Source organism: Patescibacteria group bacterium (assembly GCA_018819405.1).
Lineage (GTDB): Bacteria > Patescibacteriota > Patescibacteriia > UBA1558 > GWA2-36-10 > XYD1-37-29.
Genome location: JAHJQF010000001.1, coordinates 980,417 through 1,035,212, shown reverse-complemented (window position 1 = coordinate 1,035,212; position 54,796 = coordinate 980,417). Strand labels below are relative to the sequence as shown.

The window sequence follows — 54,796 nt, the reverse complement described above, 5'->3', positions numbered from 1 at the left end:
TTCGGCTGTGATAGTAGTTGGTGTGAGTGAAGTTTGTGATTCTCTTTTGATTGATTCTTGTTGGGATAGTAGTTCTAGTCAAAATTTGTATAGCGGATCTTATGTGGGAGGTACTGGTTGCAAGGCACCAAAGACACATTGTAATGCCGCTTGCGATTATTGCTCAGCAGGATGTTTTTAATATTTCTGCTTCAGAAATTAGTTTGGCTTAATATTAAATTGTAAAGATTTTATCCAATCGGTATTTTTTGTCTTCTTTCTTTTTTTTATAAGTAAAAAATGCTATAATTTAGTCAATGACGCAAAACATTATAGTTCAGGCTACCAAATCTCTTGTCATCGATTTAATCGGGGAAATTTTGTATTTTCCTATTTGGTGGTATACCCAAGGGTTAAAAAAGATGGTTTTGTACGTTATTAATTCTATACAAAATACTAATCGTAATTTGGCCTTGACTCTGATGCTCAAGAGCATGTTCAAGCCAATGTTTGGTCAGTATGATAGAGAAGGTAGGATTATAAGCTTTTTTATGAGGCTTATTTTAATTATAGTCCGTTTAATTTTCTTTATTTTACTTTCAATTTTATATTTATCAATTATTATTTTCTGGATATTTTTACCAATAGTGGCTGTCTGGGGGATATTAAGCAACTTTTCTAGTCTATGGAAAGCTTGAAGTTTACAACTTGTCAGATTTGCGACGGTCAAGGCAAAGTGGATGGGCATACCTGTACCACTTGTCTTGGGCATGGCACTTATTATTTTGTAAATAATAATATTTTATATTTTGAAAGGGTAATTAGTCATTCTCATATTTTTGTCAGGGAATTCAAAAAAATATTAAATTTGATAATTAATACCATATTAATAGCCTCTGTTATTACAACTTTGGTAGTTATTTATAATATTTTAAATGTTGTGCAGTTTGATCCCAGAAATCTTTGGGGTTTTCTCAATACTTCAGATGAGTACAATTTATTTTTGTGGATACTGGTAGTATTTGATATGTTTTTGTATTATCGCTTGACTATACCGGGTATTAGAGAAGAGGCCAAGAGAAAAATATTGTCTGATGTTGATCAGCATACTACGCATAATATTGCCGACAATCTGGGACAGGAAACTTCAAATATAATAGATAAAGCTTGGCTTTATGCCAGCTACAAAAAAATATTTCCGCTCACGGTGTGGCATATTTTATTTTCTCTGTTAAATGATAAGGATATTAAATTAGTTTTGGCTCGTTTGGGAGTGGGAGCAGATAGTGTCAAGCAAAGCATAGACGAAAATTTGGAGGCCCTGACAGCCAACAAGTCAAGAGAAAATAAAATTGATCCAGAGGCAGAAAATGTTTTACTCAATGCTTACTTTCACATGCTCGACAGGCAGGCCACCAAGATAGCCGAAGTTGATATTTTGGCTGGCATTATTACATCCAGTCAGGCAGTCAAAAACATGTTTTATGATTTTGATATTGATGAAGAAAAAATAGATAACGTCATTGCCTGGGTAAATATAAACAAAGAACTTATAAATACATATAAGAGATTTCGTAGTCGTTCATTTTTTAAGCCAAAATCTGGAATCAATAGATCATACACCGCAATTGCTACGCCGGTATTAAATAGTTTTTCTTATGATCTGACTATGGCGGCCAAATCAGGTGCTTTGCCTTTGACAGTGGCCAGAGACAAGGAAATCAACGAAGTTATCTCAACTATTGAAAGTAATATTTCCAGTGTGGTATTGGTTGGTCAGCCGGGCATTGGCAAGGGCAAAATAGCCGAGGGGATTGCCAACAGAATGATGGCTGAGGAGATTCCTGAGCTTTTCCAAGACAAAAGATTAGTTTCTCTATCAGTTCCTATGATAGTGTCGGGGGCTGAGGGTACTGGACGCTTGGAAGAAAGATTTTTGTCTATTTTAAATGAAGTGGCTCTTTCAGGAAATATTATTTTATATATTGAAGATATTCATCAATTAGTCGGTATATCATCTCAGGGTACAGAGGGAGTATCATTAGCTGAGGTTTTGTCGTCAGAAATAAGAAAGAAAAATGTGATAGTTATTGCGACGTCAAACAGTAAAGAGTATGTCCAATATATAGAAAGTAGTAGTCTTGGCCAAGAGCTCAAAAAGATAAAGATAGAAGAACCAAATAAAAATCAGACAATCCAAATGATGGAAGCTCATGTAGGTAGTGTAGAAAACAAACACCGAGTTTATTTTACCTACGATGCTCTAGAGAAAATTTATGATTTATCTAGTCGATATATTACTGAGACTGCCCAGCCTAGAAAATCTATAGATCTTATGGATGAAGCTGGCATTTATGTATCCAAGCGTGGTAAAAAAGACAACTTGGTACGGTCAGAAGATATAGAGGAGCTGGTCAGTGATAAGACAGATATACCACTCACAAATGTCAGCGCTCAAGAATCTACCAAGCTTCTTAATTTGGAAGAGGAAATACATAAGCGTATTGTTGGTCAGGATGAGGCAGTCAATCTGGTGGCAGCAGCTTTGCGTCGAGCCAGAGCCGAACTACGCGATCAAAAAAGACCAATTGTAAATTTACTTTTCTTAGGCCCAACTGGTGTTGGTAAAACAGAACTGGCCAAGACAGTCGCTGAGGTTTATTTTGGCAATGAAAACGATATGATTCGTCTGGATATGAGTGAATATCAAGCCCAAAATTCTTTACCAAGACTTATTGGCTCACCGGAAAATGGCACACCGGGCTTATTGACAGAGGCGGTCAGGCACAAGCCATTTGCACTACTACTTTTGGATGAAATAGAAAAGGCTCATCCAGATATCTTAAATATCTTTTTGCAGGTTATGGAAGATGGAAGACTGACGGATGCTCTTGGCAGGACGGTTGATTTTACTAATCTGATAATTGTAGCTACATCTAATGCTGGCACGTCGTATATACAAGATCAGATAAATCAAGGTAAAAATATAGAAGATTTCAAAGATTATCTTATCAAAGAAGAAATTAGAAATATCTTTAGACCAGAGTTTATCAACCGTTTTGACGGGACTGTAGTATTTAAGCCTTTGACTAGAGATGAAATATTTCAGATTGCCGGATTTATGCTCAAAAAAGTTCAAAAACGTCTGGAAGAAAAAGGCATATTTTTTGAAATTACTGTTGCCGCTCAACGTGAATTGGCTGAAGCTGGTTTTGATCCGGTGTTTGGTGCTAGGCCTCTGAGGCGTGTGATACAGGAGCAGGTGGACAATTCTTTGGCTAATTTTTTACTCAACGGTAAACTAGATAGACGTGATATAGTAGTCTATGATGTGGGCGGAAAAATAAGTGTCAAAAAACCAACTGGTTACTAAGATTTTGGCCCGTCGTGTTTGACACGGCGGGTTTTTTTGATAACTTGAATTTTGAGCTTATTTCAGGTATAATTTGTTTATTAAAATATTAAATTCCAGTAATTTTTATGGAAGAAATCAGAATTATTGATAAGGTGGTAAATCTGGCCAAGCGTAGAGGTTTTTTATTTCCATCTTCAGAAATATACGGAGGTTTGAGTGCAGCCTATGACTACGGTCCTTTAGGCGTTGAGTTAAAAAATAATATTAAAAAATTTTGGTGGAAGATGTTTGTCACTTCTCGGGCTGATATGGTAGGGCTTGATGCTTCTATCATCATGCATCCGAAAGTTTGGGAGGCATCTGGTCACGTGGATAATTTTTCGGATCCACTAGTGGATTGCAAAAAATGTCACAAAAGATTCCGTTATGACCATCTCTTGGAAAACAATTCTATAGAGCCTCTTTATGATAAGGCTAAACCAATCAATCCGTCAGAAATAGTCTGTCCAGATTGCGGTGGCGAGCTGACAGAAGTCAGGCAGTTTAATATGATGTTTAAGACTTTTATGGGTCCGGTAGAAGACAGTGCTTCAGCAGTTTATCTGAGGCCGGAAACTGCGGGTGGTATTTTTGTAAATTTCAAAAATGTCACTGAGACTCAAAGAATGAGACTGCCATATGGTATTGCCCAAATTGGTAAGGCCTTTAGAAATGAAATAACCACCGAAAATTTTATTTTCCGTACTCGTGAATTTGAACAAATGGAAGTAGAATATTTTGTCAATCCAAAAAACTGGAAAAAATCTTTTGAAGATTGGTTGAGTGTCATGAGAGAGTGGTGTCAGTTTTTGGGGCTAAAAAAAGAGAACTTGGTGGAGGTAGAAATATCAGAAAAAGATAGAGCTTTTTATTCCAAACGAACAGTTGATTTTGAATACAAATTTCCTTTTGGTCAAAAAGAGCTCTACGGCTTGGCTTATAGGACTGATTATGATTTGACTCAACATCAAAAATTTTCCGGCCAGGATCTTAATTATACTGATCCAATATCTGGAGAAAAATTTATCCCTCATGTGATAGAGCCATCGCTCGGAGTAGACCGTAGCGTCTTGGCAGTTCTTTTGGCGGCTTATACTGAGATAGAGGGCGGTAGGACGACCACCACCGAGTCTAAAAAGGACATGGAGGTAGTTTTGAAATTACCGTACTACTTGGCGCCTATCAAGATAGCAGTCTTGCCGCTTTCCAAAAAAGAACCCTTAACTAAGCTAGCTAGAGAGATTTTGCTTGATCTCAAAAAAGATTTTGTCTGTAGCTATGATGAGACTCAGGCGATTGGTCGCCGTTATCGTCGCCAGGATGAGATAGGCACGCCATATTGTCTGACCGTAGATTTTGACAGTCTGGAAGACAATATGGTGACTGTCCGAGATAGAGATAGTATGAAACAAGATAGAGTGGCTATCTCGGAACTCAAGAATTATTTCAAAGATAAATTAATTATATAAGTATGAAAAAAATTTATTTTTTAGCAATTTTAGGGTTAGTATTTTTAGCCAATACCACCCAAGCTGCTTCATTAGCAGATAGATTGAGAGGCTATATTTTACTCCAAGTCCAGAGTCATGGTGAGGCCTGGTATGTTTTGCCTGACAGTGGAGAAAGAGTCTATATGAAAAATGGTGAGGTAGCCTTTGGGCTAATGAGGGATACGGGCTTAGGTATTAGCAATATTAATTTGGTCAAAGTACCAGTAGGTATAGATTCTATCGCCTTACCCTATGATGGTGATAATGATAATGATGGTTTGTCCAATAAAACTGAAGAATCTTTAGGAACTGATATGAATGATGCAGATAGTGATGATGATGGGTATTTAGATGGTGAGGAAATAAAAAATGGTTATGACCCTATGGGTATGGGTACCTTAAATTATGATTATTCTTTAGCCAATAGATTAAAAGGCAGGATTTTGTTGCAGGTTGAGGATAAGGGCCAAGCTTGGTATGTAAATCCAAGTGATGGAAAACGTTATTATATGAATAGTGGTGACGCAGCTTATCAGATTATGAGATTTTTGTCTTTGGGTATTACCAATGCTGATTTAAATAGTATTAGTGTTCAAGGCGAGGAGCAAAATTATTGGCAAACATATACCAATAATCAATATAATTTTTCTATCGAATATCCAGATGATTGGACAGTTGCAGATGTTGATAGCATAGGGCCTAGTCTGACTGTGGGTTTTAGTCCAAAAGATTTGACGGGAGATTTTCAGTGGGGTATTAATATTTATAATAAAAATGAAAAGACAGTCGAAGAGCTTATTGCTGATGTGGGAGATCAATTTTTAGATAGGCAAGAAAGCAGACAGAATATAGTTATTGGAGGTATTAATGCTATAAAAGCCACAATTACCACTGATCAATATGATAATTGGAATGCAGAATATATTGTATTTGAAAATGGCGCTTATATATTTACTATTAGTAACGGTGCAATACCAGATGACAATTATGAACAGTTTTATAATAGTTTAGTGTTTTTAGATTAATAAAAAGTTTTTTAATATATGTTTAAAAGAATAGTCCGTCGTGATGGATCAGTTATTATATTTTTTCCGCAAAAAGAAACAAAAGCGGTTACTTTTGAGGTTTTATATAAAGTAGGTAGCCGTCTGGAAAATAAGGCTTTAAATGGAGCTTCGCACTTTGTGGAGCATTTGATGTTTAAGGGAACTAATCGTCGTCCAAATACCGCTGATATTTCCAAGGAGTTGGATAATGTTGGAGCTGAGTATAATGCTTTTACTGGTAAGGAATATACAGGGTACTATATTACCGTAGACAGTTCTCATCTTCCTTTGGCAGTTGATATGCTCTCGGATATGCTCCATAATTCCAAATTTGAAAAAATAGAAGTGGATAGAGAGCGTGGTGTGATAGTGGAGGAAATAAACATGTACGAAGATAATCCGCTTTTGTATATCGAAGATGCTTTTGAAGAATTGCTTTTTGAAAATAGTGATTTGGGTCCATCTATTGCCGGGCCGCGAATAAATATCCAAACTGTTTCTAGAGATGCTTTGTACGATTATTATAAAAAACATTATTTTTCTGGTAACGGCGTGATTGCTATTGCCGGCAAGTTCAATGAAAAACGGGCTTTGAAGTTGGTAGACAGACTATTTCCTTTGCAAAAGAAAAAACCGAGAAATAAGTTTGTCAGGGTCAAATTCCCCGTTCAGAAAAAACCGCGAGTAAAACTAGTCAAGCGTTCACTTGAGCAGGTTCAGCTTATGTTGGGCTTTAGGTCAGTAGCCAGTAGTGATAAAAGATTCTTGGCCTCACAGGTTCTGGCCAATATTTTGGGCGGAAATATGAGCTCTAGACTATTTTTAAACATCAGAGAAAGACGAGGACTTTGTTATTCTATTAAATCTTCACTATCAGGCTATCAGGATTCTAGTGCTTTTGTAGTGCAGGCCGGTCTAAACAAAGATAAAATTTATGAAGCGTTAACAGCTATCAAAGAAGAATTGAATATTTTGGTAAAAGATGGTGTCAGTCAGGAAGAGCTCAAAAAAGCTAAAGATAATATGAGGGGTCGTATGATTCTCAAGATGGAAAGTGCTCCGACTTATCTAAATTTCCTTTTAGGTCAGGAAATTATCAACCAACCAATCAAGGATTTGGAAGCCAAGCTAAAAGAATTGGATAAAGTCACTTTAAAGCAGGTCAACGACATGGCTAAAATAATTATTAGCTGGTCACAATCAAATCTGGCCATCATGGGCCCGTTTGAAAATACAAGTAAATTTTTAAATATACTAACAAAATAAGCCTCACACCTTTGAGGTATGAGGTGAAGATAATTAATAAGACCTGCGGCTATAAAGGCGCGGGGTAAGAAAATAAAAATATGTCCAAACAAACTATATCAATTTCCACAGGTACTATTGTCAGGACGATATTTATACTTTTGATAGTTGGTTTCTTGTTTCTGGTCAAAGACGTAATAATTTTATTTTTTGTGGCTGTAATTTTGGCCTCGGCTTTTGATCCACTTATTGATTGGCTGCAAACTAAAAAAATTCCTAGAACCGTCAGTATCATCGGAGTATATATGGTGTTTTTGACTCTAGTCGGTTGGTCACTTTATCTATTAGCTGGACCGATAGTAGAGCAGGTCAAAGAAATTGGTAAGGCTTTTCCGGATTTCTATTCCAAGTTGGCAGACACTATAAATTATTTGAGGAGCGTCGATCAAAGTGTAGCTAGAGAAACAGTCAGCACCAGTTTTGCTGATATTACCAAAAGTCTGACTTCAGCAACTTCGGGAATATTTAGAACTGTTACTTCTATTTTTGGAGGTGTTTTTAGTTTTTTGATGGTCTTGGTAGTTACTTTTTATCTGACAGTAGAAGAAAATGCCATGAAGCGTTTTATCAAAACTATCACACCGTCCAATAATCAGGCTTATATAGATAAGCTGATTACTGATATGCAACATCGGATGGGTTATTGGTTGAGGGGGCAGTTATTTTTGTCTATTATAGTATTTGCCATGGTTTATATTGGATTGTCACTAATGGGTATAAAATATGCTTTAATTTTGGCTTTGGTAGCTGGAATATTTGAGATAGTACCATTTTTGGGTCCATGGATATCAGCCATTCCAGGTGTATTTTTTGCCTTTTCTCAATCCCCTGGCAAAGCAATTGCTGTAGCTATTTTGTATTTCCTGGTTCAGCAGGTAGAAAACAATCTGATTGTGCCAAAAGTGATGGGTAAGACGACGGGTTTGAATCCACTGGTGGTTATTTTGGCAATTTTGACTGGTGCTCGTCTGGGCGGAGTAGTAGGTGCCCTTTTGGCTGTACCAGTTACCTTGGCTTTGACAGTTTATGTTGAAAGTATATTAGATAAAAGAAAAAAATAATGCTTTATATTGTTTCTACACCGATTGGCAATCTAGATGATATCACTATCAGAGCTCTTGATATTTTAAAAAAAGTAGATTTGGTCTTGGCCGAAGATACTCGGGTCAGCAAAAAGCTTTTTGATCGCTATGATATCAAGACAAGGCTAGTTTCTTGGCATCAGCACAGTCAGTTGGCTGATTTTTCCAAGCTCAAAAAATATTTTGAAGATAACAAAGACATTGCTCTGATTACTGATGCTGGTACGCCAGGAATATCAGATCCAGGAGGCAAGCTTATAGAACTAGTATTAGAAAATTTTCCTGACACAAAGATTGTCCCTATCCCAGGCGCTTCAGCTCTGACGGCTTTGGTTTCAGTAGCCGGGATTGCTATGGACAAATTTTTGTTTTTGGGATTTTTGCCTCACAAAAAAGGCAGACAAACTTTGATAGAGGAGATTAAAGCATCAAAGATTCCAGTGGTATTTTTTGAGTCAGTCCATCGTATAGACAAGGCTCTGACTGCCTTGTCAGATTGCGACAAAGATTTGATAGTCGGTCGTGAGCTGACCAAACAATTTGAAACTATTTATCGCGGCAAAGCCAAAGATGTCTTAGAGCAGATCAAAGCCGATAAAGTAAAAGGGGAATTTGTAATTATTGTAAATAAATAATATGCCAAGTAAAAAACATTTAGGCACTATTACCATTTTACTCAAAGATAGACACAATTATGCGATTGATACCCAAAAGATTTTTACAGAGCACGGCAAGATGATACTAGCTAGAACCGGAGTCAATCCGTCTAGGACTTGTGTCAAAAATTGTACCGGCTTGATAGTTTTACTTGTAGAAGGTACAGTCACAGAAATAAGTGATTTGACCAAAAAGCTAAATAAGCTCTATGGTGTAGTAGCTAAGAAAATAATTATTACAGACTAATGGATTTCGTTGTTAGGCAACTAGAAGAAAAAGATTTTGTCACTGGTAGCGGCTTTGTAGAAACTATGGCCAATATGAGCGACATCAGTATATTGGATATTGATAAACTCAAAGATATTTGGCTTGCCGCCAAAAAACAAAACATCTATTTTTTTGTAGCGGAAATGGAGGGTCAGATTGTCTCTACTGTAAAATTGTTGATTGAACCAAAATTTTTTCACGGCGGCAAAGCCGCCGCTCACATAGAGGATGTAGTGACACGTTCCGGTTATGAAGGTCGTGGTCTGTCCAAGGCACTGCTTTTGGAGGCTATCAGGACTGCTGAAAAAGAAAATTGCTACAAGGTAATATTGGATTGCAAAAAAGAGCTGGTTCCTTTTTATGAAAAATCAGGTTTCAAAGAACACGATATTTGTATGCGCTTAGATTTTAAAAAATAGTATGGATAAATTTTATATAACAACATCAATTCCTTATGTAAATGCTCATCCGCATATTGGTTTTGCTTTGGAAGCAGTCCAAGCTGATATGTTGGCGCGTTGGCATCGTCAGTTGGGTGATGATGTTTATTTTGTGACTGGCACTGATGAAAATAGTTTGAAAAATGTCCAAGCTGCCCAAAAAGAAGGCCTGGAGACTAAAGCGCTATGTGATAGAAACGCCGAGGTTTTTAAAAGTTTAAAAGGCTATCTAAATTTATCTTTTGATGATTTTATTAGAACTACTGAAGGCAGACATTTCAAAGGTGCTCAAAAATTGTGGAAAGCCTGTAAGTCGGAAGATATTTATAAAAAACAATACAAAGGCTATTATTGTGTTGGTTGTGAGTCTTTTCTTCTGGAAAAAGACTTAGTAGATGGTAAATGTCTGACTCATCAAAAAGAGCCAGATATAGTAGAAGAGGAAAATTATTTTTTTAAACTTTCTAATTATCAGGACAAGCTTCTCAAGTTGATTGAATCAGAAGAATACAAAATAATCCCAGAGTCAAGAAAAAATGAAATAATTAGTTTCATCAAAATGGGGCTAGAAGACTTTTCTATTTCTCGTTCTGTTGAGCGGGCTCACGGTTGGGGAGTGCCTGTGCCCGATGATGACAAACAAATAATGTATGTTTGGATTGATGCTTTGAGTAATTATATTAATGCTTTAGATTATTTAAATGATGGACAATTGTATCAGAAATATTGGCCAGCAGATGTCCATGTGATTGGTAAAGATATCACTCGTTTTCATGCTATATATTGGCCGGCGATTTTGATGTCTGCTGGATTAGCATTACCAAAAAATCTTTTTGTCCACGGCTTTATCAATGTAGGTGGCCAGAAGATGAGTAAGTCACTTGGCAACGTAATTGATCCAATAGAATTATCAACTAAATATGGTACTGATACTGTCAGATATTTTCTTTTGGGGCATGTGCATTCTTTTGAAGATAGTGATTTTGATATTGAAAGATTTGAGCAAATATATAATTCAGACTTGGTAAATGGCTTGGGTAATCTGGTCAACCGTGTGACCAATATGATAGAAAATTATATAGATGGAGATGTTAAAATTGATTGGAGTAAAGTTACTCCTACACCATTGGCTAATGAAGAAATAAGAAAATTCAGATTTAAAGAAGCTTTACAGACAATATGGTTGTTGATAGGTAATTTAAATTCTTTAATTGAAAATGAGAAGCCGTGGGAACTTGCAAAATCTAATGATTCAAAAAATAAAGAGGCTTTGCCTGGGATATTAAAATCTTTAGCTAAAGATATGTATAGCATTGCTAACGGATTAACGCCTTTTATGCCCAAGACAGCAGAGAAAATTATTGGTATAATAACAGCAGATAAAATAAAAAAACCAGAAGAACCTCTTTTTCCACGTATTAATAATAAATAAAATATTTACCCCGTTAAATAAATTCAATTTTGTACGCAATACTAAGGGGTGTGTAATATATTTAATAATAAATAATTAAATAAAGTTAATTAATTGAATTTAAAATTTAAGTATAACTTAAATTTTATTTAACGGGGGAACAAATGAATTGGTATGACATTGCATTAATAGTAATTTTATTCTTTTTTACCTGGAAAGGTTTTAGGACCGGACTAGTTGGAGCCATTGGCGGATTTTTTGGAATTATCTTTGGTATATGGGCCGGCAGTCACTATATGCAGCAAGTGGGTGCCTGGATTATGGAAGTAGCCAATTTTGACAACGAAGCCTTGGCTTTGATATTGGCTTTTGTAGGAGTATTTATGGCGGTCAATATTGCAGTCGGCATCATTGTCTCAGTCATCAATAGAATATTTCATATTATTCCTTTTATTGATTTGATAAACAAATTGTCCGGAGCAATAGTTGGGTTTTTGGGAGGCTGTCTGGCGGTATCTGCTTTGGTGTATCTAATGTCGCTGTTGCCTATTAGTGATACAATCTCCAATCTGGTCTTAAATTCAAAATTAGCTACAATTGCCATTGATGTGGCCATAATAATCAAGCCTTTTATACCAGAGGCAATAAAACAATTAAAATCTATATTTGAAAATGTTAATTGATAGTCACGCTCATCTAAACTTTGAGGCATACAAAGACGACCTGTCAGATGTGATAGGTCGTTGTCGTCAGGCTGGTATGCAAGTTATCAATGTCGGTGCGGCCTATGATACTAGCCGCAAGGCGGTCAACTTGGCTTTGGCGGAGTCAAATTTTTTTAGTTCTATTGGTCTTCATCCGATTCACGTCTATGATGAAGAATTCAAACCAGATGATTATCAGGATTTGATAACTAGTGGCAAAGCAAAAGTAGTAGCTATGGGTGAGACTGGTTTTGATTATTTTCATCTTTGGCAATGTCTTGAAAAAGGAGCAAAATCTATTGAAGAAATAAAAGCCAAACAAGAAGAAGTATTTAGAGCTCATATTAGATTGGCCAAAGATAATGATTTGGCATTGATAATCCATGGTAGAAATGGCAAAGAAGACAAAACTGCCTATGCTGATATTTATCGAGTATTAAAAGATGAAGGAATTAAGAGGGCGGTAGTACATTGTTATGGTGGTGATTTAAAAGAAGCTAAAAAATTTGTGGAGCTTGGGATTTATTTGGGTTTTACCGGTATTGTTACCTTTGACAAAACGGGTGTTTTGGAGGAAATTGTTAAGTGGATACCAAGCGACAAAATGCTTATTGAAACTGACGCGCCGTATTTGACACCAATTCCATATAGAGGCCAGCGTAATGAGCCAGCTTATGTCCGACAGGTAGCGGAAAAAATAGCGCAGATAAAAAATTTATCAACAAAGGAAATCATTGAGATAAGCGGCAACAACGCGATTGAGTTATTTCATTTGCGATAGGTGGTTGACTTTAAGTTAATCTTATGTTAATCTTTAATTAAACTAATAATTAAAGTAAAAGATATGAGTATCGTAGGTTTAAAAGAATTGAGGGAAAATATGGATGATTATATTAATAAAGTAAAACAAGGTCATTCTTTTATCGTTTTACGTAAATCACAGCCAGTTTTTAAAATTAGTCCTTTAGAAAACGAAGAAAATTGGGAGACAGTGGTTGATTTTACAAAAATAAAAAAGGGTGGCGTTGATATCAAAGAAATTTTGTCTCGTTTGTAAAATATATGGATAAAATAAGAAAAGCGTTGGAAAGGTTTACGGGCTCTCAAAAAAAAATTATTAAAAAAATATTATTACAGATTGAGAGTAGAAATTATAGTGATTTGGATATAAAAAAACTAAAAGGTTATGATAATATTTTTAGAGTAAGAAAAGGACAAATAAGAATTATATTTCAAATCAAAGATGATAATATAAAAATCATTACTATAGAGAAACGCAGTGATACTACTTATAAATTATAAATATATGGAAACATTTTCACTTATTACTTCAATTTTAATTCTAGCTTTGGTAGGGGTAGTGATTTGGCTAATGATAAAAAATAATAAGCCACAAGAAGTCAAAGAAGACAAAGCAATACTCATGCTCCAACAGCAGATGGCAGACTTAAAAAATCAACTAGGAGAAAAAATTGATAATACCACACGTCATTCTTCCAAGATGCTCCAAGATCAATTCATGGAAACCAGTCGTATTTCCAAGGAGATGACCGAAAAACTTTTGAAACTTGAAGAAACCAACAAGCAAGTAGTCGGCTTTACCGATCAGTTGCAAAATCTGGAAAAAGTTTTGACCAATGCCAAAACTCGTGGCAATCTTGGCGAAGCCAGTTTGGAACTTATATTATCAAATATATTGCCACCACAATCATATGAGATGCAGTATCATTTCAAAAATGGCGAAGCAGTGGATGCGGTAGTAAAAATTAAAGACAAAGTATTACCGGTTGATGCCAAATTTTCTTTGGAAAATTACCGTCGCATAATTGATGAAACAGACAAAAGCAAAAAAGAAGTCCTGGAAAAAGAATTTAAAAATGATTTGAAAAAAAGAATTGATGAAACTAGCAAATATATCAGGCCAAATGAAGATACGCTTGACTTTGCTTTTATGTTTATTCCGGCCGAAGGTATATATTATGATTTGCTCATCAATGAAGTGGGTGCGGTCAAAGTAAATACCCGCTCGCTGATTGATTATGCTTTTAATGAAAAAAAAGTCATCATAGTTTCACCAACTACTTTTGCTGCGTATCTGCAAACTGTACTGCAGGGCCTCAAAGCTTTGCAGATTGAAGAGTCAGCCAAAGAAATCAGAAAAAATGTAGAACTGCTTCAAAAACATTTATTGGTCTATGGCGATTATCACAAAAAATTGGGTAATCAGCTTTCCACAGTGGCCAATACTTATAATATTTCCAATAAGGAATTCAATAAAATAGATAAGGATATTCTCAAAATCAGCGGTAAGACCGGCAATTTTGAGCTGGAAGATGTGGAAAAACCAAGATTAGAATAAATTTAATTTGTCATCCTGAACTTGTTTCAGGATCTCTTGGAGATTTCGGATTAAATCCGGAATGACAGGCCGTCCGCAAGGGCGGTTTTTTAAATAAAAAAAATGAGAGTTGGTCAGACTCTCTTTCCCATTGTGATGGGTTTTATGACCGGGTGGGATTTTTTACATCCCGAAGAAGTGGAAGTACTGGCAGAGGCAGAGCATGCCAACGATCACTGCTGTGCCGATAGTAGCGATCGTCATAACATTGCCGAAGTCGCCGCCGACTTCCAGGGAAGTCTTGGACTTAATCGGAGCACGGCGCATTTCAACTCTCTTTCGTCTGGCTCATCCAGTTGATGATGAGCTTGATGAGGGTTTGGTCGTGATCTTCAAGGTGCATTGCACACAATCTGCTGCCAAGTGGCAGTGAAAGGAGTGCTCCAAGTGTTGTCATAGACCAGGGCATGACAGCACCAAAAGTTCATGGACTCTGCCAAAGCCCGCGGATCATTTCTCAGGCTAGGGTCATGAGGCTCACGAGGAGCCAAAGGACCGATGTAGGCGGTGACAAGATGCCATTTGCCTTGGCACTTGTAGGCCATTATCGACACAATGTCGCACTTGGGTTTTTTGACGCCAACCACGACTCGGCTCGCAACATTGCGACCACTACGAATAGCAAAGGTCGCGTTCATGAGACCGTTGATGGGAGGAGTTTTGACACAGTTATTTGTGCCAATAATTCTTCCCAGGCAGATTTCTTGCCGGCAGAATCCACTGTTGTCAGTGGGCAAGGCAAGCTTAGAAACAGCTTCTTCCAAGAGATTTTCCACATCAGGGTGTGCAGCAAGATGTCGCTGGGCTTTCTGGCTGACGTGGATGATATTTCCACATTTGGTATGCAGCTCTTCCTTAAGCATTAGCGTTCCTTTCGCTGGAGAAAAAGTGTACAGAAAATCCTATTATATTAACATATTTTTAGCTTTTTGTCAATATTATTGTATTTTTTGTAATTTAGCGGTTTTTGAAAAAGTGTTGACTTTTTCAGGTTTAGCGGTTATAATGTAGCCGCTTTTTGTTTATTAGAAATTTATGGAGTCAGATAAAAAAGACAACAAAAATACTGACAAAAATGAGTATATGCGATTAGCTCTTACCATTTTTGTCGAGACTACTGGCTGGATTGCTTTTCCAGTTATCGGAGCTCTGTTTTTGGGTCGCTGGCTTGATGAAAAGCAAGGCACATATCCTTTATACTTTTTGGGTATTACCGGACTGGCCTTTGTTATTTCTTCGGTAGGTATTACTATCACTGGAGTAAAATACATGAAAAAAATTGAAAAGGAAGAAGAGTTAAAGAAAAAGCAAAACAATGAGTCTAGAAATAGAAAATAATATAGAAGACAATTCCCATATTGTTGAAGAAATTTTAGGCGAAGAAAGTCATCAGGAAGCTGATACACACGCCGAAGGTGAGGGCGCTCATGAAGAACATGAGCACACTTTGTTTGCTGAGACTGTTTTTAATGTAGGCGAGTTTAATGTCACCAATTCACTGCTGACATCGTGGGTAGCAGTTTTTTTAATTATTATTTTGTCTCTTATAATTCGCGCCAAAAATAGTCGCATACCTTCTGTATTTCAGAGCTTTATGGAGACTATCATTGATGGTGCGCTTGGCATGATGGATTTGGTAACCAATAATAGAGAAAAAAGTAAAAGAGTTTTCCCGGTAGTATTTTCAATTTTTCTTTTTATATTAATAAACAACTGGCTTGGTTTGGTGCCTGGCTTGGGTTCTATTACTTATAATGGTACAGCACTTTTTCGAGGTGGAACCGCTGATTTAAATACTACTTTAGCTTTGGGTTTATTTGCGGTGGTGTCAGCCAACATATTTGGTATTATTGTAGTTGGCGGTTGGAATTGGTTTAATAAATTTATAAATATAAAAGCCCTGATAGAAATACCGGGCAAAATTAGACATGAACCAACTATTATTTTGGTCAATCCCATAACATTTTTTGTAGGATTGATTGAGATAGTATCAGAAATAGCCAAGGTGGCTTCATTGTCATTTAGGTTGTTTGGTAATATTTTTGCTGGAGAAGTGTTGATTGCTTCTATCTCTGCTTTGGTAGCTTATGGTGTGCCGCTTCCATTTATGTTTTTGGAAGTTATAGTAGGAATTATTCAAGCCCTTATTTTCTCAATTCTTACTTTGGTATATTATACTATTGCTTCTACCGAACATGAACATTAACCCAATCCAATCATCCGGGATTTGATTGAGGATCTCAATAGTTGAGATTCTGCTCGCCCCGCTTCGCGAGGCTCCGCCTTTGGCGGGCCGGGGGAAATAAATTCAGAATGACAAATATAATTAATTAGTGATAATTTTAGGCGACGTAAAAAATAATAAAAATAAGATCGACCTATTATTATCAAGAAAGGAAACAACCATATGGATCTAACATTAATTGCCAAAGCAGCTGCGATCGCCATCGGCGGTTTTGCTCCAGCTCTAGCTATTGGTAAAATTGGTGCTAAAGCCATGGAATCTATTGGACGCAATCCAGAATCAGCTGGTAAAATCCTAGTTCCAATGCTTTTGGTTTCAGCTTTTGCTGAAGCTATTGCCATTTATGCCTTGATTATTGCTTTTTCAATCAAATAAATTTTGATTGCTTTCCCTGTCCTTGATCCGCCAACTGGCGGATTTAGGTCAGGAATAAGTAATTAATTATAAATATGGAAATTTTACAATTATTTGGAGTTGATTGGAAATTACTCGTTGCTCAGCTGGTAAACTTTACAGTTGTTGTATTGGTTTTGTGGTTTTTTGCCCTCAAACCTCTTACCCGTACTATGCAAAAAAGAAGCGATGAAATCCAAAAAGGTTTATCTGACGCTGAATTAGCTGCCGAAAAATTGACCAAGGTAGAAGAAGATGTCAAAGCCAAGCTAATGGAAGCAAAATCTGAAGCAGCCAAGATTTTGGAAGCCGCTAGATTGCAAGCTGAAGAATCCAGAAAAGCTGGTATAGTAAAGACAAAGTCGGAGATAGAGGAGCTTATTAAAAAAGCCAAAACTCAGATTGCCGGTGAAAAAGACAATATGGTTTCAGAAATAAAATCAGAAGTGGCTGATATGATAGTGATAGCTTTAGAAAAAATATTGTCTGGCGGACTTAGCAGAGAAATGGACAAAAAATACATTGAAAAAGTTTTAAAGGAAATAAAATAAGATGAAGGGCAAAGATCAAGCCAAAATACTAGCCAAAGGAGTATATACTGCTATCAAAGATAAAGATAAAAAGCAGTCCGATCTTATTATTTCAAATTTTTCTAAGTATATTGCCCAGTACAGATTGGAAAAAATAATACCTTCAATTTTAGAAGAATTACAAAATTTATATTTTGCTGAAGAGGGTATTGTCAGCGCCAATATTTATAGCAAAGAAAAATTGGATGAGAAGCAGGTCAAGGCAATCTGTAAAATTATTGAAGATAAGACCGAAAAAAAGGTTGTTAGTCAGGAGGAAATTGACAATAATCTTATCGGCGGTGTTTTGATAAAATATGAGGATAAGGTGATCGATATATCTATAAAAAATAATTTAAATAAATTGGCTAAGCAATTAACCAATTAAGTAATTATGCAATTAACCAATTATTAATATGTCATACGATTATTTAGTCAAAAGTTTGAAAAAGCAATTAGAAAGCTTCCAGTCTGATGTCAAAGAAGAATCAGTCGGTGAAGTTATTGAAGTAGGAGACGGTATTGCCAAAGTATCGGGTCTTTCTGATGCTATGTCTTCAGAGATGCTTGAATTTGAGACTTCTAAGGGTGAAAAAATCTACGGTGTAGCTTTGAACTTGGAAGAGTATTCAGTCGGTGCCATTATTTTTGGTGAATACGGCAAATTAAAAGAAGGTGATAAAGTCAGACGTACTAAGCGTATTTTGGAAGTACCAGTCGGAGAAAATCTAATAGGTCGAGTGGTCAATCCTTTAGGAGAAGCTCTTGACGGCAAAGGTGAAATAAAAGCCAAAGAATTTTATCCAGTAGAAAAAATTGCTCCTGGTGTTATCACTCGTAAAGGTGTCAGAGAACCACTCGAGACTGGTATCAAAGTAATTGATTCTATCATACCGATTGGTAAAGGACAGCGTGAGCTTATTATTGGAGATCGTCAGACTGGTAAAACCGCTATTGCAATAGACACTATCATCAACCAAAAAGGTAAGGATGTGATTTGTATCTATGTAGCTATTGGTCAAAAAGAATCAAAGATTGCCAAGATTTTGGGTAAATTGGAAGAAACCGGAGCCATGGGCCACACTATTATAGTATTAGCTGGTGCATCTCAGTCAGCTTCATTGTCATATATTGCTCCATATGCTGGAGTAGCGATGGGAGAATATTTTATGGATAAAGGCAAGGACGTATTGGTTATTTATGATGATTTGAGTAAACATGCCGTAGCTTATCGTCAAATATCTTTGCTTTTGAAACGTCCTCCTGGACGTGAAGCTTATCCTGGTGATGTATTTTATTTGCATTCCAGACTACTAGAGCGTGCCGCCAAGATGAGTGACGAGATGGGTGGTGGATCACTGACAGCACTTCCAATTATTGAAACTCAAGCTGGTGATATTTCGGCCTATATTCCAACCAACGTAATTTCTATTACAGACGGTCAGATTTTTTTGGAAACAGATTTGTTTTACAAAGGTATCAGGCCAGCTTTAAATGCCGGATTATCAGTATCTCGTGTCGGAAGTGCCGCACAGATAAAAGCTATGAAAAAAGTAGCTGGTAAGTTAAAACTTGATCTAGCTCAGTTCAGAGAGCTAGAAGCTTTTGCTCAATTTGGGTCTGACTTGGATGAAGCTACAAAAAAACAACTTGATCGCGGCGCTCGCGTGACTGAAATACTCAAACAAGGTCAATATAATCCAATCCCACAGCCAAAACAAGTTGCCATTATTTATGCCGCCGCTAATGGTCATTTGGATAATGTGCCAGTAGAAAATATAGCGGATTTTGAAAATAAACTTTTTGCTAAGTTGGATAATGAAGGTAAAGATATCATGGAATCTATTGCTAGTACCGGACAGTTAGAAGAAAATATTGAAAACAAACTCAAGTCTTTGATTGACGAACTGGTAGAAATGGAGCAGAAAATAGCGGAAAGTAATTAATCAATTAAACTATTATACAATTAACCTATTAGTCTGATGCCTCAAGCAACACGAGACATACAACGCAGAATAAAATCTGTCAAAAATACCAAAAAAATTACCAAGGCTATGGAGCTGGTCGCAGCTTCTAAAATGAGAAAAGCCGTGGCTCGTGTTTTGTCATCCCGCGCTTACTCTGATCTTACCTGGGCCACTGTTCTTCATCTTTGCAAAAAATTGGATACTAGCCGTCACCCATTTTTTAGGTCTGATAAGGATGCCAAAAATGTAGCTATTATACTTATTAGTTCCAATCGAGGACTATGTGGTAGCTTCAATACCAATTTGGTAAAAAAAGTAGTAGACTCTATCAAAATCCACAATCCAAATTCCAAAGTGACGGACATTGTCAGTTGTGGCACCAAGGGCAGAGACGAAGCCAGACGACACAAACTGAATTTGGTGGCTGATTTTCCCAAAGATGATATTACAGTGGACGCGTCAGCTATCAGACCAATTAGCCATTTAATTACTGAGGATTTTTTGGCCGGTAAATATGATAAAATTTTTGTGGCCTTTACTGATTTTCAATCATCACTTACTCAAATGCCTCATGTTAAACAGCTGCTGCCTATTGTACCGGAGATTGATGCCAGACTTGGTCATATAATCCACGAAAAAGGTAAAGTAGAAGAAATCAATGTAGACAGTTTTGCAGACTTTTTATTTGAGCCAAATACCAGAAAAGTGCTTGATGCTTTTTTGCCCCGTCTTATAGAAGTGCAAATCTACCAGGCAGTATTGGAATCGGAAGCGTCTGAACATAGTGCTCGCATGTTTGCTATGAGAAATGCCTCTGACGCTGCCTCTGATATGATAGATGAATTGACCTTAGTATATAATCAGGCCAGACAAGCTGGTATCACCTCAGAAATTGCGGAGATTGCCAGTGGTAGTGCGGCTGTTGAACAAGTTTAACCAGTTGAATGCTCCGCTATGGCGGAGCCATCGCAAAGCGATGATTCAACCGGTTTAAGAATATAAATAATTATATGAAGAATATGAAAAACATGGGAATTATCAAACAGATCATCGGTGTAGTGGTCGATGTTTTCTTTGCCGAAGATTTGCCTGAGATCAATGATGCCTTGGAGGTCAAAATTGGCGACAAGACATTGGTTTTGGAGGTCCAAAAACATTTGGGCGACAATATGGTCAGAACTGTAGCTATGAGTTCTACTGATGGTTTGGCTCGCGGACAAGAAGTAATAAATACCAAACAACCAATTGCTGTCCCGGTTGGTAAACAGACTTTGGGACGTATGTTTGATGTATTAGGGCAGGCCATTGACGGACAAGCTGATCCTGAGACACAAGAGAAATGGCCAATTCATCGTCAGGCGCCAAAGTTTACCGATCAAACTACCAAAACAGAAGTTTTTGAAACAGGTATTAAGGTCATTGATCTAATTTGTCCATTTACCAAAGGTGGTAAAGTAGGACTCTTTGGTGGGGCGGGTGTTGGTAAGACAGTGGTTATCCAGGAGCTTATCAGAAATATCGCCCAAGAGCACGGAGGTTTTTCAGTCTTTGCTGGAGTAGGAGAGAGAACTCGTGAAGGTAATGATTTGTATCATGAAATGAAAGATTCTGGCGTATTAAAAAATACTACTCTAGTATTTGGTCAGATGAATGAACCACCTGGATCAAGGCAGAGAGTAGCTTTGTCAGCGCTTACTATGGCAGAATATTTCCGTGATACCGAAGGAAAAGATGTCCTCTTATTTATTGATAATATTTTCCGTTTCACTCAGGCTGGTTCTGAGGTGTCAGCACTTTTGGGACGTATGCCTTCAGCTGTTGGTTATCAGCCAACCTTAGCTACGGAGATGGGCGAGTTACAAGAGCGCATTACTTCAACTACTAAAGGATCTATTACTTCAGTTCAGGCTGTCTATGTGCCAGCTGATGACTTGACTGACCCAGCTCCAGCTACTACTTTTGGTCACTTGGATGCTACCGTGGTACTTTCACGTTCTTTATCAGAGCTTGGTATTTATCCAGCTGTCGATCCATTGGATTCTAGTTCTGTAATTTTGGATCCAGAGATTATCGGTCAAGAACATTATAATGTCGCTCGTGATGTCCAAAAAGTATTGCAACGTTATAAAGACCTTCAGGATATTATTGCTATCTTGGGTATGGATGAATTGTCTGAAGAAGATAAAAAAACAGTTCAACGTGCTCGTAAGATTCAGAGATTTTTGTCACAGCCATTTTTCGTAGCGGAGACATTTACCGGTACTGAAGGTAAATATGTATCACTAAAGGATACTGTCAAAGGCTTCAAAGAAATATTGGAAGGTAAACATGATGATAAATCAGAACAGGCTTTTTATATGAAAGGTACTATTGACGAAGTTAAATAGCTTGTCATCCTGAACTTGTTTCAGGATCTAATTGAGCTTCCGGCTCGTAGGCCAGAATGACAGACAAAACAATATGAAACAAATCAAACTAAAAATAGTTACTCCCGAAAAAATACTACTAGAAGAAGAAGTATCTCAAGTTTCAGTTTCTACAGCTATGGGACAAATTACAGTTTTGCCAAATCATTTACCATTGGTAGCTCAGTTGGTTCCTGGTGAGATTGTAGTCAAAAGAATTGTAGACTCCGAGCGTATCCGAGGGGCTAGTCAGGATGAAGATTTGATGGCTGTCTCGGGAGGTTTGATAGAAATATTGCCTGATCAAGTAGTTATATTAGCTGACACTGCCGAACGGGCTCATGAGATAGATGAGGCTCGTGCCGAAGAAGCTCGTGAAAGGGCGGAAAAAGCTATGAAAGCAAAAATATCAGATGCTGAGAGTTTTGCTTTATTTACTGCTCAGATGGAAAAAGAAATGGCTAGACTCAAGGTGGCTCGCAAATACAAAAAAAGAGGTATCAGAACAGGAGATAATCAGTAAGAAATATTTATGAATTTTGTAGTGCCAAATGATAAGTTAAGTAAGCATGAATGTCCGCTAGCGGTTATAAAATGTGTGAATTTTAGATTCCGCCAATCTGATCAGGAGTTTGTAGAGCGTGGCTTGGGATTTGAAGACTTTGATCTCTATGCTTGGCCAGGTAGTGCCAAAGATGTTTTGAAAAATAACGGTTTCAAAGTTTCTTTTATAGAAAAGATGGTGTCTGTTTCCAAAAATATGCACAACGTGAAAAAACTTTTACTTTTGTGGCATTGGGATTGTGAGGCCTATGGTGGTAGCAAAAATTTTAAGTCACCTGAGGAAGAAGAGGAGCAATACAAAAAAGACTTAAATACTGTCAGAGAAATGCTAATAGCTGAGCTGCCTGATGATATAGAGATTATGACTGCTTATAGTAAAGTAGTCCCTCATGGGCTGGAATATATTTTGATTGAATAGTTAAAAATTTATTTGACATATTTTTTATTTTTATATAATATATAATATATTATGATAATTTTAGTAAACAAGAAAATTGCCAAGAAGAACAAAGCATAGGCTTTGGGCAGTTTTTTTAAACAAATATAAAGATCTGTCCGAGCCGGGCAGTTTTTTTGTACTAACAATAATATGAATTATATAAATATAATAAAGAAGATTAAGAAGTCAAAATTAGGTTTTAGGTCAGAAGCTTAGTTTGGGTTTCTTAAAACATCACCCAAGTGCTCCTGGTCTAAAGTCCAGGATTTTTTGTTCATTCCAAGGAGGTGAGGCATGAGTAAGTACGTACGTGATGACGAGACTGATACTCAGTCTGGAAGCTTGGCGGCGTCTGATTCAGGAGTTAGCCGCGATGACGATAAGGCTGATGATTTGACAGAACCGCCAGATCAGGACTTTGTGCCACCAGAGCTCCACAAGGATTGAGCTCGTACCTGTAGAGCCCCACAAGTATGTGGGGCTCTTACTTCGCTTTTTTTAAGTGAGTAGTTGACAATCTTTTATATATATGGTATTATATTTAGTTGATTTAATAATCATTTGTAATATTGCAGATAGATGGGGGTTGTCAAAGTAGTTGTTGGTCTAGAGGACAAGCGTTCCGGATGCTCATAAGAAGTGTCCGACAAATAACTCTGGCCAAGTTAGATCGTCTGTTAAGTCATGAATTTCAGCCGTCTGGCGTTCATAGTCAGATACGGTTATCCAATGGGCGGGAGAAATAATAGTCTGGCTTAACTAACTGTCGACCACTGTGCTCTTTGGCAACCTCCACCCAAACTAGGGTCTCGCCAGGCGGGACCCTTTTCTTTTTGACCAGTTAGAGATTTGTCTATTATAGGTTTTGCCAAAATTGATAATTTTAGGTATCATATTTTATGTAATCTGTGTCATTGTCTACCAACAGGAGGAGTGAATATGAGTAGTAAAAAGTGGCATGGTTTGTTTGAGCCGTCTAATCGAGGCGATTTGGATTGGCTACAAAGAGTAGCTGTGATACTAGGTATTGTGCCTAGTCCTCGAACCAATGATAGTACTATTTCAAAGGAGGCTAAAACCCAAAAGGAGAAATCTTAAGCAACTTCAGCTTGCAAGCTTGAGCCGCATGGGACATCCCGTGCGGCTTTGATTTTTCTATTGTTATGCGCTAAAATTATACTATGACCCGTTAGAAATGATTTATTTCTAGCAGGCTAAAGATTTAATGCTTTATTATCTATTTTTACTATAATTTCTAACGGGCTATGGCAATTGATTTGAATTATTTGAATAAAAGCCAAAAACAAGCCGTTACCCATGATCAGGGGCCGGCTATTTTAATTGCTGGAGCGGGCACTGGCAAAACCACAGTAATTACCCAAAGAATTGCCTATTTGATAGAACAAAAAAAAGCTAATCCTGATGAAATATTGGCGGTTACTTTTACGGAAAAAGCTGCTACTGAAATGGCCGAAAGAGTGGATAAACTACTTCCTTTAGGCTATGCTGATTTGTGGATTCATACTTTTCACGGCTTTTGTGAAAGGGTGCTCAAAGACTACGCTCTGGATATTGGATTGTCTAGTGACTTTAAGCTACTTGATCAGACTTCGGCCTGGATGCTAGTCAGAAAAAACCTAGAAAAATTTGATTTGGATTATTATGCACCTTTGGGAAATCCCACTCGTTTTATTCATGCGCTGCTTTCTCATTTTTCTCGTCTCAAGGATGAAGTGGTATATCCTGACCAGTATCTAAAATATGCCGAAGATTTGCATTTGGACACTGACCAGGCGGCTGACCGTGAGGAAGCTGAAATGGAGATATCTCGTACTAGAGAGGTGGCTAGCGCTTATCATATTTATCAACAACTTCTTTTGGAAAATAATGCTTTAGATTTTGGTGATTTGATAAATTATACATTAAAACTTTTTCAAAAACGTCCTCAGGTGCTCAAAAAATTTCGCGCTCAATTCAAATATATTTTGGTTGATGAGTTTCAAGATACCAACTGGGCTCAATATGAATTGATAAAAATTTTGGCAGCTCCAAAAAATAATATTATGGTGGTTGGTGATGATGATCAGGCGATTTACAAATTCCGCGGCGCTGCTATATCCAATATTTTAAATTTCAAAAAAGATTTTCAACCTTCGAGGTTGAAGAAATCAACCTCGAAGGTTGATTTGGCGGAGATATTTTTGACAGACAACTATCGTAGTGGACAAGAGATATTGGATATTGCTTATAAGTTCATCCAACAAAATGATCCAGACAGACTGGAATATCAGTATAAAAAACTCAAAAATCCGCTAAACAAAAAATTGACTAGCCATACTGATTATAAAGGATCAATTGATGTACTGTCTTTTGAAGATAAAAATTCGGAGATTGATGGAATTTTAAATAAAATAGTAGAAATAAAGAAAAAGCATACTCTCGCGAAAGCGGGAGATAAAGAAATCAATTGGGGGGATTTTGCCATATTAGTCCGTGCAAATGATCAGGCTCAGGGCTTTGTATCTATGATGAGAAAGCTTGGTATGCCTCATCAGTTTATGGCATCTCGGGGTCTTTACGCTCAGGACATTGTCCAGGATATCTTGGCTTATATCAAACTTTTGGACAACTATCATGAGTCGACAGCTATGTTTAGAATTTTGTCTTTGCCGGCCGTGGGTTTGAAAATTGAGACAATTATAAATCTCAGTCATTTAGCCACTAGAAAAAGTTGGAGTCTTTATTATACTGCCAAAAATTATCGTCAGCACATCAATTTACCCTTAGGTGAAACTAGGATTATAGATGAATTGATTAATAATATTGATAAGCATACTAAGCTAGCCAAGGAGCATCCAGTGTCCCGTGTGGTTTATGAGTGGTTAGAAGATAGCGGTTATTTACAGATGTTGACTATTGAGCAAAACCAATACAATCAGGAACAACTTCATTTTTTGAATCAATTTTACAAAAAGATACGTAGCTGGGAAGAAGAGTCTATAGAAGACACTTCGGTTCACAATTTTTTGGAACAGTTCAATATGGAGATTGAATCAGGCGAAATGGGAGCAATGCAGTATGATAGTGAAGCTGGACCGGATGTAGTAAAAGTAATGACAGTTCATGGAGCCAAGGGTTTAGAATTTAAGTATGTTTTTGTGACTAATTTGGTTCATCTGCGTTTTCCTTCTATAGAGCGTAGGGATCCTATAGAAGTGCCTGATGATTTTATAAAAGAAGATTTGCCGACAGGTGACGCTCATTTACAGGAAGAAAGACGTTTGTTTTATGTAGCTTTGACCAGAGCCAAACAGGCTGTTTATCTGACTTGGGCCAAAAATTATGGTGGAGCCAGCCAGAAAAAACCTTCTAGATTTTTGGAGGAGATAGATATTGTTTCTCAAACAGTTTTGTCAGCCAAACAGCCAGAAAATGTAGACAGTAAAACACAAAAGCCTAAATATCCACTGCCGAAGGTATTTTCATTTTCTCAGCTGACAGCTTATGACAATTGTCCTTGGCAATATTTTTATAATTTTATAGCTAAAGTACCAACCAGAGGAAATGCCTATTTTAGCTTTGGAAAAACCATGCACTCAACATTGCAAAAGTTTTATCAGCTAATCATTGAAAGAAATGAAAAAGGCCAAGCTGATCTTTTTTCTAAAGCCAAAAAAGTAATAGAGCCAAGTGAAAAAGAACTATTAAAATTTTACGAAGAGTCTTGGATTGATGATTGGTATGAAAGCGAAGACCAAAAAAAGAAATATTATCAAGATGGCATAAAGATACTCAAAGATTATCACAAAAAATTCAAAGGAAAATTTCCAGTGCCTTTGTTTTTGGAAAAAGGCTTTACTATCAAAGTAGGAGATTATAGTGTGCGGGGTGTTTTTGATAGAGTGGATGCTGATAAGTCGGGTTGGCAGCTGATTGATTACAAGACTGGCCGGCCTAAAGAAAAATTAACCTTTGATGACAAGAAACAATTGCTTATTTATCAGATAGCAGCTGAGGAGATATTTAAACAAGAAGTAAAAGATCTCACCTTCTTTTATTTGACAAATAACACACCAATGTCTTTCAAAGGCACTGACAAAGATATCACCAAGGTCAAAGACTGGATGTTGACTACTATTGAAAAAATACTCAGTCATAATTTTTCGGCTACACCGGGACAGGTGTGCTCTAGTTGTGATTTTAAATCAATTTGTCCTTATGCTAAGCAAGTTAAAAGTTAAAAAGTGTAAAGTTAAAAAGTTGTTTTTAAACTTTTTGACTTTCTAACATTCAAACTGAAATATGTCCTGGACTAGCTTTAAAGATGCAGCCGATAAAGCGCTCGGCCAAAAGGGGATGAACAATCAAATTGAGAAAACTTTACTTTTGGAACAAGCCAATAAAATATTATTAGATATTTTGGGTCAAGAGTCGCAGGATAAATTTCGGGCTATGTATTTTCGGGGCAGTACATTGACTATTGCTGTTTTAGATGACGGTCTTTTGTACAAAATGGAAACTTCAAAAGAACAATTGATAAAAAAAATTAATAGTTATTTTGGAAAAAATATAGTAGATGATTGCCAATTTTTAAATTAATAGTACTTTGATATAATTTATAATATTTATGACAAAATATTTTTAGAAGGAGAATGGTCATTCTTACTCTAGCAAGGAGGTGCAGTAATGAAGATCGTAGTTTCCGGCAACCCCAATGTTTGTGAAGTTCCTGCTCGCTTGATTCCTTTTCTATTTGGTCTTGTTTTGGAGGTTGACATTTCTTTTTCCCCTGACGGCAACTACCATGTTCGCGTTGACGATCTGTGGGAGGCGATTGTGGCAGTCAGATGTCCACAGGCGGCTTCAATATTGAAGCACAAACTCCAGAAGGAGAGCTGTACCCACGTCATGATTCCGGCTGACTGCTGCCGGATAATTTCTGGTTCTAGCCAGACAATCGAGGCATGACCAAGCCCAGATATATATTTCTGGGCTTAAAAGTTCATTGACACTAGTAGGCGAGGTAAAAACCCCACGGGTTATATACCTCGCCTCCTTCTAAAAGTGTTTTGCCTAAGGCTACAAGTAGCCAAACTAGGAATGGCTGAAGTTGATTTTTATAGCTTTTTCTTGTATTATTTATGAGTATATGACTATTAGAAGCTACAATATTGCTATGTTATTGGCCACCGTCTTAGCGTGGCTCGGTTTTTTTATAATAATTAATAGTTTTGACCCTTATCAGGGAGGCCTATCTATTTTTTTGATGTTTTATTTTACTCTTTTCTTGAGCATATTGGGGACTTTGTCACTTTTGGGCTTTTTACTACGCAGTGTCTGGAACAGAAAAAGAGGTATAGCCAGAGTAATGGTTATGGAATCATTTCGTCAGGCAGTTATATTTTCTTCAGTTTTGCTGGTGGCACTTTTTTTACAATCTTTGAGGTTGCTGACCTGGTGGAATACTTTGCTCTTGGTAGTTTTAGCCACCACGATAGAATTTGTGTTTTTAGTATTTAGAGCCAATGATAAAAAAGAAATATAATTTTATATGGAAAAAAGATTACAAGATTTAAAAAAACAATTTGAAGAAGAAATAAAAAATGTCAAAGATAGCGAACTTTTGGCTGATTTGAAGACCAAATATCTTGGCAGAAAAGGTAAGCTGACTATAGTTCTTAAAGACGTCAAAGATTTGGCTCAAGAGGAAAGACCACGACTAGGCAAGTTGGCCAATCAGGTAAAAGAAGAATTGTCTATGATTTTTTCTAAAACTGAAAATATTTTTAAAAATCAAACAGGGCAAAATATAGATTTTGATCCAACTATGCCTGGTATCAGGCGTGAGGCTGGTCATTTGCATCCTTCTACCTTGGTTCAATATGAAATAGAAGATATTTTTGCTTCTATGGGTTTTGGAGTTTATGACGGGCCTCAGGTAGAGTCAGACTATTATAATTTTACGGCTCTAAATACCCCTGATGATCATCCGTCTCGTGATAGTCAGGATACTTTTTGGCTGGAGGATAATATGTTGCTACGCAGTCAGACTTCCAATTTGCAGGTCAGAATGCTAGAAAAGCATGGCGTGCCTTTTCGGGGTATATTTCCTGGTCGCGTGTTTAGAAATGAAGCCACTGATGCCAGTCATGATCATACTTTTTATCAGCTGGAAGGACTGATGGTGGATAAGGATATAAATATAGGAAATCTGATAGCTGTAATGAAATCATTTTTGTCAGCTTTTTTTCAAACAGAAGTAGATGTCAGGCTGCGTCCCGGATTTTTTCCTTTTGTTGAGCCTGGTTTTGAGTTGGATCTTAAATGTTTGATTTGTGATGGTGTTGGCTGCAGTGTTTGCAAACAGTCTGGTTGGGTAGAATTGATGCCTTGCGGCTTGGTTCATCCTCAGGTGCTTAAGTTTGGAGGAGTTGATACTGAAAAATATTCGGGTTTTGCTTTTGGGCTTGGTTTCACAAGGTTGGTTATGATGCGTTACAAGATTGATGATATTAGACTCCTAGAGTCAGGCGATCTTAGGTTTTTAAAACAATTTTAAATTAGTTTAAAAGTCAGAAAATTCCAAAGTTGTAACGTGAATATAAAATTATTATTTGTGTAAGCAAGGACTTTCAGACTTTTTAACTTTAAACTTTTAACTAAAATTATGTATTTGTCACTTGATTGGATAAAAGAGTGGGTAAAGCTGCCCAAAGATATAAAACCAGAAAAACTGGCTCTTGATTTTACTATGTCTACCGTTGAAGTAGAGGAAATTATAGACAAGGCTCAGAATTTGGAAAATGTAGTAGTTGGTAAGATTGAAGAAATCACCAAACATCCTGATGCTGACAGACTGCATGTTTGCCAAGTAAATCTGGCAGAAACAACCGAACAGATAGTTTGTGGTGGTGAAAATCTAAGCAAAGGAATGCTAGTGGCAGTAGCCAAACCTGGATCAAAGGTCAAATGGCACGGTCAGGGAGAGCTTGTAAGTTTGGAAAAAACCAAGATAAGAGGTGTTGAGTCAAACGGCATGATTGCCGCTGCTGAAGAGCTTGGTTTAGGGGATCTTTTTCCGCAAAAATCTGAAAAAGAGATTATTGATCTGACAAATTTAAAATTAAAAGTTGGCCAAGATTTGGCTCAGGCATTAAAGCTTAATGATTTGGTCATTGATATAGACAATAAATCTATCAATCATCGTCCTGATCTCTGGGGGCAGTATGGTTTGGCCAGAGAGTTGGCGGCTATATACAAGCTCAAGCTCAAAGCTTATGCGTTGGGTGACTTAAAAACAAAATCAGAAGTAAAACTCAAAGTTGATGTCAAAGACAAGGAAAATTGTTTTCGCTACATGGGTCTGATCATCAAAAATATTACCGTAGCTGACTCACCATGGTGGCTCAAAAAAAGATTAGAGAGTGTTGGTATTAGACCAATAAATAATATAGTAGATGTGACCAATTATGTTATGTATGAGTTGGGTCAGCCAATGCACGCTTTTGATAGTAGTCATATAGAGGATCATCATATTGTAATCAAGCAAGCGGCCAAAGGCGAAAAATTTGTGACTTTAGATGGTGAAAGTCGCAAATTACCAGAAGGAGCCTTGATGATTGCTGATAGCCACAAATATGTGGCTTTGGCTGGTATTATGGGAGGTCAAAATAGTGAGATAAGTGCAGACACCACAGATATTATTTTAGAATCAGCCAATTTCAAAGCTAGTAGTATCAGGCATACTTCGGTTGCTATGGGTCTTAGGTCAGAGAGCTCCGCTCGTTTTGAGAAGTCCCTAGATCCACTTTTGGCTGAGCTAGCTATCAAAAAAGCTGTTCAGATGATATTGTCGTTTTGCCCAGAGGCTTATACAGCTAGTTCACTGGTAGATATAAATAATAATCCTTTTAAAGAAATAAATCTGGAAGTTTCAGAAGAATTGATAAATAAACGTTTTGGAGTAGTTATACCTACTATAGAAATAAAAGATATTTTAAAGAGACTTCAATTTGAGGTAAAATATAAAGCCAAAATTTTTTATATTACAGTGCCTTCTTTTAGGGCAACCAAGGATATTTCTATTCCTGAGGACATAGTAGAAGAGGTAGCTAGAATTTATGGTTATGACAACATTCAGGCTAGTTTGCCGGCGGTAGAGATTGTAGAGCCGAAGCTGGACTTGGCTCATCAAGCACAAAAAAATATCAAAAGATGGTTTAGCTTTACTCAGGCATATAATGAGGTGTATAACTACCCATTTACTGATCAGGCTTGGGCCAAAAAAATCGGTCTGGAACTAAATGAGCATATCAAAGTAAAAAATACTTTGAGTCCGGAGCAGAGTTACCTCAATATGTCTCTTTTGCCAAATTTGTTGGCCAGAGCTGAAGAAAATTTGCGCTGGTTTGATGAGTTTAAGATTTATGAGCTAGAAAGGATATTTGATAAAAGAAGCAAGGGCGTTTATCAGACAGATAATTCACAAGTTAGATTTTTGCCAAAACAAGATAAATATTTATCTGGAGTAGAGGTTAGCAAAGCCAATCAAAGAGATTTGTTTTTATCCATCAAAGGTATGCTAGAGTCTCTCATGGAATATATTAATCTTAATGTAAATTTTGAAGAAGTTAATTTTGATTATGCGTATTTGGCATATAACATCAAACATCAGGATATAGTCTTGGGAAATTTTGGGATATTATCTTCGGATTTGTTTGATAGCGGTGGAGCTAAAGTAAATATTGCTTTTTTCCAAATCAATTTTAGTCTCTTGGTAAAATATATAAATAAGGTCAAAAAATATCAGCCTTTGCCAAAATTTCCGGCTATTTATCGTGATATGGCTATAGTGGTAGAAAAAGATCTTAGATGGCAAGATATTAGCCGAGAGGTGTCTAAAGTATCGGCCTTGATAAAAAATCTAGAGCCATTTGATGAGTACTCAGACAATATGAAAACTGGCACAAAGTCTTTGGCTTTCCACATTGAATTTAGAAGTAGCGATAGGACTTTACTTTCGGAAGATATAGACAAAATTATGAAACAAATCCAGGACATTTTGGCCAAAAAATTCAACGCAAGTTTACGCTAACCCAGTTAGAAATTCTCTTTAGATTTTTTTACTTAATTTTCAAGTAAAATAATCACTCTATAGTTTATAGTTTTAAGGCAAAAAATATTGTTTTGTAAATTTCTAAACTGGGCTAAAATTAGCCAAATTTTATTTAAAAAAACAGCCATTATTTCTGGTTGTTTTTTTGCTATTTTTATGCTAAAATTAAGGCATAATTTTCAATTTAAAAACAATTAGATATGCCAAAAAAACAAGTAAAATCAGACTTGAAAAAAGCAAATAAATCAGCCGGCTATACTGCTGAGCAGATTACTGTACTTGAAGGTCTGGCTCCAGTCAGAAAAAGACCGGGTATGTATATTGGTAATACTGCTGCTACAGGTTTGCATCACTTGATCTGGGAGGCAGTTGACAATGGTATTGATGAAGCTATGACTGGCAATGCCGATACTATTGAAGTGATGCTTTTGCCAGAGGGTAGAGTATCAGTTTCTGACAATGGTCGCGGTATTCCAGTAGAAAAACATAAAGTCTCCAAAAAATCTGCTCTAGAGACTGTCATGACAACACTGCATGCTGGAGGCAAATTTGGCGACGGCGGATACAAAGTATCTGGCGGTTTGCACGGCGTAGGTATATCAGTCGTCAATGCTTTGTCTACTTGGATGAGGACTGAGGTCAAGCGTGATGGCAAGCTTTGGGTTCAAGAGTACAAGCAAGGCAAGCCAACTAGCAAAGTAAAGCCAGTCGGTAATAGTAAAGAAAGTGGCACTACTCAGATTTGGCAGCCTGATGCAACTATTTTTACAGTGACTGATTTTGATTGGGACACTATCATAGACCACTTGAGACAGCAGGCATACCTTACCAAAGGCATCAAAATAAATGTCTATGACAAACGGGATGATAAAAATATAAAAGCACACAAATTTTATTTTGAAGGCGGTATTGCCTCATACATCAGACATCTCAACAATGGTAATGAAGTAAAACAGGAAAAAGTATTTTATGTAAATAAAGAAAGAGATGGTATAGATGTAGAAGTTGCCTTTCAATATACGGAAGATTTTAGAGAAAATGTTTATGCTTTTGCCAACAATATTTCCAATCCGGAAGGTGGTAGTCATATGGTTGGTTTTAGGACAGCACTTACCAGGGTATTAAACAAATATGCCAGGAAAAATAATTTTCTAAAAGAAAAAGATCAAAATCTTACAGCTGAAGATGTCCGTGAAGGCCTGACAGCTATTGTTAGTGTCAAATTGGGAGATCCTCAATTTGAAGGTCAGACCAAAGCCAAGCTTGGTAATGCTGAAGTGCGCCCAGCTGTAGAGTCAGTCTTTGCCGAAGCATTAGAAATATTTTTGGAAGAAAACCCTCGTGATGCCAAAGAGATGTTGGGCAAGTGTCTATTGGCCGCACAGGCTCGTATGGCCGCTAGATCAGCTAGAGAAACAGTACTTCGTAAAGGTGCTTTAGACGGTATGACACTGCCTGGCAAGTTGGCGGATTGTTCTAGTCGTGATCCCAAAGAATGTGAACTCTATATAGTAGAGGGTGATTCAGCTGGTGGTAGTGCCAAACAAGGCCGTGACAGGCGTTTTCAGGCAATATTGCCACTTAGAGGTAAAATATTAAATGTTGAGCGCGCCAGGCTTGATAAGATGCTAGCCAACAATGAAATTAAATCTTTGATTATAGCCCTGGGCACAAATATTGGTGAGCAATTTGATTTGGAAAGTTTGAGATATGATCGGGTAGTTATTATGACTGATGCTGATGTTGATGGCGCTCATATTAGAACACTACTACTTACTTTCTTTTATCGTCATTTTCCAGATATGATAAGACATGGTCATATTTATATTGCTCAACCGCCACTTTTTAGGGTGCAAAAAGGCAAAGATGTAGATTATGTCTACAATGAAGGTGCTTTGGAAGACCTCAAACAAAAATATGGTATTTCGGAAGAGGACTTAGTCCAAGCCGAAGTGTCTGAAACTGACGAAGAAGATACTAAAGAAGAAACAGAAGAAGAAAAGGCTAGCGCCAAAAAAGTGCCAAAGGTAAATATCCAGCGTTACAAAGGTTTAGGTGAGATGAACCCGAGCCAGCTCTGGGAGACTACTATGGATCCGGCCACTCGTTTGATGAAGCAGATAAATATTGAAGAAGCAGCTCGAGCTGATCAGACTTTTGAGATACTGATGGGATCTGATGTGGCTCCTCGCAAAAAATTCATTCAGACTCACGCCAAGTCAGTCAAAAATCTAGATATATAATATACAAAAGCCATTATAAATATGTTATAATGGCTTTGTTAAATATTTTAAAATAAAAATTATGAATCAAAGAGGTTTTATTAGCATCCTAGTGACTATTATTGTTACGGCTTTATTAGTTGGCGGCGGAGTTTATTATTATCAGGAGACAAAAAAACAAGCTGAGGTAGATAAAAAAGTCCAAGAAGTATCAGCCAAAGCTACAGATGAAATTAATAAATTGCAGGATAGAGTAGATGAACTGGAAAAAAATACACAAAATCAGCCAGATGTCTGGACTATAGAGTTGTTTGATGATATGTCGGGTTGGCAGACTTATAGTGATGAAAAATATGGTTTTTCTATAAAGTATCCAAATATTTATACTATGGAAAATTCTGACAGAGCCATTGTTTTGACCAGAAAATATCCGGCAACTGAAAATAATATGTTGGGCGGTAGGCAGGAAGTGCAAGTACGTGTGCTGGATGGTAATGATGATTTGGAAAGCTATAATAAATTATATAATTGGGTCAAAGGTGGCTTTGTTGGTGATGATGCTTATTATAATCGGCAAGATGTAAATATAAATAATAATAATTTTGTTAGTTTCGATGTTGCTAGTGGCATGGATACAGTGAAGGAGTATTTTTTAGTCAAAGATGGTTTGGTATATATGATATATGATTCAATGTTGGGTGTTTATGATCATTCTATGAATGATAATATTGTTTATTCTTTTAATTTTCTAGTAGATACTTCTGATTGGCAGACTTATAGTGACTCAAGTTTTACAGTTAGTTATCCTGATGATTGGCAAGGAGGGAAGGTAAGAGAAACTGATCCTTATATTGTAGGTTTTGCTCCCAAAACAATGCATGAAGATTTTCAATGGGGTATAAATGTTTATAATAAAGATAGCGGAATATCAGTTGAAAACATTATAGCGGATATTGGGGATCAATTTTTGCCAGATAGAGAGGAGAGTAGAAAAAGTATTTTTTTCAACGGTATAGATGCTCTAGAAATAATTGTTACAACTTCAAAATATCCTGACTGGTATAGTAAAAATATAATTTTTGAAAAAGACAATCAAATTTATAGTATAAGTAATGGTGCAATTAAAGATGAAAAGTTTGATACTTTTTATAGTAGTTTTAAATTAAAATAGAATATTTTGTATAAAATTATTTAGTTTTAGTCAAAAGGCCCTGAAATTCAGGGCTTTTTGCCTGTAGTCTTGACACAAGTAGTTTTTATATGCTATAGTTAGCGCGCAATAAACAGCCAAACGAGCTGTTTTAAAAAACCTTTATTTCTAAAAATATGAATCCCGTTAGAAATTCACGTTTGCTGGCGGGATACATAAAGTGAAATATTGGAGAATTAATTTAACTATAATTTCTAACGGGATGAATAAATTCGCAAACTATCTAATAGGCGCTAAAGAAGAATTATCAAAAGTAGTTTGGCCAAGTAGACAAACTACTATTAATCACACTTTGATGGTGATTGGTGTATCTTTGGTGGTCGCTTTATTTTTGGGGTTAGTTGACTTAGGTTTGAGTAAAGCATTAGAAGGTCTGATTTAATAATTTTTATATAATAAAAATATGCCAAAGCAAACAGCACAACAAGGTCGACGCTGGTATGTCCTACACACCTATTCTGGATATGAAGAAAATGTTTCTCGCAATCTCAAGCAGAGGATTGAATCTATGGATATGGAAGATAAAATTTTTGATGTTTTGATTCCAACTGAAACCAAGATAAAGATCAAAAATGGTAAAAGAAAAACCGTCAAAGAAAAAATCTTTCCCGGTTATGTTTTGGTAAATATGGTGGTGACTGATGCTTCTTGGTATGTCGTCCGAAACACTCCAAATGTTACTGGTTTTGTGGGTTCTGGTACTACTCCTACTCCTGTTTCAGAGGCGGAGATAAAACAACTGATGCAGAGAATGGGCAAAGAAGAACCAGAGTTTAAGATTGATATTGATATTGACGATGTGGTCAAGATTACTGATGGACCATTCAAAGATTATGAAGGTAAAATTTCCGATATTGACCAAGCTAGAGGCAAAGCCAAAGTGCTTGTTTCCATGTTTGGTCGTGAAACTCCAGTTGAGTTAGACTTTTTACAAATTAAGAAATTATAAAATAATCCTGAGGGAGCCAGATAGTTGAACTGGCGTTTGTACCTCACAAAATAATAAAATTTTATGGCAAAAGAAATCAAACAAATTGTCAAATTACAAATTCAAGGAGGTAAAGCTACACCAGCTCCTCCGGTTGGAACAGCGCTCGGTCCACATGGTTTGGATATCCAAGCTTTTTGTACTCAGTTCAACGAAGCTACCAAAGACAGGATGGGAGAAGTTGTCCCGGTAGAGATGACAATTTATGAGGACAGGACTTTTAATTTTGTATTAAAGACTGCTCCAGCTTCTGAGATGATAAAGAAAAAGATAAACCTCAAAAGCGGATCAGGCAGACCTTTGCAGCAAAAAGTTGGTGTGCTTACTCAGACACAGTTGACAGAGATAGCTCAGGCCAAAATGCCAGACCTAAACACCAATGATATTGAAGCTGCTAAAAAGATAATTGCTGGTACTGCCCGTCAGATGGGCGTAAAGATAGAGGAATAATTTTTAGAAGGGAGCTCATCTTGTCGGCTGAGCGTTTGAACCTCGCAAATAATAAATAATATGGCAAAAATAAGTAAACGTTTGAAAGAAGCTAGGGCCAAGATTGAAGCTGATAAAGTCTACGGCATTGAAGAAGCTGTCAAATTGGTCAAAGAAACTAGTCAAGTAAAATTTGACGCTTCAGTTGAAGTGCATGCCAATTTGGGTATTGACCCAAAAAAAGGTGATCAGATTATCAGAAACTCAGTTGTCCTTCCACACGGTACTGGCAAGACAGTTAAGGTAGCGGCTTTTGTACCAGAAGATAAAGTCAAAGAAGCCAAAGCGGCTGGTGCAGATATTGCTGGCGGCCAAGAGCTGATTGAAGAAATCAAAAAGACTTCTAAAACTGACTTTGACATTGCTGTCACAGTTCCAGAAATGATGCCAAAGTTGGCTGTGGTGGCCAAGATTTTGGGACAAAAAGGCCTTATGCCAAATCCTAAAACTGGTACTATTGGCCCTGATGTTACTAAGATGGTTTCCGAACTGAAAAAAGGTAAGGTGTCATACAAAAATGATAATAATGCTAATGTTCATCTGAGTATTGGCAAAATATCATTTGATGATGCTCAGTTGGTAGAAAACTTTAATGTATTTTTTGATTCTTTGAGAAAGTCAAAACCACAGAGCGTGAAAGGCACTTATTTGAAGTCTCTATATTTGACTTCTTCTATGGGGCCTAGTATTAAACTGCAAATGAATTAATTTTACTTTTTATTTAGAAAATCAGCCGGCGGCGCTTTGCGCCGCCGGCTGATTTAATTTATAATTAATAATATTATGAATACCCCTGTAAAATATTATTGGATGATAAGATTTCGTAAATGGCTGGACAGTTTTGTGATGGAAGGAGTACCACTGCCAAATATCAATCCTGACATAGTATCCATTATATCGGTTTTTGTTTTGGCTTTTGCTTTTTTGTATCCTCTGGATTGGTGGATTTTTATTTTTGTGTTTTTGTCACTACTTCTTGACTGGTTTGATGGGGTCATTGCCCGCAAATATAACAGAGCGACCAGGCACGGCTATTGGGTAGATATTGTATGTGACAGATTAGGAGAGTTGATAATAGCTATTTATTCACCTCTTTTGTGGCTACCTTTTTTTATTTTAAATATAATTCTTACTTTTATAAACACCAAAACAAAAGTTCATCTGATATTGCCAATTCGTTTGGCTTTTCTTGTATTTTTGCTGTTCAAAATTTTTGGTATAGATTTTGGTTGGATATAAAAAACCCAGCTCATGAGAACTGGGACTAGACTCTGAGTCTAGATTTTTAATAACCGTGGTCTACTTCAGGGTAATCGTCAAATTGAGGATTTGAGTCCTCAATTTTTTTGAAGATCAAGAACTCCTTTCCGTCAGAAATAATCTGGCAGGGGCTATGGACAGTAAGCATCCCAGCCAGAATTTGTGCTGTTTCCAGATCAATCTCCCCAGACCAGTAGTGTTGTTTGACCTGTTCGATTGATTCAAATCTAAGCGTTTCTCTCTGACACATGTTGTTCTCCTTTGCAAAGGATAGTATTATGACCTTTTGGGCAGATCAAAAACCCCTTCCCACTCGGGAAGGGGCTACGTTTATAAATCAAATATAAAATATCAACGTAATCCTTTCCCAGGGAGAGGATTGTTGTGGTGGTTTAGTTTATTTATCATCAATCTATAGCCACCAACATTGCCATTTAACCATTTTGATATCCTAGCTACTGTAGTAGAGCTTAAGCCAGTTTTTTTTATAATTTCAGTATAGGGTATTTTTTTATTAAGCATTTGAGCAGCTTGCCAGCGATTGGAAAATTCAGCTATTTCTGCACTAGTCAAAAGATCCCGTAAAAAGCGCTTGGCTTCGGTTGAATTTTTTAGAGCCAAAATAGCATCTATAAGATTTTCGGTTTTTTTGTTGTATTTTTCCATATGTTTACTTTAGTTGACTAAAGTATAGCATAGATTATAATTTTGTCAAATTAGTCTAAAAAACTGGACAAATAGGGTTTTTTCGTGTTAAATTACAAAACTTATTAGTTAATAGATTTATATATGGAATTAGTATTTTCCCAGTTGGAGGATAAACAGGCTGAAATATTGTTTTTTCCTGTTTTGACCGCTAAGGGGCAAGCTGAAAAATTGATAAGCAGTCTTGCTTATGATGATGAAAAATCAATTTTAAAAAGGCTAAAAAGAGAAAATTTTACGGCCGAGCTTGGTCAGAGTTTTGTGATACATGATGACAATCAATCAGTGGTAATTTTGGGTACTGGCCAAGAAAAAAAACTAAGCCCTTTGGAATGGCGTGAATTAGCCGGAAATATAATTATTTATTTAAGACAATATAGTGCTCAAAAAGTAGGTCTGGATGTAAAATATTGGCTAAAAGGGACTGGCGACGCAGCTCGTTTGGCTCAATCTATAGCCGAGGGATTGTATTTGGCTAATTATGAATTTGTAAAATATAAAAAAAACGATAAAAGTAAAATAAAAGTAGACATTAAAGAGTTATATATTTATTCGGCTGAGAAACAGGCTTATAAATTTAGAGCTGGTTTTGAGATTGGTCGTTTGATGGCCCAGGGCACAGCCAAAGGCCGTGATTTGGTCAACGAGCCGGCCGGTCATATGACGCCAAATTTTTTGGCTGAAGAGGCTTTGTCTATCGCCAAAAACAATAAAAATATAACAGTCAAAGTCTTTGACAAGGAAAAAATATCTCAGCTGAAGATGGATGCTTTTTTAGGTATTAGTAAAGGCTCAAGTCAGCCACCAAAATTCATTCATTTAATTTATAAACCAAAAGGAAGAGCAAAAGACAAAATTGCCTTAGTGGGCAAAGGGCTTACTTTTGATAGCGGAGGACTAAATGTCAAACCATGGGAAGGTATGCAGCAGATGAAAATAGACATGGGTGGCGCGGCAGCTGTCTTAGGAGTATTTTCAGTGATAGATAAGCTTCAACCAAAGGTAGAGGTGCACGGCATTATTGCTGCTTGTGAAAATATGTCCTCAGGCAGTGCTATCAAACCAGGGGATGTGGTGGCCAATATGCAAGGTAAAACTATTGAGATAGGCCATACCGATGCCGAAGGCCGTGTTACTTTGGCAGATTCTTTGGCTTATGCCCAAAAACAAGATATCAAAAAAATAGTAGACATTGCTACTTTGACAGGAGCTATTATGTTTGCTCTGGGGCCACAGTATGGGGGATTGTTTAGTTCAGATGACAAGTTAAGTAAAGATTTGCTTAGATCGGCTAATTTGGCCGGAGAGAGCCTGTGGCAAATGCCATTGGCACCAGAGTATAAGGATTTTAATGAAAGCAAAATTGCCGATATAAAAAATATAGGCACCACTCGTTTGGGGGGCTCTATATTGGCTGCTTGGTTTTTGAAATATTTTGTGGAAGACGATGTAGCCTGGGCGCATATTGATATTGCCGCACCAGCTTATGCAGAAAAACCATTTAATAGTTATGTTCCTACTGGTGGTGTCGGATTTGGCGTCAGGACATTTCTAGAGTGGTTGAATTATATATAAAAAAAACAACCTTCGAGGTTAATTCAACCTCGAAGGTTGTTTTTTTATTAGTTGTATTTATTGGCCGCTTTGTCAAAGTTTTTTTCTAGAAGAGTCTCTATTATCAGGTAGTTGGTATCAATTATTTCTGTTAGCATTTTCTTTTCTTCAGAGTTAAATTTTTTTAAGACAAATTCTTCTGATTTACCTTTTTGAGGGCCGATACCCAGCCTGATTCTTTTAAAATCTTTGGATTTGAGATATTTGATTACTGATTCTATCCCACGATGACCACCAGCGCCTCGTGATTTGGAAAGTCTTATCTTGCCAAATAGCAGATCCACATCATCATGGAGAATTATTATTTTATTGGTGGGGAGTTTATAATATTTTTTTAGAGCTTTTACAGCTTTACCAGAATCATTCATGTAAGTCAGCGGTTTAGCTAATATTATTTTTTCTCGGCCGTTTAAGAAGCTGGTTACCAGACTATTACTAGCTTTATCTTTGGTCCAATTTAATTCTTTTTTTGTAGCCAAAGAATCAATAGCTAACCAGCCAAAATTGTGGCGGGTGTGCTCATATTCTTTGTCTGGATTGCCCAGGGCAATAAAAAGTCTCATAGTTTTTCGTCTCGAGTCAAGCGAGAGGTTATTTTTTGTCTTTAGTATTTTGGCTTTTTACTACATTTATTTTGACAGGAGTGCCTGAAAAGCCAAATTTATATCTTAGATTGTTTTCTATAAATCTCAAATATGAACTATGTAAATCAGATTTGAAGTTTGTTTTGATAGCAAAGCGAGGCGGATTACTGCCAGTCTGGACAAGACTATAAATATAAGGGTGCATAGTGCCTTTGCCTCGAGAAGGTTTATGTTTTCTAATGATATTTCTCAAAAATTTATCCAAGATAGTATCAGAAATTACTTTATTTCTTTGCTCATGTATTTCCAAAATCAAATCCAAGACTTTGCTTATGCGGATATTGTCTTTGGCTGAAATATAAACAATTGGTGCCCAAGTAATGAAAGGAAAAAAACCTTTGTAGTACTTATTGTACTCTTGCACAGTGGTGGTGTCTTTGTCTGGGATCAAATCCCATTTGTTGGCAATTATGATAAGACCTAATCCGGAGCTTGATACTTCATCAATAAGGTGTTTTTCTTGCCAAGTTAGTTTTTTGGAAACATCAGTAACCAGTATAGCAATATCTGATTTTTTGATGGTTTCCAAGCTTTGATCAACAGATTGTTTTTCAAAAGGATCCGTAGACTTCCGACTTCTTCTTCTCATACCAGCAGTATCGACAAAAACAATTTTATTATTTTTGTATTTAAATGCTATGTCTTGGGCATCACGAGTGGTATGTGGAATAGCTGATACTATCACTCTTTTTTCTCCTAGTATAGCATTTACCAAGGAAGATTTTCCAACATTTGGTTTTCCAACGATAGAAACATTTATCTTTTTTTCATCTGTATCAAAAGTTTTCTTTACTTTATTTTTCTTTATTTTTTTGAGTTTTATGACCAATTCATCCAACATGTCACCAGTACCAGTACCGTTGAGAGCAGACACTGGCCAGGGCTCACCAAGGTTTAATTTGTAAAATTCAGCGACTGACTGTCTGGTTCTTTGGTTGTCTGCTTTGTTTGCCACCAAGAGTATTGGTTTGTTGGATTTTCTTAGGCTCTTGGCCAATTCATTATCAGCTGGCATAATACCTGTTTTTGTATCTACTACAAATAAAACAAGATCAGCTTCATCTATAGCCACTTTAGCCTGCTCTATTATTTGCTGATCTATGTCATCATCAGATTGTCTTTCTAGTCCGCCTGTATCTACCAAACTAAAATCAATATCTCTCCAAGAGCAGACAGCATAATTACGATCCCTGGTAGTACCAGCTACTGATGATGTGATAGCCTTACGATTGGAGATTAGCTTGTTGAATAAACTAGATTTACCGACATTGACTCTTCCAACTATAGCTACATTATATAAATTAGACATAAATATTATTATTCCTCTTCTTGATTAGTAGTTTCTTCACTTGTCGTGTCATCAGTAGAGCTGGCAGTAGAAGTATTGAGGAGAAGGGGATCAATAGTGGTGACTATTTCAATATCTTCATTTACTATCTGATCTTGACCCAATATAACCAAAAAGTCTATTTGGTCTAGGTCACCATTATCATCATATATTCCCCAGTTGGAAGCAATGACAGAACTAGAAAATTCCAAAGGAGGTTTGTCTTTTGTTTTGCTTTGGAAAATAGCTTCTAGAGACTCTTTGGTCTGATTTTTTTGGCCAGTATAATCATAAATAACAGTAGAAACTTTACTTTGGTCTTCAGAATTACCATATCTTATTATATTATACCCCATTTGATCCAAATAATTAACAGCCTTCAAAGCTAGGCCAGGTACAGTAGTGCCATTTTGTATGACTATCTTGGCATTTTCATCAGATACTTTTTGTAAATCAAAGATGTTTTTTATAAGCATTGATATCTGAGAGAAGTTTCCGGTAGTAGGCTGGAGTATATAAGCGCCATCCAAAGCTATCCCAGATTTTAGATATCCACCTGGGCGATCATCAATTGATTGGGTTACTATTTTTTGGGTGTTCAAGTCTTTGGCTAGATGCACTAATTTGACAGCTTCCCAAGGCTCTAGGTCAGTAGTGGTATATTTACTAAACATAGAAAACAAATTGGTAATTTTTTTGGGGTTTATCAGAGTATTAAAGGAAGTCATCTTATCTTTGGCGGCGATGATAATTTTTTGTTGCCTTTTGATACGGGCAAAATCAGAACCTTCTCCATGGTTGCCATGCCGACTACGAGCATAGTGTAGAGCCGTGATACCATCCATTTTTTGCCAGCCTGCCTGAAAGGATACGGATTGCCATTTTTCATCATAAGTAGGGAATTGATTGTCTACGAAAGATGTCTCAACATTGATATCTATACCACCGATTTCATCAATCATTTCTATAAAGCCTTGGAAATCTACGGCCGCAAAATAATGAATATCAATGTCAAAAGTATCTGAGATAATTTGTTTTACAAATTGGCCGCCACCAATACCATTATTTTGGCCAATTGTATAAACAGAGTTTACTTTTTTGTAATTGCCTGGAGTAATAGGCACTATCATATCGCGGGGCAATGAAAATATAGCGGCTTCTTTGGTGCTTGGCTGGAAGCTAGCTATCATTAGCGTGTCTGTCAGATACGGCCCATTGTGGCCTTCGCCACCCATACCCATCAAAACAAAATTTATTCTATCTTCTTTTTCTCCTTCTAGGTATTTTTCTTTGCTAGATATTATATGAGTGATTTGCCTAACTAAATAACTATTTTTTACTCCGGCTAAGAAACTATCGTTATCAGCCGAAACAATACTGGCCATAGTAAAGAATGTAATAATCAGGAATATAAAAAAGCAGGAAAGACATTTTCTTTTTCCTGAAGATTTTTTCTTTTCTTTTTTTATGGCCGGACCAGTATTTTTACTAGGTTCATGGTAGCTGTCTTGATTGTATATACCATGTTGACTGGCCTCGTCCAAAAGATTAATTTTCCGTTTTTTAAAATCCATGAATTTTGCACCCGTAGAGTATATGAATTATACTAATAAAAGACATTAAAGTCAACTTATAAAAGTTAGCTTTTCCCTTTTATTTTTAAGCTTTTTTGCTGTTGATTTTAGTAGATACTTTGTGTATAATAAGCCTATTAATCGTCTAAAATAAAAGATATATTTATGTCACAAGAAGAACATTTAGAAAAAGAGGGCTCTTTAGAAGAGAACTCTTTAGAGGGTCAAGACTTTGATCTTAGCCATTTTTCTGAAAATGACGAAGAACCAAGCATTAGTTGGGCCAAAAAATTTGCTATTTTAATCTTTGAAGTGGTCAAAGTGGTTTTGATTTCTTTGGCTATTATATTGCCAATAAGATTATTTTTAGTTCAGCCTTTTTATGTAGAAGGTGCATCTATGGAGCCAAATTTTTATCAAAACGAATATTTGGTTATTGATGAGATATCATATCGTTTTAATAGTCCTCAAAGAGGTGAGGTTATTATTTTAAAAGATCCTAGAAATACTAGGGCTTATTTTATAAAAAGAGTCATAGGCCTGCCCGGAGAAGAAGTAGAATTAAAAGCTGGCCGTGTTTATATTAATGATAAAATATTAGAAGAATCTTATATTGCTAATTTTTCTTCTGATGATCATCCCAAAATTACTTTGGGCTTGGATGAGTATTTTGCCATGGGAGATAACAGGGTCAATAGTCTTGATTCCAGGCAGCTTGGTCCTATACAAAAAAGCGGTATAGTCGGCCGAGTATGGTTTAGAGGTTGGCCATTAGACAGACTGAATACTTTTAATTTACCAAGTTATTAAAATAATATTATTATGGCAACTAAAAGAAAAAAGGCTAGTGTGCAATTGATAAAGGGTATGAAAGATATTTTGCCGGATGAACAGGTGTATTGGAATTTTGTACGTAAGGTGGTAGATAATTTTGCTAAAAATTATGGATTTTCTAGAATTGATACACCGATTGTAGAATTTACCAATCTTTTTAAAAGAACAGTAGGCGAATCAACAGATGTAGTAAATAAAGAAATGTATTCTTTTGTTACTCAGGGTGGTGACAAAATTTCTTTGCGTCCGGAAAACACAGCCAGTGTCGTCAGGTCTTATATTGAGCACGGTATGCTCAACCTGCCTCAGCCAGTAAAACTTTTTTATATTGGTCCTCAATTTAGACACGATAATCCTCAAGCTGGACGTTATCGACAGTTTTGGCAGTTTGGTTTTGAAGCAATAGGCGATGATGATCCAGTGGTAGATGCTGAGATGATTGCTGTCTCTTATTTTATTTTAAAAGAATTGGGGTTAGATATAGAAATACACCTAAATAGCGTAGGGGACACTGACAGTCGAGTAGAATATATCAAAGTTTTGAAAAAGTTTTATCAGGAAAAAAGTAAAGATTTATGCAAGGATTGCAAGGTCCGATTAAACAAAAACACTCTACGTTTACTTGATTGCAAAAATAAAAAGTGTCAGGAAATATCAGAAGAAGCCCCACAGATGGTGGATTATTTGTCTGAAGCTGGCAAAGAGCACTTTATGTCTGTTTTGGAATACTTGGATGAATTGGATATCAAATATAATCTTGACTCCAAGATAGTCAGGGGTTTGGATTATTATACAAGAACGGCCTGGGAAATATTTGAAGTTGATAGTCGTGACGGCAAGCTCAATGCTCTGGGCGGTGGCGGTCGTTATGATGATTTAGTAGAATTATTGGGTGGTCGTCCTACTCCGGCAGTTGGTTTTGCAGTTGGTATAGAAAGAGTGATTATGAAATTACAAGAGAATAAAGTAGAATTTGACAAGGATAAAGGTTTTGATATTTATATTGCTCAGTTAGGAATTGAAGCGCGCAAGAAGGCTCTGGGTCTTTTGGAGAGTTTGAGAAGCCAAGGTTTTGAAGTCATAGCCAATATGTCCAAGAAAAATCTCAAAGACCAGCTGGAGATAGCCAATAAAAAAGGAGCTAAATATACTTTGATTTTAGGACAGAAAGAAATATCTGATGATACTATTCTTATCCGCGATATGGAAAGCGGTATTCAGGAAATAGTGGATTTTAGAAAGGTTGCCAATGAAGTTAGGAAGAGAATTTCTACCAATACCACTAAAAGTCTAAAACTCAAAAAGACTGAAAAACAAGATAATTAATTTTCTATTGACTTTTAATTAAAAATTTGTCATTATAATGATGTGAATAATCGCTTTTTAGCGTTATTCTTTTCACAGATAAGTTGATAAAAAATTATTAGAAACGGAGGTGATTATAGTGTTGGAAGTCAAGCGTAAAGATGGAGAATCTTTCGAAAGCTTGATCCGCCGATTCACTAAAAAAACAATCCAGAGTGGAAAAATTTTACAAGCAAAAAAAGTCAGATTTTTTACTAAAGATAAATCAAAAAGAGAACAAAAAGACAGTGCGCTTCGTCGCAAAAATATTAGTTCTCGTTTTGAACATCTAAAAAGGATTGGAAAAATAGATGAATTTGATGCCAAGCGCGGAAAAAAGCGATAAAATCAGGTCTATACTATAAAAATGTCTTTAGAGCAAACTATTGATCAAAATTTCAAAGCAGCTTTCAAGAATAGAGAGGAGCTTAAAGTCTCTACTTTAAGGATGCTTAAAAGTGCCATGAAAAATTTGGCTATTGAAAAAAGGATTGAAAAACTTGATGATGAAGATGTGATAGTGGTAGTCAAAAAAGAACTCAAAAAGCGTCAGGATGCTATTGAGTCTTTTAAGTCAGCCGGGCGTGATGATTTGTTGGCTCGTGAGCAGGCTGAGGCTGAAGTTTTATTGGCTTATATGCCTCAGATGCTTTCCGAAGTTGAAATTTCAAAAATTATAGATGAGGTCTTGGCTAGCGGATTGAGTGATTTTGGACAAGTAATGAAAGAAACAATGGCCAAGACCAATGGGCAGGCTGACGGAAAGTTGGTCAGTCAATTGGTAAAACAAAAAATACAAACATAGTTTATAATTAAATAAAGAACCCATGCTAAAATCTAAAAAAATAACTGTATTATTTATTTTCTTTTTTGCAGTTATTTTTTTGTTGTCTTTGAGCGCCCCTGCTCAGGCCGATGTATTTGGTGTCAATGATTTTGCTTCGTCCGGTGTAAATTTGGGTACAAAAGACCTAAAAGAAACTATTGCCGGCATTGTCAATATCTTTTTGGGATTTTTGGGGATTTTGACAACTTTGATAATTCTATACGGTGGATTTATATGGATGACATCCCAAGGTAACACCGAAAAAATTGATAGAGCTAAGAAGATAATTATAAATGGTGTGATTGGTCTTGTTATAGTATTGTCTTCTTATGCCATAGCCAGATTTGTCCTGCGTGAAGGCTATGATAATACCTTTGGTACAGGTGGTGGCTCAGGTGGCGGGGGAGCTATTGGTGGTGTGGGTTTGGGAGCTGGGGCACTGGAGAGCCACTATCCTCCTAGAGATGCAGTAGGTGTGCCAAGAAATACCAATATTTATCTGACTTTTGAGGAGCCGATTGATATTGCCTACATGGTAGAAGATACAGCTTGCACACCAGGTGTTGATTGTGTAGTTAATTCAGATTATATAAGTCTTTTGGCTCAAGGTAATCCTGACGCAATTACAGGAGTTGATTTGCCGATTATTTTTATTCCTTACAATGCGACCACCAGAGAGGGTCAGGATGAATTTTTGATAAATCCATATGGCGATAGTACTACTTATCTGGGTAGTCCTAGTGCTGATGTCAGACATACTATGCAATTAGGTAATATCCAGACATTAGCCGGCACAGGTGCTTTTGTCAGCGGGGCTTATAGTTGGCGTTTTACAGTAGGAACTGAGCTTGATTTGACTCCACCGACAGTGACTTATATTGTGCCTCCTAATGGATCAACAAATAATCCAAAAAATAGTGCTGTGCAGATCAATTTTTCCGAAGCTGTGGATTCTATTTCAGCAGCTGGTTTTACCGCAGATGGTTTTGACAATGTCATTGTCAGCGGTTCTATCTCTGGAAATTTAGGCGGACGCTATACAATATCCAATCAATATCGTACGGTAGAGTTTATTACTGATCAATTTTGTGGAGAAAATTCTTGCGGCGGTTCTGTATTTTGTTTACCAGGTGACGAAACTATAAATGGTCTGGTATCAGGCACAGCTACTGATGATTTGGTGGCGGATAGAGAAGAGGCAATAGTTGATATGGCCGGTAATGTCTTAGATTGTGGAACCAGTTGCTCTGGTAGTGATTATGTTTGGTCTTTTACCACCAATAATGTTTTGGATTTAACACCACCTTTTATCACTCAAATGGAAGAAATAACAGACGTCGACCTCAACGCACCAATTAGCGTAGAGTTTAGTGAAGAGTTACTTTCTAGTTCAGTAAATTCTAGTAATATTTCTTTGGACAGCTCGGTCGGGGCTTTAAATTATTGGACTGGTTTGAGTGGGGGAAATGTTATAAATATTTATCATGACAAATTTTCTCCTACTACTATATATACACCAACTCTTAGCTCTGGTATTAAAGATTCCAGACAAAATTGTTGGTATCCTTGTCTTTGTCAGGCAGGAGATAATTCTTGCACTTGTACCACACCAGATTGTTCGGGAGGACCATGCACTGGGGCAATTGGTACGCCATAATTTTAAATTTTATAAAAATTCACCCCGCACCTTTTAAATAAAAAGTTAGGGGTATAATTAGTAAGTTTCCTGCGCTTTATAAAAGGTGTGGGGTAAATATAAAAATGAGACAATTATTTTCTGTATTAATTAGCATATTTTCTCTAGGGTTTGTGTCTGTGCACAAGGCATTGGCTTCAGATGTTTTTGGTATAAATGATTTGGCCAGTACAAATATAGCTTTGGGTAGCCGCTCTATAGAAGATACGGTGGCTGGGATAATCAATATCTTTTTGGGATTTTTGGGTATCTTGGCAGTACTGATTATACTCTACGGAGGGTTCTTGTGGATGACCTCTCAGGGAAATTCCGACAAAGTACAACGTGCCAAGCTACTTATAATCAGCGCCGTGATAGGACTGGTAATTATTGTCTCAGCTTATGCAATTTCTAGATTTGTGTTGCAATCACTATATAATGAAACGGGGGCTGGTGGTCCAGGTGGTGGTACTACAATACCACCGGGTGGTACGATCGGCTGTGATGCACCGGCAGATACTACTGATCCGCGTATTTGTAAACTCAATCGTGAAAACGGACCAGCCGGAAGTAACCTGACAATTTATGGTTATCACTTTGATAGGTTGCCAGTAAGTGGAAATAGCAGTCCGGATAGTCTTGGTATGGTGCAATTGGAGGAGCGTTCAAGCGGTACAAGATTTACTGTCGAGTTAGTGGTATGTGCTGATCCACAGTGGAAAGATACTTGGGTCAGAGTTAGGGTGCCAGATACTCTGGCTGAGGGGGTCTATGATGTATTTTTGACCAATGATTTGGGAAATATTACCGATGACGCTATTTCATTTGTAGTTACTCCAGGACTGGCTACTTTAAATTTAAATTGTTTATCTCCTGAAGAAGCATTTAGTGGGACCAGTATTGATGTCCAGGCAACGGGCACCGGTTTTACTGATTTTGAGGAAAATATTTCTATGGAAGGTTGGGATGGTGCAGCGGTAGTGACATTGGATAATACTACTTTAGGACTAGGAATAGGAGATTGGACAGATACTCAAATTAATATGAATGTGCCTCTTGATTTGGCCAATTTGCCAAATGCCATTTCCAGCGAGGTGACAGTGACAGTTGGCACAGAGTGGGATTCACTTCCTTTTGTTGTACTTTGTGATACAGACAGTAATTGTGCCTCTGGTTGTTGTTATGCAGACTACTCGTGTCTAGAAGAAGATGTCTGTACAGCTGGTAGTGGCACAGGAGGAGATGATGCGCCTGTTATTGAAAATATTACGCCAGAAGATGGGGCAGTGGGTAATTTGATAACTATTTTTGGTTATAATTTTGGTGATGATATGGGTGTGGTTCGTTTTGAATCACTAGCAGGTCCAGGTTGGGTTGAAGGTGATTTACCTTCTTATCTTAGCAATGGGTCATGTGTAAATATTTGGACAAATAACTATATAATAATTGGGGTACCGGCTGATGCTGTAGTTGGTGTCGGAGATCTGACAGTGGTCCAGAGTGCTGCAGTTGGTGGATTGGAATCAGATCCTTATCCCTTTGAAAGAAATGATACGATTATCCGACCAAGTATCTGTGCTCTAAGCGACAGCGAAGGATATTATAGCCAGGATATAACTATAGATGGTATTGGTTTTCAAACTACTGACCAAGCTTATTTTGATACGGTCGTCAGCTATGACACCAGTGTCACAGATGTTACACCACCTGGTACTTATGCTATTGCTGAGGTGCCAAATGTAGCCGGTTATTTTGGGGTAACTATGCATACTGACGCTGGAGAAATTAGTAACCCATATCCTTTTACTGCTATTATTTCTTCGGGTGGGCTACCTATTATAAATGAGATATCACCAGCCGGCGGCCCGGTCGGGCAATATATTACTATCATGGGCTCTGGCTTTGGCAGTTCAGGTGAGGTCAGATTTGACCCGTCGGGTTTGAATGTCCGAGGAGATGACTCCTTCCCGGTAATGTGTGGTGATAGTTTTTGGTCAGACAGTCAGATACTAGTCAAGGTACCGGAGGCTGCCTGGACTTTGGATACAAATTATGAAGTGGTGGTTGTCAGGGGGTCAGACTCGGCTATCAGTGAGTCATATTCGTTTGAAATACAGTCTGGTGATCCGGCACCTGGGATTTGTTTGATTGATCCAAACAACGGTCCGGCCGGTTATGATGATGTAGATATTTTTGGTGAAAATTTTGGAGCTATTCCTGGCAGTGTATATTTTTACAACGAACAATCTGTCGGAGTAATACCGCCAGCCAGTTGGAATGACAATCAGGTATTAAATCTCACTGTGCCAGCTGGAGCTGTCACAGGACCAGTCTATGTCCAAGATTCGGGCGGAGATACAAGTAATGAAGTAAATTTTGCAGTTGGTGAGTGTCAAAACACTGAATCTTGCCAGGCAGCTTATGGAGAGTCTTATGTCTGTTGTCCGGAGGCAACCGGAGATTATTGTACTGACAGTTGTGGTGTGGATATAAATGCTTGTTATTATTCTTGGAATTTTTATACTGAAGATGATCCTTTTGGTATTCATTATAATTATAATTGTGATACTGATGTACAGTCCCCATCACCCTGGCCTGATGGTCATGAGTGGGAAGACGCTGTTACGGGATTTATTTCTTATCCGTCATCTGTAGATGCATTTACTGATGCTAATATTTCAATTTTGTTTACCAGAAATGTTGTAGATGCCGATTTGTTGGACTCTGACAATTTTAGAGTTTATGCCTGTAACCATGATCCTGACTTAACTGGTTTTGCTCCAGGATCGTGTGAGGTTACTTCTTTAGATGGGAATTTAAGTATTATAAATCATAATAGTAGTAGAGAGGGTGTAGAATTTAATCCAGGTCTAGACGAAGCTTTTAGGCTAGATGCCGGAAGATGGTACAGAGTAGTGTTGGGATCATTTAAGTCATCTTGGGGCGGTGATGTTTGGGATCCTACCATGGAAGATCCAGATTTTGATTGGTATTTTAGAGTCAGAAATGATACTAATATCTGTGAGGTGTCTAATGTAGTAGTCAGCCCGCAAAGAAATGTTTCAGATATATATGTAGGGTCTGAGAGAGAATTTTATTCTACGCCAGTAGCTGATAATTGTAATGTTTGTGGTGGTAATTATGATTGGGCTTGGTCTTTGGATCCTGATCCGGCTCCGATTGCCAGTTATGCCACACTGCTTCTTAATGATGTAGATAATGAAAATATAAATAGAGGTTACAATATAATGCAGGGTGGTCCAAATGCTACTCAGTTTTTGCCTGATCCAAACTATGCAAGCATCAATGCCCAAAATCTAGATTTTGCAATAAGTGGTACATCGCAGTCTATGATTTTGGCTCCAACACTCAGTTTACTTGATTATGGACCAAGATGTAATGATTCTTGTCTTAATGCCGGAGTTTGGGCCATATTTTCAACTCAGCTTGACAGTATTATTGATATTGACGGCACATATCCTGATCAAATAGCAATTTATAGGTGTACAGATACAAATTGCAACACTTATGACAATAGTTTAAATTATGTAAATGGCTATACAATATCTGATGAATTATTGACTATAAATCATATTGATTTTATACCCCAAGAAAATTATAAAGTAATATTGTCAGCAGATTTGATAAATACATATAGTTATTCTTTGGGAGCTGAGAAATCTTGGAATTTTTCAGTCGGCGATGAAAATTGTGAGCTGGCCGGTGCTTATATACGTCCGGATGGACTGACGGTCACCAATTTAAATGACATATTGTATACTGCTTATACTTATGGAGAAGTTGGAATTTGCGGAGCAGATTTTATACAGTGTGATGATGGTCCTTGTAATTATACTTGGAGCACTGATGAACCAGCTACTTATTTTACACTTGATACAGGTGCTAGGCAGGTTTGGGCGCGTCCTCTTGGCCCAAATGGTACGGCGCCTATAGATTTGGATATAAGCGGTGACTATGGTCCGGCTAGCGCTAGCACTAATTTGACCATCAATGTAAGTGGAGGCAACGCACTGGATCTTGACTTACATCATACATTGGTTGAGCCAACTTGCGGAGCGGTTTGTACTACTTCCTTGGTCAGAGTCTGTTTTGATAAAGATGTAGAGTCAACCAGTATACCAGCCACTGGATTTTCTATACTTAGCGCCGCTACAGGTGAACATTTTAATGGTGCGGACTGGATGGGGCCATCAAATCCTCAATGTATAAAACTTAATTATACTGGCATTGGCCGAAATGATAATTTTACGGTCACGGTCCCAGCTGGCATTGAGGGAATTGACGGAAGTGTATTAAGGAGTGACATAAATTGGAATTTTGGTACAGGCGACAGTGAGTGTTTTGCTACGGGAGCACTGGTAAGTCCTGATTACAGGCGCATTACTACGCCAGGCGAATCTTGGGTATATCAAGCTTATGGTACCTGGAGCAGTGAAGAATGTAGTAACGTAACTTTTGATTGTACTGCTTGTACTTATGATTGGAGCCTTTCCAACGGGTTTGCTTCTATCGTTGGTTCCAATATTTTGCAATCTGTAGAGGTACAGGACAATCAGACTACAGATGCTGGTACAGTTGAGGTAATGGTTAATTTGATAAATGAACATGGAGACACTGTGGAGCCTGATAGTGGAGTGTTTGAAATAGATACAGCCGGCACTGTGGATCCTTTATTTGTGACCAATCATTATCCAGATTGTGATGGATCATGTAGCAATGCTGATGTTACTATATATTTTAATTCAGATTTAAGAACCGTCTCACTGCCTGGTAATTACCATATCTATGATGACACATTAGGCACAGAAATTACCGGTTTGTTGACTACAATTGGAAATAGACAAGTGTTGATAGATCATACTCCGTTTGTGCTCGGACATGACTACAGAGTGGTTTTAGATGGTACTATCCAAAATACAGATTTAAGCTTCTTATACAATGGCGCTGGTTATACCTATACTTTTGGTATTGGTGCCGCTGATTGCGGAGTTGATAGGGCTAGAGTAGAACCACAAAATGTCACAGCTGGAGCTAGTCAGCCTTTGGGTAACTATATAGCACAGACTATCCATGACAGCGTGGTTTGTGGTGAAGAGCCCATAAATTGTCCTACTTGTAACTACAATTGGTTTTTTGACACGCCAAACATAGCTGTGTTTAGTAGTCCGTTGACTCAAACAACTGATGTTACCACTAATTCCTCACCACCATTAGTAGGCGGTGAACATACGGAGGTAAATGTTACAGTAGCTGAGGGGACAAGTCCTCCAGTATCCACTGACCCAGGAGATATTAATATTATAATCTCCGGTCCTGTTGTATATCCGACGCCAGAGGTGGTGGATATCAATCCTGATCATCTTGAGACCAATATTTGTCTCAATATTGCTCCAAATATAGAATTTAGCGAGACTATGAATAGAGCTAGTATTATCTCGCAAGGTCGTTTTTATGAAGAATGTGCCGGCACTTGTGAAGTAACTGGTACTTGGACATTTAGGGAAACTACCAATGGTACTCAGGCTATGTTTAATCCGGATATAAATCTTAATCCAAACTTGAATTATTGGATTTCTTTTGCTAATACTGATGCTATTGTTAGTGTCAATGGCGTATCACTTGACCCGACTGGATTATTTACCACCCCAATGGGAGGACTGGGATGGATGTTTACAGCTGGGGACCGTATTTGTCAGGTACACAGTGCAGATATAAGTCGCAATGATTTATATATTGATAGTGATTTGTTTAATTGTGCGGGAATTAATAATTGTCCGGGAGATAGCCGTCCGGCTATTGGCGGAAATCAACATACTTATATAGCTACTGTTTATGATATTAGTGGTGCGATATTGTCGGGTACATTTTTGGATTATACTTGGGATTCTACCCAACTTAGTGATGATGTAGTATTTTCTGTGCTAGACAGTGACCAAGAGACAGACGGTACTGCCCAACCTACAAATGGCCAAGCTGTATTGTCTGTTGATGTAGAAAATTCTACAGATGATCCAGGGCATATAGTCCGAGACACTGCTTTGGTAGAAGTGATGCTTTGTGAAGAGCCATGGCCAAACTTATCTTCTTATCCTTGGACTGATCCGGAGATGCCTAGTACCAATTTTTCCACTTATTATTGCCAGTACTCAGGCTTACCAGGTGATAATATATTACCTTATTTAGCTATTCCTTC

General features: G+C 37.2%; 54 protein-coding genes (1 of these 54 only partly in view). 48 read left to right on the top strand and 6 right to left on the bottom strand.

The window, feature by feature from the left end:
* From KKH39_05340 to KKH39_05265, 16 genes are all read left to right on the top strand, one after another.
* The coding region (locus KKH39_05340; protein ID MBU1203438.1) for a hypothetical protein at positions 1-181 on the top strand (181 nt) is incomplete at its 5' end.
* 115 nt (positions 182-296) lie between these two features.
* Positions 297-677, top strand: a complete 381-nt coding sequence (locus KKH39_05335) for a hypothetical protein (GenBank protein MBU1203437.1) — start codon at positions 297-299, stop codon at positions 675-677.
* Positions 665-3,352, top strand: a complete 2,688-nt coding sequence (locus tag KKH39_05330) for an AAA family ATPase (protein MBU1203436.1) — start codon at positions 665-667, stop codon at positions 3,350-3,352. The genes KKH39_05335 and KKH39_05330 overlap by 13 nt, the downstream gene beginning before the upstream one ends.
* A 116-nt stretch (positions 3,353-3,468) precedes the next feature.
* Positions 3,469-4,842, top strand: coding sequence for a glycine--tRNA ligase (locus KKH39_05325; GenBank protein MBU1203435.1), 1,374 nt, complete (start codon positions 3,469-3,471; stop codon positions 4,840-4,842).
* Positions 4,843-4,844: 2 nt separating this feature from the next.
* Complete coding sequence (locus tag KKH39_05320) at positions 4,845-5,888, top strand: hypothetical protein (GenBank protein MBU1203434.1); 1,044 nt, start codon at positions 4,845-4,847, stop codon at positions 5,886-5,888.
* An 18-nt stretch (positions 5,889-5,906) separates the two neighbouring features.
* Positions 5,907-7,175, top strand: coding sequence for an insulinase family protein (locus tag KKH39_05315; GenBank protein ID MBU1203433.1), 1,269 nt, complete (start codon positions 5,907-5,909; stop codon positions 7,173-7,175).
* An 80-nt stretch (positions 7,176-7,255) separates the two neighbouring features.
* The gene (locus KKH39_05310; protein MBU1203432.1) at positions 7,256-8,275 is read left to right on the top strand and encodes an AI-2E family transporter; all 1,020 of its coding nucleotides are present in this window, start codon (positions 7,256-7,258) and stop codon (positions 8,273-8,275) included.
* Positions 8,275-8,931 carry a 16S rRNA (cytidine(1402)-2'-O)-methyltransferase gene (rsmI, locus tag KKH39_05305; GenBank protein ID MBU1203431.1) on the top strand — a complete coding sequence of 219 codons (657 nt, stop codon included), beginning with the start codon at positions 8,275-8,277 and terminating at the stop codon, positions 8,929-8,931. Before KKH39_05310 ends, rsmI begins: the two co-directional genes overlap by 1 nt.
* Position 8,932: 1 nt before the next feature.
* Positions 8,933-9,199 carry a hypothetical protein gene (locus KKH39_05300; GenBank protein MBU1203430.1) on the top strand — a complete coding sequence of 89 codons (267 nt, stop codon included), beginning with the start codon at positions 8,933-8,935 and terminating at the stop codon, positions 9,197-9,199.
* Positions 9,199-9,639, top strand: coding sequence for a GNAT family N-acetyltransferase (locus KKH39_05295; GenBank protein ID MBU1203429.1), 441 nt, complete (start codon positions 9,199-9,201; stop codon positions 9,637-9,639). The genes KKH39_05300 and KKH39_05295 overlap by 1 nt, the downstream gene beginning before the upstream one ends.
* A gap of 1 nt (position 9,640) precedes the next feature.
* Positions 9,641-11,092: a methionine--tRNA ligase gene (gene metG / locus KKH39_05290; GenBank protein MBU1203428.1), complete on the top strand. Its 1,452-nt coding sequence runs from the start codon at positions 9,641-9,643 to the stop codon at positions 11,090-11,092.
* Positions 11,093-11,235: 143 nt separating this feature from the next.
* Positions 11,236-11,754: a CvpA family protein gene (locus KKH39_05285; GenBank protein ID MBU1203427.1), complete on the top strand. Its 519-nt coding sequence runs from the start codon at positions 11,236-11,238 to the stop codon at positions 11,752-11,754.
* On the top strand, positions 11,744-12,556 hold the full coding sequence (locus KKH39_05280; protein MBU1203426.1) for a TatD family hydrolase: 813 nt from the start codon (positions 11,744-11,746) through the stop codon (positions 12,554-12,556). Before KKH39_05285 ends, KKH39_05280 begins: the two co-directional genes overlap by 11 nt.
* Positions 12,557-12,619: 63 nt before the next feature.
* The gene (locus KKH39_05275) at positions 12,620-12,832 is read left to right on the top strand and encodes a type II toxin-antitoxin system Phd/YefM family antitoxin (GenBank protein MBU1203425.1); all 213 of its coding nucleotides are present in this window, start codon (positions 12,620-12,622) and stop codon (positions 12,830-12,832) included.
* Between the two features lie 5 nt (positions 12,833-12,837).
* Entirely contained in the window at positions 12,838-13,077 is a 240-nt protein-coding gene (locus KKH39_05270; GenBank protein ID MBU1203424.1) for a hypothetical protein, read from the top strand.
* 4 nt (positions 13,078-13,081) lie between these two features.
* Positions 13,082-14,134, top strand: a complete 1,053-nt coding sequence (locus KKH39_05265; GenBank protein ID MBU1203423.1) for a DNA recombination protein RmuC — start codon at positions 13,082-13,084, stop codon at positions 14,132-14,134.
* 371 nt (positions 14,135-14,505) lie between these two features.
* On the opposite strand, the gene KKH39_05260 is transcribed toward KKH39_05265, so the two are convergent.
* Positions 14,506-14,949, bottom strand: coding sequence for a hypothetical protein (locus KKH39_05260; GenBank protein MBU1203422.1), 444 nt, complete (start codon positions 14,947-14,949; stop codon positions 14,506-14,508).
* Between the two features lie 259 nt (positions 14,950-15,208).
* Here KKH39_05260 and KKH39_05255 point away from each other — a divergent pair, with 259 nt between their 5' ends.
* The 25 genes from KKH39_05255 to KKH39_05135 all read left to right on the top strand — a co-directional run bounded on the left by KKH39_05255 (position 15,209) and on the right by KKH39_05135 (position 38,018).
* Positions 15,209-15,511: an AtpZ/AtpI family protein gene (locus KKH39_05255; GenBank protein MBU1203421.1), complete on the top strand. Its 303-nt coding sequence runs from the start codon at positions 15,209-15,211 to the stop codon at positions 15,509-15,511.
* Positions 15,489-16,379 (top strand): F0F1 ATP synthase subunit A, encoded by an 891-nt coding sequence (locus KKH39_05250; protein MBU1203420.1) that lies wholly within the window; start codon positions 15,489-15,491, stop codon positions 16,377-16,379. The genes KKH39_05255 and KKH39_05250 overlap by 23 nt, the downstream gene beginning before the upstream one ends.
* A gap of 201 nt (positions 16,380-16,580) precedes the next feature.
* Positions 16,581-16,793: an ATP synthase F0 subunit C gene (locus KKH39_05245; protein ID MBU1203419.1), complete on the top strand. Its 213-nt coding sequence runs from the start codon at positions 16,581-16,583 to the stop codon at positions 16,791-16,793.
* Positions 16,794-16,867: 74 nt separating this feature from the next.
* Entirely contained in the window at positions 16,868-17,362 is a 495-nt protein-coding gene (atpF, locus tag KKH39_05240) for a F0F1 ATP synthase subunit B (GenBank protein ID MBU1203418.1), read from the top strand.
* A gap of 1 nt (position 17,363) precedes the next feature.
* A complete protein-coding gene (gene atpH / locus KKH39_05235) occupies positions 17,364-17,768 on the top strand; it encodes an ATP synthase F1 subunit delta (protein ID MBU1203417.1) in 405 nt (134 codons plus the stop codon).
* 28 nt (positions 17,769-17,796) lie between these two features.
* Positions 17,797-19,326 (top strand): F0F1 ATP synthase subunit alpha, encoded by a 1,530-nt coding sequence (atpA, locus tag KKH39_05230; GenBank protein ID MBU1203416.1) that lies wholly within the window; start codon positions 17,797-17,799, stop codon positions 19,324-19,326.
* 36 nt (positions 19,327-19,362) lie between these two features.
* Complete coding sequence (atpG, locus tag KKH39_05225) at positions 19,363-20,283, top strand: ATP synthase F1 subunit gamma (GenBank protein MBU1203415.1); 921 nt, start codon at positions 19,363-19,365, stop codon at positions 20,281-20,283.
* 83 nt (positions 20,284-20,366) lie between these two features.
* Positions 20,367-21,734, top strand: a complete 1,368-nt coding sequence (gene atpD / locus KKH39_05220; GenBank protein MBU1203414.1) for a F0F1 ATP synthase subunit beta — start codon at positions 20,367-20,369, stop codon at positions 21,732-21,734.
* Between the two features lie 82 nt (positions 21,735-21,816).
* Complete coding sequence (atpC, locus tag KKH39_05215; protein ID MBU1203413.1) at positions 21,817-22,275, top strand: ATP synthase F1 subunit epsilon; 459 nt, start codon at positions 21,817-21,819, stop codon at positions 22,273-22,275.
* A gap of 9 nt (positions 22,276-22,284) precedes the next feature.
* Positions 22,285-22,734, top strand: coding sequence for a hypothetical protein (locus KKH39_05210; protein MBU1203412.1), 450 nt, complete (start codon positions 22,285-22,287; stop codon positions 22,732-22,734).
* 315 nt (positions 22,735-23,049) lie between these two features.
* Positions 23,050-23,202, top strand: coding sequence for a hypothetical protein (locus KKH39_05205; protein ID MBU1203411.1), 153 nt, complete (start codon positions 23,050-23,052; stop codon positions 23,200-23,202).
* A gap of 492 nt (positions 23,203-23,694) precedes the next feature.
* On the top strand, positions 23,695-23,853 hold the full coding sequence (locus KKH39_05200) for a hypothetical protein (protein MBU1203410.1): 159 nt from the start codon (positions 23,695-23,697) through the stop codon (positions 23,851-23,853).
* A 167-nt stretch (positions 23,854-24,020) separates the two neighbouring features.
* Positions 24,021-26,996 (top strand): ATP-dependent helicase, encoded by a 2,976-nt coding sequence (locus tag KKH39_05195; protein MBU1203409.1) that lies wholly within the window; start codon positions 24,021-24,023, stop codon positions 26,994-26,996.
* Positions 26,997-27,057: 61 nt separating this feature from the next.
* Positions 27,058-27,354, top strand: a complete 297-nt coding sequence (locus KKH39_05190) for a DUF721 domain-containing protein (GenBank protein MBU1203408.1) — start codon at positions 27,058-27,060, stop codon at positions 27,352-27,354.
* Between the two features lie 87 nt (positions 27,355-27,441).
* Positions 27,442-27,723, top strand: a complete 282-nt coding sequence (locus KKH39_05185; GenBank protein MBU1203407.1) for a hypothetical protein — start codon at positions 27,442-27,444, stop codon at positions 27,721-27,723.
* 181 nt (positions 27,724-27,904) lie between these two features.
* On the top strand, positions 27,905-28,300 hold the full coding sequence (locus KKH39_05180; protein ID MBU1203406.1) for a hypothetical protein: 396 nt from the start codon (positions 27,905-27,907) through the stop codon (positions 28,298-28,300).
* Positions 28,301-28,306: 6 nt separating this feature from the next.
* Positions 28,307-29,314: a phenylalanine--tRNA ligase subunit alpha gene (gene pheS / locus KKH39_05175; protein ID MBU1203405.1), complete on the top strand. Its 1,008-nt coding sequence runs from the start codon at positions 28,307-28,309 to the stop codon at positions 29,312-29,314.
* A gap of 108 nt (positions 29,315-29,422) precedes the next feature.
* Complete coding sequence (gene pheT / locus KKH39_05170) at positions 29,423-31,849, top strand: phenylalanine--tRNA ligase subunit beta (GenBank protein ID MBU1203404.1); 2,427 nt, start codon at positions 29,423-29,425, stop codon at positions 31,847-31,849.
* A 221-nt stretch (positions 31,850-32,070) separates the two neighbouring features.
* Positions 32,071-34,113, top strand: coding sequence for a DNA topoisomerase (ATP-hydrolyzing) subunit B (gyrB, locus tag KKH39_05165; protein MBU1203403.1), 2,043 nt, complete (start codon positions 32,071-32,073; stop codon positions 34,111-34,113).
* A gap of 61 nt (positions 34,114-34,174) precedes the next feature.
* Positions 34,175-35,263 (top strand): hypothetical protein, encoded by a 1,089-nt coding sequence (locus tag KKH39_05160; GenBank protein ID MBU1203402.1) that lies wholly within the window; start codon positions 34,175-34,177, stop codon positions 35,261-35,263.
* A gap of 241 nt (positions 35,264-35,504) precedes the next feature.
* The gene (secE, locus tag KKH39_05155; GenBank protein MBU1203401.1) at positions 35,505-35,684 is read left to right on the top strand and encodes a preprotein translocase subunit SecE; all 180 of its coding nucleotides are present in this window, start codon (positions 35,505-35,507) and stop codon (positions 35,682-35,684) included.
* A 21-nt stretch (positions 35,685-35,705) separates the two neighbouring features.
* Positions 35,706-36,251 carry a transcription termination/antitermination protein NusG gene (gene nusG / locus KKH39_05150; GenBank protein ID MBU1203400.1) on the top strand — a complete coding sequence of 182 codons (546 nt, stop codon included), beginning with the start codon at positions 35,706-35,708 and terminating at the stop codon, positions 36,249-36,251.
* A gap of 63 nt (positions 36,252-36,314) precedes the next feature.
* Positions 36,315-36,740: a 50S ribosomal protein L11 gene (gene rplK / locus KKH39_05145; GenBank protein ID MBU1203399.1), complete on the top strand. Its 426-nt coding sequence runs from the start codon at positions 36,315-36,317 to the stop codon at positions 36,738-36,740.
* A 60-nt stretch (positions 36,741-36,800) separates the two neighbouring features.
* Positions 36,801-37,487: a 50S ribosomal protein L1 gene (rplA, locus tag KKH39_05140; GenBank protein ID MBU1203398.1), complete on the top strand. Its 687-nt coding sequence runs from the start codon at positions 36,801-36,803 to the stop codon at positions 37,485-37,487.
* Positions 37,488-37,562: 75 nt separating this feature from the next.
* Positions 37,563-38,018, top strand: coding sequence for a CDP-alcohol phosphatidyltransferase family protein (locus KKH39_05135; GenBank protein ID MBU1203397.1), 456 nt, complete (start codon positions 37,563-37,565; stop codon positions 38,016-38,018).
* 46 nt (positions 38,019-38,064) lie between these two features.
* Here the strand turns inward: KKH39_05135 and KKH39_05130 are convergent, their stop codons facing one another.
* Together KKH39_05130 and KKH39_05125 are read right to left on the bottom strand one after the other, a co-directional pair.
* The gene (locus KKH39_05130) at positions 38,065-38,289 is read right to left on the bottom strand and encodes a hypothetical protein (GenBank protein ID MBU1203396.1); all 225 of its coding nucleotides are present in this window, start codon (positions 38,287-38,289) and stop codon (positions 38,065-38,067) included.
* Between the two features lie 101 nt (positions 38,290-38,390).
* Positions 38,391-38,705 (bottom strand): hypothetical protein, encoded by a 315-nt coding sequence (locus KKH39_05125; GenBank protein MBU1203395.1) that lies wholly within the window; start codon positions 38,703-38,705, stop codon positions 38,391-38,393.
* 123 nt (positions 38,706-38,828) lie between these two features.
* Between KKH39_05125 and KKH39_05120 the strand changes: the two genes are divergently transcribed.
* Entirely contained in the window at positions 38,829-40,319 is a 1,491-nt protein-coding gene (locus KKH39_05120) for a leucyl aminopeptidase (GenBank protein MBU1203394.1), read from the top strand.
* Positions 40,320-40,366: 47 nt separating this feature from the next.
* Here KKH39_05120 and pth read toward each other — a convergent pair whose 3' ends face one another.
* From pth to KKH39_05105, 3 genes are read right to left on the bottom strand one after another with little or no spacing between them, the layout of a single operon-like run.
* On the bottom strand, positions 40,367-40,921 hold the full coding sequence (gene pth, locus KKH39_05115) for an aminoacyl-tRNA hydrolase (protein MBU1203393.1): 555 nt from the start codon (positions 40,919-40,921) through the stop codon (positions 40,367-40,369).
* 28 nt (positions 40,922-40,949) lie between these two features.
* Positions 40,950-42,311 (bottom strand): ribosome biogenesis GTPase Der, encoded by a 1,362-nt coding sequence (gene der / locus KKH39_05110; protein ID MBU1203392.1) that lies wholly within the window; start codon positions 42,309-42,311, stop codon positions 40,950-40,952.
* A gap of 8 nt (positions 42,312-42,319) precedes the next feature.
* The gene (locus tag KKH39_05105) at positions 42,320-43,903 is read right to left on the bottom strand and encodes an LCP family protein (protein MBU1203391.1); all 1,584 of its coding nucleotides are present in this window, start codon (positions 43,901-43,903) and stop codon (positions 42,320-42,322) included.
* A 165-nt stretch (positions 43,904-44,068) separates the two neighbouring features.
* On the opposite strand from KKH39_05105, the gene lepB reads away from it, so the two are divergent.
* From lepB to KKH39_05075, 6 genes are all read left to right on the top strand, one after another.
* The gene (gene lepB / locus KKH39_05100) at positions 44,069-44,713 is read left to right on the top strand and encodes a signal peptidase I (GenBank protein ID MBU1203390.1); all 645 of its coding nucleotides are present in this window, start codon (positions 44,069-44,071) and stop codon (positions 44,711-44,713) included.
* A 12-nt stretch (positions 44,714-44,725) separates the two neighbouring features.
* The gene (hisS, locus tag KKH39_05095) at positions 44,726-46,063 is read left to right on the top strand and encodes a histidine--tRNA ligase (protein MBU1203389.1); all 1,338 of its coding nucleotides are present in this window, start codon (positions 44,726-44,728) and stop codon (positions 46,061-46,063) included.
* A gap of 109 nt (positions 46,064-46,172) precedes the next feature.
* Complete coding sequence (locus KKH39_05090; GenBank protein ID MBU1203388.1) at positions 46,173-46,427, top strand: 30S ribosomal protein S21; 255 nt, start codon at positions 46,173-46,175, stop codon at positions 46,425-46,427.
* 21 nt (positions 46,428-46,448) lie between these two features.
* Positions 46,449-46,886, top strand: coding sequence for a GatB/YqeY domain-containing protein (locus KKH39_05085; GenBank protein ID MBU1203387.1), 438 nt, complete (start codon positions 46,449-46,451; stop codon positions 46,884-46,886).
* 22 nt (positions 46,887-46,908) lie between these two features.
* Complete coding sequence (locus KKH39_05080) at positions 46,909-48,564, top strand: Ig-like domain-containing protein (GenBank protein ID MBU1203386.1); 1,656 nt, start codon at positions 46,909-46,911, stop codon at positions 48,562-48,564.
* A gap of 104 nt (positions 48,565-48,668) precedes the next feature.
* On the top strand, positions 48,669-54,796 hold the 5' portion of the coding sequence (locus tag KKH39_05075) for an Ig-like domain-containing protein (protein MBU1203385.1). It continues 3,829 nt past the right edge of the window; the window shows 6,128 of its 9,957 coding nt (coding positions 1-6,128); its start codon is at positions 48,669-48,671; its stop codon lies off the right edge, out of view.

Bases quoted from the DNA above. Each gene is read 5' to 3' on its own strand.
- rplA (MBU1203398.1), top strand. From the start codon at position 36,801: ATGGCAAAAATAAGTAAACGTTTGAAAGAAGCTAGGGCCAAGATTGAA.
- KKH39_05285 (MBU1203427.1), top strand. From the start codon at position 11,236: ATGAATTGGTATGACATTGCATTAATAGTAATTTTATTCTTTTTTACC.
- hisS (MBU1203389.1), top strand. From the start codon at position 44,726: ATGGCAACTAAAAGAAAAAAGGCTAGTGTGCAATTGATAAAGGGTATG.
- metG (MBU1203428.1), top strand. From the start codon at position 9,641: ATGGATAAATTTTATATAACAACATCAATTCCTTATGTAAATGCTCAT.
- KKH39_05210 (MBU1203412.1), top strand. From the start codon at position 22,285: ATGAATTTTGTAGTGCCAAATGATAAGTTAAGTAAGCATGAATGTCCG.
- KKH39_05185 (MBU1203407.1), top strand. From the start codon at position 27,442: ATGAAGATCGTAGTTTCCGGCAACCCCAATGTTTGTGAAGTTCCTGCT.
- KKH39_05335 (MBU1203437.1), top strand. From the start codon at position 297: ATGACGCAAAACATTATAGTTCAGGCTACCAAATCTCTTGTCATCGAT.
- KKH39_05300 (MBU1203430.1), top strand. From the start codon at position 8,933: ATGCCAAGTAAAAAACATTTAGGCACTATTACCATTTTACTCAAAGAT.
- der (MBU1203392.1), bottom strand. From the start codon at position 42,311: ATGTCTAATTTATATAATGTAGCTATAGTTGGAAGAGTCAATGTCGGT.
- nusG (MBU1203400.1), top strand. From the start codon at position 35,706: ATGCCAAAGCAAACAGCACAACAAGGTCGACGCTGGTATGTCCTACAC.
- KKH39_05195 (MBU1203409.1), top strand. From the start codon at position 24,021: ATGGCAATTGATTTGAATTATTTGAATAAAAGCCAAAAACAAGCCGTT.
- KKH39_05275 (MBU1203425.1), top strand. From the start codon at position 12,620: ATGAGTATCGTAGGTTTAAAAGAATTGAGGGAAAATATGGATGATTAT.
- KKH39_05130 (MBU1203396.1), bottom strand. From the start codon at position 38,289: ATGTGTCAGAGAGAAACGCTTAGATTTGAATCAATCGAACAGGTCAAA.
- KKH39_05105 (MBU1203391.1), bottom strand. From the start codon at position 43,903: ATGGATTTTAAAAAACGGAAAATTAATCTTTTGGACGAGGCCAGTCAA.
- pth (MBU1203393.1), bottom strand. From the start codon at position 40,921: ATGAGACTTTTTATTGCCCTGGGCAATCCAGACAAAGAATATGAGCAC.
- KKH39_05320 (MBU1203434.1), top strand. From the start codon at position 4,845: ATGAAAAAAATTTATTTTTTAGCAATTTTAGGGTTAGTATTTTTAGCC.
- KKH39_05280 (MBU1203426.1), top strand. From the start codon at position 11,744: ATGTTAATTGATAGTCACGCTCATCTAAACTTTGAGGCATACAAAGAC.
- gyrB (MBU1203403.1), top strand. From the start codon at position 32,071: ATGCCAAAAAAACAAGTAAAATCAGACTTGAAAAAAGCAAATAAATCA.
- KKH39_05180 (MBU1203406.1), top strand. From the start codon at position 27,905: ATGACTATTAGAAGCTACAATATTGCTATGTTATTGGCCACCGTCTTA.
- KKH39_05265 (MBU1203423.1), top strand. From the start codon at position 13,082: ATGGAAACATTTTCACTTATTACTTCAATTTTAATTCTAGCTTTGGTA.
- pheT (MBU1203404.1), top strand. From the start codon at position 29,423: ATGTATTTGTCACTTGATTGGATAAAAGAGTGGGTAAAGCTGCCCAAA.
- KKH39_05330 (MBU1203436.1), top strand. From the start codon at position 665: ATGGAAAGCTTGAAGTTTACAACTTGTCAGATTTGCGACGGTCAAGGC.
- pheS (MBU1203405.1), top strand. From the start codon at position 28,307: ATGGAAAAAAGATTACAAGATTTAAAAAAACAATTTGAAGAAGAAATA.
- KKH39_05295 (MBU1203429.1), top strand. From the start codon at position 9,199: ATGGATTTCGTTGTTAGGCAACTAGAAGAAAAAGATTTTGTCACTGGT.
- atpF (MBU1203418.1), top strand. From the start codon at position 16,868: ATGGAAATTTTACAATTATTTGGAGTTGATTGGAAATTACTCGTTGCT.
- KKH39_05200 (MBU1203410.1), top strand. From the start codon at position 23,695: ATGAGTAGTAAAAAGTGGCATGGTTTGTTTGAGCCGTCTAATCGAGGC.
- atpH (MBU1203417.1), top strand. From the start codon at position 17,364: ATGAAGGGCAAAGATCAAGCCAAAATACTAGCCAAAGGAGTATATACT.
- KKH39_05250 (MBU1203420.1), top strand. From the start codon at position 15,489: ATGAGTCTAGAAATAGAAAATAATATAGAAGACAATTCCCATATTGTT.
- KKH39_05085 (MBU1203387.1), top strand. From the start codon at position 46,449: ATGTCTTTAGAGCAAACTATTGATCAAAATTTCAAAGCAGCTTTCAAG.
- KKH39_05315 (MBU1203433.1), top strand. From the start codon at position 5,907: ATGTTTAAAAGAATAGTCCGTCGTGATGGATCAGTTATTATATTTTTT.
- atpD (MBU1203414.1), top strand. From the start codon at position 20,367: ATGAAAAACATGGGAATTATCAAACAGATCATCGGTGTAGTGGTCGAT.
- KKH39_05080 (MBU1203386.1), top strand. From the start codon at position 46,909: ATGCTAAAATCTAAAAAAATAACTGTATTATTTATTTTCTTTTTTGCA.
- KKH39_05255 (MBU1203421.1), top strand. From the start codon at position 15,209: ATGGAGTCAGATAAAAAAGACAACAAAAATACTGACAAAAATGAGTAT.
- KKH39_05135 (MBU1203397.1), top strand. From the start codon at position 37,563: ATGAATACCCCTGTAAAATATTATTGGATGATAAGATTTCGTAAATGG.
- atpA (MBU1203416.1), top strand. From the start codon at position 17,797: ATGTCATACGATTATTTAGTCAAAAGTTTGAAAAAGCAATTAGAAAGC.
- atpG (MBU1203415.1), top strand. From the start codon at position 19,363: ATGCCTCAAGCAACACGAGACATACAACGCAGAATAAAATCTGTCAAA.
- KKH39_05205 (MBU1203411.1), top strand. From the start codon at position 23,050: ATGAGTAAGTACGTACGTGATGACGAGACTGATACTCAGTCTGGAAGC.
- KKH39_05160 (MBU1203402.1), top strand. From the start codon at position 34,175: ATGAATCAAAGAGGTTTTATTAGCATCCTAGTGACTATTATTGTTACG.
- lepB (MBU1203390.1), top strand. From the start codon at position 44,069: ATGTCACAAGAAGAACATTTAGAAAAAGAGGGCTCTTTAGAAGAGAAC.
- KKH39_05125 (MBU1203395.1), bottom strand. From the start codon at position 38,705: ATGGAAAAATACAACAAAAAAACCGAAAATCTTATAGATGCTATTTTG.
- KKH39_05270 (MBU1203424.1), top strand. From the start codon at position 12,838: ATGGATAAAATAAGAAAAGCGTTGGAAAGGTTTACGGGCTCTCAAAAA.
- rsmI (MBU1203431.1), top strand. From the start codon at position 8,275: ATGCTTTATATTGTTTCTACACCGATTGGCAATCTAGATGATATCACT.
- KKH39_05120 (MBU1203394.1), top strand. From the start codon at position 38,829: ATGGAATTAGTATTTTCCCAGTTGGAGGATAAACAGGCTGAAATATTG.
- rplK (MBU1203399.1), top strand. From the start codon at position 36,315: ATGGCAAAAGAAATCAAACAAATTGTCAAATTACAAATTCAAGGAGGT.
- KKH39_05245 (MBU1203419.1), top strand. From the start codon at position 16,581: ATGGATCTAACATTAATTGCCAAAGCAGCTGCGATCGCCATCGGCGGT.
- KKH39_05310 (MBU1203432.1), top strand. From the start codon at position 7,256: ATGTCCAAACAAACTATATCAATTTCCACAGGTACTATTGTCAGGACG.
- secE (MBU1203401.1), top strand. From the start codon at position 35,505: ATGAATAAATTCGCAAACTATCTAATAGGCGCTAAAGAAGAATTATCA.
- KKH39_05190 (MBU1203408.1), top strand. From the start codon at position 27,058: ATGTCCTGGACTAGCTTTAAAGATGCAGCCGATAAAGCGCTCGGCCAA.